A 51,296-nucleotide genomic window follows, 5' to 3' on the forward strand; every position below is an offset into this window, starting at 1 on the left:
ACCAGCGCAAGACAATATCGGGACCCCAGACAGTCAAGCCACGTGTCCTTTTGTAGATGCGTTCAATTGTTCAAGACTGTTCGTTTAGAGCAGGTTGAAGCCGCCTTGGCAACACGCGGAGCGATACTGGACGCCACTTCTCGTTCAGCTTTTCGGAACGATCTGCCTGGACATGCCGTTGGGGAGGGGAGACCCAAGCAAGACCGGAGAATGACGATGACAGAGAGTGCCATGAACCACCGCGAAAACGGCGTGCGCAAGCTGAGTGACGGCAAGGGCCGGGAGCGCGTCGATGAAACGCTCGAGGCATCCGTCGATTCCACGCGCCAGGATGCCGTGCGCGAGGCAAGCCGCCTCGGCGCCTCCGACACCTATCTGGTCGACCAGGACATGGAAGACATCGACCAGCGCCAGGGCGAAGACGGCCTGGACGGTCGCCCGTCGCCAATGGCCAATGCCGACAATCCGGAGCGCTAAGCTCGAAAGCAATCCAGGCCGCCGATGAGGCGGCCTTCATGCATGAGGGGTGGATAAGATGGATTGGCAGAACATGCTGTTCCAGGGATGGCCGGGCATTGCACGGACCCTGCTCGTCGGCACGCTCGCTTACGTCACACTTGTCCTGTTCCTGCGCATTTCGGGCAAGCGAACCCTGTCGAAGCTCAACGCCTTCGACCTCGTGGTCACCGTTGCGCTGGGCTCGACGCTTTCGGCCATCCTGCTGCAGGAATCGATCGCGCTTGCAGAAGGCGCGACAGCCCTCGGTCTTCTCATTCTGCTCCAGTATCTCGTCACCTTCGCCTCGGTGCGATCGAACAGCGTCGCCAAGCTCATTCGCTCGGAGCCGACCCTTCTCGTGCGCAGCGGCAGCTTCTGCCACGATGCCATGATGCGCCAGCGCATCGCCGAAGACGAGATCATGAGCGCCGTGCGCTCCAATGGCAGCCAGGGTCTGGATGAGGTCGAGGCCGTCGTTCTCGAAAGCGATGGCACGCTGAGCATCATCAAGGGCTAGCAACGCGAGGCTTCGGGCGCTCTGCACCGCCGGCGAAGCGGGCAAGCCTCAAACGACACTCTCGTCCGCCGACGGACCCGTCTTGCTGCGGTTCACCGACTCTTCGCCGCGCTTGCCCTGCCAGGGCCAGCGGCCGGAAATCTCCACCTCCAGCGACAGGCTGAGGAAGGTTCGGATCAGAACGATTACGCCCAGCACCAGCACCGAATTCAGGCTCGGCTCCACCGCCACGGTGTTGATGATATCGCCGGCCACCATCAGCTCGAGGCCGAGAAGGATCGCCCGGCCCATGTCGGCCCGCAGGTTGCCATAGGAGGACAAACTGCGCGGCGCCGTCAGGTAGCGCCAGCCGGCAATCGCAATCCCGATGACGATCACCGCCACACCGACGGCTTCGATCAACCGGGTGATGACATGCATGATGCTGGCAAATTCCATGGGGGCCCCTCCTTGTCTCAAAGGGGGCAACGTGTGCCGCCGCGATCGGTTGCAAGGAAGATTTCTAAGCGACGGCACCTTTCGTCCACTCGCGCGTTGAAGCTGCGAACACTCCTCTCACGAAAAATCAGGGAGACCGACATGCAGGATTTCGATCTGAGCGCCATGACCGAAGACGAACTGGATCGGCTGATCGCCGATGCGAAGCGCGAGCGCAGCACCCGCAGCGACCCGAGCGAACGGGCGGCTGACGCAGACGGCGTGCGCGGTCAGGACGTCAACGATCCGAACCACGGCGCCATCACCACGCCGGCCCCGCATCAGGTGCGCGAGCATGGGCCGGAAGGCCTCGAACCCGGCGCCCGCGTTGAAGGGAGCCGCGTGATCGATGCGGATGAGGCGGAAGAAAGCGACCGCATCGAACAGGCCGCCCGCCGCGTCGTCTGACATTCCATAAGCTTCGATGGCCGCCCCCCGGGCCATCCGCGGCCGCCATGCATCGTCCCCCGGATGCATGGCGGCCTTTTTGATGCATGATCCGCAGGGCTGGACGTCCCGCCCGGCATGCCATCGGCGAACGCGCCGCATTGCCTGTGATCGGGTCTCGCGCTAGATCGCCTGCGTGATCACCGCTCTTGCCGCCTATCTCGCCTTGTTTCTGGCTGCCTTCCTCGCCGCGACCATTGTCCCGGCGCAGTCGGAAGCCGTGCTGGTCGGCCTGATCCTGGCGGACAATCAGCCACTGCTTTTGCTGCTCCTCGTCGCCACCGCCGGCAATGTCCTGGGGTCGGTGGTCAACTGGCTGCTCGGCCGCTTCATCGAGCATTTCCGCGATCGACCCTGGTTTCCCGTCTCGCCGGAAAAGCTCTCCCGCGCCGAAGCCTGGTATCGCCGCTTCGGCGTCTGGTCGCTGCTCCTGTCCTGGGTCCCGATCATCGGCGACCCGCTGACGGTCGTCGCCGGCGTGCTGAAGACGCCCTTCCTCACCTTCCTCGCCCTGGTCACCCTGGCCAAAGCCGGCCGCTACATCGCGCTGGCGGTCGTCACGCTGGGGGTGATCGGTTGATACAATCTGCACCTGCGTGTCATGGCGAGAGAATCTGCTAAAATTCGAATGGACGTGTTGACGCGATCGTCACCCCTGCCTGCGAGACTTCCCACTGAAGACCGCTCGACCCGAGCATCTCTGACCGGTCTGGAGGAACATCATGCAGATTTCGAACCTGGCCGCGCTGGCCACGCTGACCCTTGCACTCACGGCGGCTCCCATAGCACCGCTCCCGGATGACGCAGGGTTCGGCGCGCCGGTTGCCCTCGCCAAGGATAAAGGCGGCGGGGGAGGCGGCGGAAACGGCGGTGGTAATGGAGGGGGTAACGGCGGTGGCAATGGTGGTGGCAAGGGCGGCGGCAAGGATCGCGGCTCTGAAACCCGGGAGGCCAAGGCTGCAGACCGGGGCCGGTCCAGCACCACGGGTAAGGAAAAAGGCCGTCGGGGCAATTTTCTGACCGAGACATTTGCCGTCATCACCGGCAAGGCCCAGCGGCCCGGCAAGACGCAGCTTTCGGAAAAGCGGACGATGCGCCCCGGCAAAAAGCAGCCGCTCGCTGCGCCGGTTGAGCCTGTGACGACGCTTGCATCTGTTCCAAAGGTCAAGCCGGACATCCGCCCGCTGAAAGCTGACCTGGCAGGCCTCAACTCGCTCAATCGCAACTACCACGCATATCTGAATTCGGCAGATCCGCGTATGAGCGCGATCCGGGACTATGCGGTCACCTATGCGACATACGAGCTTGCAAGCGGCATCGACACGCTGCCCACAGATGTGACCTTGGGAGATGAGGCGTTGCGGGCAGCGCTCGAGGCGGCGGCCAAGCCGGGAGCCGTTATCGACGATGATACGCTTGCCTGGGCGAAAGATGTTCTCGGCGTTGGTCCAGCCGTCGGCAAGATCGACGAAATCCGTGAGGATCTCGCCGCGGCCGAGCCGGTCGAACCGCCGCTCGATCCGATCACTGATCCCGTAACGGATACGGTCACCGATCCCGTGGTCGATCCGGGCACAGATGTAGTCGAAGAGCCGGTGCCGGTGGGCGAGCCTGTAGACGAAGCGGCTCTTCTCCCATCAGCCTCGGCGGTTACGCCGAGCGAAACGCAATAATGCGAGCCGACCTCGATTAAGGTGGAATGGCGGTCAGGCGGTGAACTTCACCCCGGCCTCCATGGCCGCCGAGATCAGGGCCTTGCGGCCATCCTCTTCCTTGGCCTTGCCTTGCGCCACGGCAGCAAGCACGAGAAGCGCCTTGTCCAGCTGCTCGCCGTCTTCCTCCGGCCAATCCTCGATCAGCGCCCAGGATGCGCCGAGCGAGCTGTCGACCACCACATCCTCCCCCTCTTCGCCGATCCCGTGCAGGATCACAGGCTTGCTCCAGGTCTTGCTCATTGTCTTGCATCCTCGTCTCGTCCCGGAAGGCACGAAAGCCCAGGGGTCACATCTGGCGGTCTCCCTAGCCGAGAATGCCGGCAACTACCACCGATTCCGGTGACCCTTCTAAAGAGACCGTTGAGCGCGCCCAAAGGCAGCAGAAAGGCCTCTCACGTCTCCACCACCTCGAGCGCCGGTCTCCCGTCGATCTCGAGCCTGACGCGCCCGCGCTCGGTGCTGACAAGGCGGATCGGCCCTGCCTTTTCCGAGAGGCGCCGGCGCAGCAGGATCAGCCGCGTTTCCAGATTGTCCTTGATGTCAGGCAGCATCAGGCTGCCCTCCCGCCGGATCTCGCGGTTCAAGAACTCCTGCTTTCCGCTCTTCAGATATTCGTCGATCAGATATTTCAGCAACCGCCCCGGCACGCCGCGGATCAGGTAGTCGTCGTCGAGGAAGAGCGAGCCGTCGCGCGGATAAAAACGCAGCCGGAAGATCCTGGCTGACATTGCGGCCGCCTGCGGTGCCGCGGCTGTGGTCGGTCGTGGCGCGGGGCGCTCCCGTTCCTGCTCGGCAAGCAGCAGGGCATGCGCAAGCTGCCCTGCGATGATCTCGAAGGCCTGTTCCTGGCCGTGGCGAAAGGCAAAGCGCGCTTCGGATTCGGCAAACAGCAGTCCGACGAGCCGTCCATGCGCCACCAGCGGCACGGCGATCTGGCTGTAGGGCATGGAAAGCGCGGGCAGGGGAATGCTGTCGGCATGCGACAGCCCTGCCATAGAGCGCACCGCCTCCGCATAGCGTCGCCCGCGGCTGAGATCCGTGATGCGCACGGTCTGCCGGGTCGCCGCGGACACGCCGATGATGCCTTCGCCGATCGGAACCTCCGCCCCGAAGCCGAAGCGGTCATAGCCATGGCTGCCGATGGTGATCATCCGCCGCGCGCTTTCGTCGGGCACCAGCACCATTGCATGTCCGACACCGAAGAGGTGAGCGAGACCGTCGAGCGTCGTGTCGAGCAGGCTTTCCGTGTCGCCCGCCTGGCTGAGCAGCCGCGAGAGCTTCGACGTCGCAGCCATGAGGTCGGGCGGATCGCTCTCAGGCGCGACCTCCAGCGGATGCGGCGCGGGCACCTCCCGGCAATCGGTCACCCGATAGATGTCGGCCGCCTTCAGCCGCATGACGCTCGCCATGCCCTGTTCGAGGATCGCAAGATGCGCCGACAGCTTGTCGAAGAGTTCGCCATCGGTCTCGGAACGGTCGAAGACGAGGTCGAGCATGTGCTGAACGCCGGTCAGCCCATTCACCACCATGACCGTGGCAAGCCCGTTCTTCGCAACATTGTGGGCCGTCTTGGAGAAGAACTGGTTGGACAGCGCCACGTGGTGATCGTCGACGTAATGCACATGGCTGAGATAGGAGACATTCGGCATGCCGTCCGCATCGGTCGTGGCGATGACGGACGGGATGACGCCTTCAAAACTGTCGCGGATGCGGCTGAGCGGGATCATGCAGGGTCTCGCGCAAGCGAAAGATCGCCGAGCCGTCGCCCGGCACCGGGCCCCGGCGTCTGGTCGAAGACGTCTGTCGGCCGGAAGGCGATGTGAAAGAGATCCCGGTCGGACAGCGTGCTGGAAAGCTGCAGCCGGGTGACGCCGAGGCTCGTCATCAGCGCGAGTTGCGCGCGCACATAATGCTGCCCCCAGGCCGTCGCGGCCTCGTCCGCCGGCCCGCATGCGGCAATGATCCCCTTGATCTGGCAGGAGCGGTAATTGTCGGCCTGGACGAAGGTGGTGGAGACGGGCCGGCCCGGTCTGGCTTCGGCCGCCGCCCGTGGCCACTGGCTCTGCGACACCAGCACATGCACGAGCCCGGTGCCGCGGTCGTGGCGTGCGCCGGATCCGCGCCCGATCATCGGGCGGTGCGTGTCGTCGCGCGTCGCCACCAGGATCATCACCTGGCCCTCGATGAACTGTGCCACCTCGGATTCAAGCACGTTTCGCCCTCCGGAAAGGCCGCAGATTATGCGCTTAGGATAGTCTTAGCAATCGCGCCTACGCCTTAGGATTGTTTTAGGAAGCCCCTTTTTTGGGACTGATCTATGCCCCTCGTCATTCTCGCCGGGCCAGGGGGCAGGCGAAAGAAACCTGAGGGAAAGACCATGACACATCAGCATCATTCCATCACAGCCGTTCCTGATCTGAACGGCCGTTACGATCTCTATGGCGCCGTCCACAAGGGGCTGCGCAAGGCGGGCTGCGACCTGCTGGTCCGGCTCGGTGCAACCGATTTCGATGACGCCGGAGAAACCGAAGAGGTGCTCGGCCTGCTGCGCACCTATCTGATGCTTGCCGCCGCCCATGTCGGCCATGAGGATGATCACATCCATTCGGCACTCGCCGCGCGCGGCGTGGCAACCGACACCGTCGATCACCAGCACGACGATCACCGGGAGGCCTTCGAAGACCTCGAGAAGCTCGCCCGCGGCGTCGAGACATCCTGGCCGATGCATCGGCGCGCCAATGGCCGCCGTCTCTATCTCGCTTTCGCGGCCTATCTCGCGGAAGACCTCGGCCACATGCATGAGGAGGAAACGGTGACGGCACCGGCCCTCTGGCGCCAGTTCACCGATGAGGAACTGCTTGCCATCGAGCTCAGGATCGTTTCGTCGCTGTCGCCGGACAAGAACATGGCCTTCATGCGCATCATGATCCCGGCCATGAACCCGCAGGAGCGCGCCGCCATGCTGGGCGCCATGCAGAAGGGCGCGCCGCCGGAAGTCTTCGATGCCGTCATCGAGTTTGCCGTCCGGCCGGCGCTCAACGCCAGGGCGTTCGGCGATCTCGCCGGCCGCCTGCAGATCGCAGCCTGAGGAGCACGACCATGCATCGCATCGCACTCGCTTTTTTTCTGCTCGCCCCGGTTCCGGTTGTTCTGGCAGCACCCGCCGACACTGCGCCGACCGGGGTTTATGTCACGGACCCTGCCCATACGAGCCTCATCTGGAAGATCAGCCATTTCGGCCTCTCCAACTACACGGCGCGCTTCACCGGGATGGAGGCGCGGCTCGACTGGAACGCCGAGAAGCCGGAAGCCTCGACAATGACGGTCAGCGTCGATCCGCTCTCGGTGAGGACTGACTTTCCCCATCCCGAGGTCGAGGATTTTGATGGCAAGATCGGCGGCAATGCCGATTTCCTCGCGGCAAAGCCGATCAGCTTCAAGACCCGCTCGATCACCATGACCGGGGAGGGGACGGCGACGGTTCTGGGTGACCTGACCTTCCGCGGCGAGACCCATCCGGCAAGCCTCGACGTGCGGTTCAATGGGGCGGTCGCCGAACACCCGATGGACAAGAAGCCGAGACTCGGCTTTTCCGCTACTGGTGTCATCCACCGCACCGATTGGGGCCTCGGCTTTGCCGTGCCCGCACTCGGCGAAGACGTCGACGTGATGATCGAGGCGGAGTTCGTGCCGGCCGAAGGCTGAGCGGAAACCCGTCCCGAATACGACCTCCGCAGGATCCGACGGTCCTGCGGAGGCCTTTATGCGCGAACAGCCATCAGGAAGAGACGGGGAAAGGCAAGCAGCCGACGCCCGTCGGCCATCGGCGGATAGGCAGCGTCGATGCGGGCAAGATAGGCGCGGCGAAACGCATCGCGCAGCCCCGGTTCGACCGCCGCCAGATAGGGGCGCAAACCCGTGCCCTCGACCCAGTCGACGATCGCCTGCGCATGCGCCATCGGATGATAATAGACCGTGTGCCAGACCTCGACTGTGCTCGAGAGGGGCTGGAGACGTTCGAGATAGGTGGCAGGGCTCGGCAGCGGCCGGCGCCGCACCCGGCCATCGGCAAACGCTTGCGCCCAGGGCCCGTCCGCCGCCGTTTCCTCCATCGCCCTGTGGTTCGGCTCCCCGAGATTGTCGGGCATCTGCACCGCGAGCACGCCGCCCGGCGCCAGTGTCTGTATCAGATCGGCGAGCACATCGAGATGGCCCGGCACCCATTGGAAGACCGCATTGGCAAAGAGCAGGTTCGCCGGCGCGTCAGGCCGCCAGGTGGAAAGATCGGCCTTGAGGAAGGATGTGAACGGCAGCCGCGCACGCGCCTTCTCCAGCATGTCATCATCGCTGTCGAGGCCGCTCACGGCGCCGAGGCCGAAGCGCTCGACGAGCAGCTCCGTCGAATTGCCCGGCCCGCAGCCGAGATCGATGACCCGTTCGGCGGTCTCAATCGGCACCCGCGCGAGCAGATCCCGAGCCGGCCGCGTCCGTTCGTCTTCAAATTTCAGGTAGTCTTGCGCATTCCAGGCCAAATCCGTCTCCTCCGGCATCGGATGCCGAGCGATGTCATCACGCCGTGCGGCCACCGTCGGCGAACGCGCGCCGCGCACGCTCGATCTCGTCCCGATGCTCTTCGGCCCAGAGCCAGACGCCACAAAAGGCCTCGCCGAGGCTCTGCCCGAGCGGGGTGAGTTCATAGTCGACACGCGGCGGGATCACCGGATGCACCGTACGCTTCACCAGCCCGTCTTCCTCCATGCGGCGAACGGTCTGGGTCAGCATCTTCTGGCTGATGCCGCCGACGGTCCGCCCAAGCTGGGTAAAGCGCAGCGTGCCATGCTCCTCCAGCGCCTCCAGGATCAGCATGGTCCACTTGTCCGCCACCTTGCCGATGATGTCGCGCACCAGCGCTTCCACCGCCGGATCGACGGGCGGATAGGCGGAACCGACCGGGTCAGGCTTGCGTTCCGCCGCGGCGATTGCCTTGCTCATCAGTCACTCTCCATTCGGTAAGTATAATTCTTTTGGGTGCCTACTTCGTTCTGGAGAGTATGGCGCCTAGTTTAGGTGGGCACAACAGCAATGAGGTTTTCCCATGCAAATGACAGGCAACACCATCCTCATCACCGGCGGCGGCTCGGGCATTGGCGCAGCGCTCGCGCATCGCTTCCATGATCTCGGCAACACCGTGATCATCGCGGGCCGTCGGCGCGAAGCCCTGGAGGAAGCGATCGGCGACCGGGCAAACATGCACGCTCTGGTGCTGGACATCGAGGATCCGGCTGCCATCAAGCGCTTCGCCGCAGACCTCGTCACCCGCTTCCCCGAAACCAATGTGCTGATCAACAATGCCGGCATCATGCGCTTCGAGGTGCTCGACAAATCCCGCGACCTCGGTGACGCGGAAGCGACGATCACCACCAACCTTCTCGGCCCGATCCGACTGACGGATGCTCTGGTCGAGCATCTCTCGGCGCGTCAGAACGCCGCCATCGTCAATGTCTCCTCGGGGCTTGCCTTCGTGCCGTTGGTGGACACACCCACCTATTCGGCCACCAAGGCCGCGATCCACAGCTATACGCAGAGCCTGCGGGCCGCGCTCGACGGCACAATCGAGGTCATTGAACTCGCACCGCCCGCCGTCCAGACCGAGCTCACCCCCGGTCAGTCCAACCGCGAAGGCTATCTGCCGCTCGATGCCTTCATCGACGAGGTCATGTCCCTTTTTGCCAAGGACCCCACGCCAGCCGAAATCCTTGTCGAGCGCGTCGGTTTCCTGCGCAAGGCAGAAGCCGAAAACCGCTTCGACCAGACCTTCGCGGCGATCAACGACTTCGCCCGCAAGGCGCGCGAAGAAAAAGCCTGAGCAGCCAGCCGGTTCGTCAAAGAGGGCCGCACCGCTGCCGGTGCGGCCTCCGCTCACGCAGACCCGACCAGTCCATCGAGTGACGCAAGCACCTTGTCCGGCGCAAACGCCGCATATTCTTCCGGCGCATTGCTGCGATTGATCCAGTGACAGGTGAAGCCGAAGGCCTTGGCGCCGGCAATGTCCCAGCGGTTGGAGGACTGGAAGGCGATATCGGGCGCGGCAAGCCGGTAGGTCGAGGTGACAAGCGCGTAGGCCGCCGGCGCCGTCTTGTAGATCTTCAGCGCATCGACAGAGAAGATGTCGTCGAGCAGATGCCCGATGCCGGCAGCCTCGACGGCCTCGTCGAGCATTCGCGGCGTGCCATTGGAGAGGATCGCGATCTTGGCGCCACTCTCGCGCAGTGCAGAAAGCACGGCCGGCACTTCGGGAAAACAATCGAGCTTTCGATAGGCATCGAGAAGGTCGCCCCGCAGCCCCTTGTGCACCCCGGGAAACCGGCCGAAACAGAAGTCCAGCGCATCCTCGGTCAGCGCCTGGAAATCGCGGTATTGCCCCATCAGGCTTGTCACCCACGTATATTCGAGCTGCTTCACCCGCCAGAGATCGGAAAAAGCCTGTGCATCCGGCCCCAGTGCTGGCGCGTGACGCCGCACAGCAGCATGCACATCGAACAGCGTGCCATAGGCGTCGAAGACATAAGCCCTGGCCTCGCTGGCGCCAGTTTCTTTGGATACGGACTCGTCTGTCATGAAAGCTCCTCCTCAAGGGAGGGTAGGGCGCAGTCACCACAGGTTCAAGCGCGGGAGTGACCGGCGTCGGCACCCCTTGGTGCGCCGATCAGCTCCGCCGCGCCGCCAGTCGGCCCCGGTCGTGCTCGACCATCGAAAAGCCGCGCTGCGTCAGCCGGAACTGCCGCTTCTGAAACTCGCCGCGCACCTCGACCAGCCCCTGTTCCTGCGCCTCGAAAAGCGTCTTCAGGCTCGTCCCCTTCGGCGGCGTCTGCCACTCCCGGCCTTCAGCCGCATGCAGCAATACCATGATCTTGATCATCGGGTCTTTCCAAGCTCTCGTCTAAGGTGCTGACCGTGCCCGCAGAAGGGTCGTCAGGATCAGGCGCTTCTATGCATGAGCTTACTTTGAAGGTCGACCGGAAATCTAAAGGCGTCATAGGGTCGCGCACACGACTCACCCACCCAGATCCTGATCGATCTCCGTTAGCGCCCGGTCGACATGCCCCTCGAAGACCAGCGTCTCCTCCTCGGTGATGATCAGGATCTCCGGCGCGCCGCGCACGCGCACATGCTGCGATTGCGCCAATCCCTCGTCCAGCCCGCGGGTCAAGAGATCCATGAAGCGCGTGCCCGGACCGGTGATCGCGATCGGCATCGTCTCTTCCGCCAGGCTCAGCATGCGCGACAATCCCTGACCGAGCGCAAGTCCCGCCTGGCGGAAGGCGTATTCGGACGCCCGGTGGCCCTGGCGGGCACGGCTTGCGATCTTCTCCATTTCGAGAAGCGGCACGAATTTCGCCGGGATCGTGTCCGGCGGCACCTCGAAGGCCATGCGCAGGATGCCGTAGAAGCCGGCGGAGGCCTCGATGCAGCCGATCGCGCCACAGCGGCAGCGCTTGCCGTCATCGGCATGCAGCATATGGCCGAAATTTGGCGCCCGGAATTCGAGGTCGCCATGCTGGTCGCGATAGGCAATCCCGAGCCCGATCGAATGGCCGAGGGACAGCGTGGCGAGCGAGATGAGCGGCGCGCCCCGGTTCTTTTCCAGCCGCAGCGCCAGCGCGTGGGTCACAAGCAGGCTCTCGTTGAAGAGGTGGACCCGGCTGCCGGAAAAATCCGCCAGCGCCGATTGGAAGTCGAGCTCCTCATAGCCGAAGACCGGCGACCAGAGCAGTCTGGCGCCGTCGCGGTCGACCAGACCCTTGCTCGAAATCGAGATCGTCGAGATGGCGGCAGCCGGCAGGCGCGAGCGCTGGATCAGCCGTTCGATGGCAGCACGGAACCCCTGCAGAAAGCGCCGCGGCGATTCCGGCCCCTGTTCGCGCGCCTCCTCGAATCGGTCGATCATCGTGCCGCGATAGTCGGCCAGGGAATACTGAACGGCATGCGAAGAGATGCGAACCGCAATTACATGCGCGGCGTCTCTTTTGCGGGCAAAGAGCGCCCGCGGACGCCCGCGCTGGCCGGCATTGGCGACTTCGCGCCGTTCGAGCAAACCATTTTTCTCGAGATGCGAGGTAATTGCCGAAACGGTCGCGGACGAGAGCCCCGTCGCTGCGGAAAGATCGGTATGCGCCAGCGGCCCCTCCCGCCGCAACGCCTTGAGCACCAGCCCGTTGTTCTGATGGCGAACGGCCTCCGTGCTCGCCCTCGGACTGGCAGTCATGATGGGTCTGTCGCCCGCTCTTGTATGGTCCACCGCATGCTCCTCCCAAAGCATTTGGTCACTGTCTTTGCAAGCCTCCTCCGGCCTGTGTTGACAGGGTGGGAATCTTCTGCCAGTTATTTTCTCGACTGTCGAGAAAAACCATTGGACGGGGGTCCATGGGGTAAGGGCAGTTTCGCAGCGGGTCGTAGGTTGGGAGGTCTTCCGACGGTCCGCTATCACCTTGGGAGGTTTAAAATGAAATCCGTTATGAAGCTGATGGCAGCCACTGCCGTCATCGTGAGCCTGCATTCTGTCGCCAACGCCGAAGGCCTGACGGTCGGCGTTTCCTGGTCGAACTTCCAGGAAGAGCGTTGGAAGACCGACGAAGCCGCGATCAAGGCAGCACTTGAAGCCGCTGGCAACAAGTACATCTCCGCCGACGCTCAGACGTCTGCCGCCAAGCAGCTGACCGACATCGAAAGCCTGATCGCACAGGGCGCCAACGCTCTGATCGTTCTGGCCCAGGATTCCGAAGCCATCGGCCCGGCCATCGAAAAGGCCACCGCTGAAGGCATCCCGGTCGTCGGCTACGACCGCCTGATCGAAAACCCGGATGCCTACTACATCACCTTCGACAACAAGGAAGTCGGCCGCATGCAGGCCCGCGAAGTGTTCAAGGTGAAGCCGGAAGGCAACTACGTCTTCATCAAGGGCGCCTCGACCGACCCGAACTCGGACTTCCTCTACTCCGGTCAGATGGAAGTGCTGAAGGAAGCCATTGACTCGGGCAAGATCAAGAACGTCGGCGAAGCCTATACCGACGGCTGGAAGCCGGAAGCTGCCCAGAAGAACATGGAGCAGTTCCTGACCGCCAACAACAACGCCGTTGACGCTGTTGTTTCGTCGAACGACGGCATGGCCGGTGGTGTTGTCGCCGCTCTCGAAGCCCAGGGTCTCGCTGGTTCCGTTCCGGTCTCCGGTCAGGACGGCGACAAGGCCGCTCTGAACCGCGTCGCACTCGGCACGCAGACCGTGTCTGTCTGGAAGGACAGCCGCGAACTTGGCAAGAAGGCCGCCGAAATCGCCAACGAACTCGCCGCTGGCAAGTCGATGGACGAGATCGAAGGCACCGTGAAGTTCTCCGGCGGCCCGAAGGGCACCGAAATGAACTCTTACTTCATCGCTCCGCTGCCGATCACCAAGGAAAACCTCAACGTCGTCATCGACGCTGGCTGGATCTCCAAGGAAGAAGCATGCCAGGGCGTTGCCGCCGGCTCGGTTGCCGCCTGCAACTGATCGCGTGACTGACCTTTAGAGCTTGAGCCGGGACGCCGCAGCCTTTTGCGCTGCGGCGTTTCGACTGATCGGGAGCATCGCGGCAGGAGCGCGGCAGTCGGCTTTAAGGGGCCAGCCTTCGCATCCTCCATAGCCGCCGAAGAACGAGAGATGCCTCGATCCGCATGGCGGGCACGATGCCCGCAAGCCGCACGCCGGATGCGTGCCCTTCGCAAGCCGACAAACGACTGGGGAGAATTATTCGTATGGCGGATCACAGCCTAGCCACACCCGCGCATGGTGCCCGGGCATCCAATGTTTCAGCGCTCAAGCGCTTCTTCCAGGCCACCGAGATCGACACGCGCCTGCTCGGCATGGTCATCGCGCTCGGCCTGATCTGGGTCGGCTTCGACATCCTGTCGAACGGCCTGTTCCTGACCTCGCGCAACCTCTGGAACCTCTCGGTTCAGGCGGCCTCCGTGTCGGTCATGGCAACCGGCATGGTCCTGGTTATCGTCACCCGCAACATCGACCTGTCGGTCGGCTCGATCCTCGGTTTCGTCGGCATGATCATGGCCGTGCTGCAGGCGCGCATCCTGCCGCCGATCATCGGCTTCGAACATCCGATGATGTGGATCATCGCGCTGTCGGCCGGCATCCTCGTCGGCACCTGCATCGGTGCGCTGCATGGCGCCATCATCGCCTTCCTCGGCGTTCCCGCCTTCATCGTCACGCTCGGCGGCCTGCTCGTCTGGCGCGGCGCGGCCTGGATGGTCACCTCGGGCGCGACCGTTGCCCCGATGGACACCACCTACCGTCTGATGGGCGGTGGCGCGGATGGTTCGATCGGCGTGACCGCCAGCTGGATCGTCGGCATCGTCGCCTGCTTGATGATCGTGCTGTCGATCCTCAACACCCGCCGCCAGCGCCGTCGCTTCGGCTTCCCGCTGCGTCCGATCTGGGCGGAGTATTTCCTCGTGGCCTCCGGCTGCGTTGCCGTGCTCAGCGCCGTCTGGGTCGCCAACAGCTATTACATGCCGGTCAACCTCGCGCGCCGCTATGCCGAAGAAAACGGCATCGCCTGGCCGGAAGGTGGCCTGCAGATCGGTCTCGGCATCGCCGTCCCGGTTCTGATCGCCATCGGCATCGCCATGGTCATGGCCTTCATCACCAACCGCACCCGCTTTGGCCGCTATGTCTTCGCGATCGGCGGCAACCCTGAAGCCGCTGAACTCGCCGGCATCAAGGTGAAGTGGGTCACCGTCAAGCTCTTCGCTCTGATGGGCGCACTCTGCGCCATCGCCGCCGCCATCTCGACCGCCCGTCTGAATGCTGCGACGAATGCCCAGGGCACGCTCGACGAGCTCTACACCATCGCCGCAGCCGTCATCGGCGGCACCTCGCTTGCCGGCGGCGTGGGCACCATCGCCGGCGCCATGCTCGGCGCCATCGTCATGCAATCACTGAATTCGGGCATGGTCCTGCTCGGTCTCGACACACCGCTCCAGAGCATCGTCATCGGTATCGTGCTCGTCGTCGCGGTCTGGCTCGACACCGTCTACCGCGCTCGTGCGAAGTAAGGGGAGTTGAACTCATGTCTGAAAATCGCACCCCCCTCGTGGAAATGCGCAACGTTTCCATCTCCTTCGGCGGTATCCACGCCGTGGACGACGCCACGATCGACCTCTTCCCGGGTGAAGTCGTGGCCCTGCTCGGCCACAACGGTGCCGGCAAGTCGACCCTGATCAAGATCCTGTCGGGCGCCTACAAGCGCGACAACGGCGACATCCTGATCAAGGGCGAATTCGCCGACATCAACAACCCGCGCGACGCCAAGAAGTATGGCATCGAGACGATCTACCAGACGCTCGCCGTCGCCGATAACGTCGATGCCGCCGCCAACCTCTATCTCGGCCGCGAGCTGCGCACCGCCTGGGGCACGCTCGACGATGTCGCGATGGAAGCCAAGGCGCGTGAAGTCATGGGGCGCCTCAACCCCAACTTCCAGCGCTTCAAGGAGCCGGTCAAGGCTCTGTCCGGTGGTCAGCGCCAGTCGGTGGCGATTGCGCGTGCAATCCTCTTCGACGCCCAGATCCTGATCATGGACGAACCGACGGCCGCCTTGGGTCCGCAGGAAACCGCTCAGGTCGGCGATCTCATCCAGCAGCTGAAGAAGGACGGCCTCGGCATCTTCCTGATCAGCCACGACATCCACGACGTCTTCGACCTCGCCGACCGCGTCTTCGTCATGAAGAACGGCCGCGTCGTGGGCCATGCCCGCACCGAGGATGTCACCAAGGACGAAGTGCTCGGCATGATCATCCTCGGCAAATGCCCCCCCGGCGCCGTTCCCGGCCCGGGTGCCATGCAGACGGCGTGAGCTGAGAGACAGTGAACTGAGACAGGCGAGGGGGCGTAAGCCCCCTCGTTTTCGTTTGGGGATTGGCATCGAGTGTTTGCTGAGGTCAAAAGCCAGGATCTTCGCGCCTTACCTAGGTCCGCCGCACTGTCGATGAGGTTTGCCAAAACTAAACTGAGATACAGCTCTCGTAGCCCAGCATCCCTGTAGGTGGGTGGCGAAACCAAAATTCTGAACTGCAAAAGTATGCACCTTTTAAGGAAAGAAAACTCAGGGTAGAAATTTAGTGGTTCGTTTACGGGCATCTCAATAATCTACCCCGCAAGCATGAAGCTTCCCCACGGCGGGGTGTCCATGTTGGACGATCACCGTTTTCGCACAGGAAGCTGTCCAATGATTTCCAGCATTAACAACATTTCTAGTAACTCGATTGCTCTTCTCTTCGGCACCACTCCCGCAAAGCCGGGTGCAGACACCAATTCGTCAGGAACCGGCACACTAGGGCAGACCACTGGCAATACGGACGACGTTTTCAAGGCCGGCAACGCCATCGGCAAAATCATCGAAATTGTGGCTGGCATGAAATCGGACGATGCCAATCGTTCCATCGGCGTTTTCACTATGGACGACGCCACGCGCGTTGACGGAGAAAATGGCGAGTATAGCCTAACGAAGACAGGCACCGGCACGGTTGTCAGCGACGAGCAAATGAGAGAATTCGCCTTAGAAATTAAACAAAAGCAGGCTGCGGGTACCGGGCCACGTGCCGAAGAAGCAAGGGCTTACCTTAAGGCAGCGGCCGAAGGCACCATTGAGGAGATAGATCTCTCGGCTCATGGGGTATCCGCAACCATGACACAGACCAATTACTATTACGCAGACGGCACCGATAAGGGTGAATCGGGTAGCACCACCGTCGAAGGATTGGACGAGTTCCTCGCTGCACATACCTATAGAGCCGAAGATGGGACGCGTCGCGATAAAGCCACTGGAAAGTATGCTGGCTTCAACGCGAACGGAACCGCTTACAGTTACATCCTATTCTAATGGCCGGTATAAGTCAGGATGCAAGGAGCCAGCTTTGTGTGGCTCCACTATGGGGTATCCTGCCGCGGCGCCACTGCGCTGCTGGGTCCGCTACCTGGACATATTCCGGGAACGCTTTACCGCCACAGGACCTTTCATCATAATCTGCTACGACGCGTTCCAACTCCGCACTTTTGCGGTTCGTCCTGATTGCAGGCCCGGGCGCCATGGAGGTGGCGTGAGCGTCACGAGCGTAAAGTTGAATTGAGACAGGCGAGGCGGCGAAAGCTCCCTCGTTTGTTTGAGGGGCGCGCAGTAGCCCGGAGGTCAGGTTACCCGTGATGCTTTTCGACGTGCTCCAGCGCCGCCGCAATATGCGAAATCGGCCGCAACAGTCGAAACGGATCGTCCTTCGACGGCAAAAAACCACGCCGCGTCCAGAACAGCCGCGCCTCCTCATCAATTGCATTGACGATCAGCGCCCGCCCACCCACAAGCGCTGCGCCCTGCACGCAGCGGGTAAGCGCATGCTTGATGAGACCTGTCCCGATCCCATGCCCGGCATAGGACTGATCGACGGCAAGCTGCCCGAGCAGCAGGCATGGCACGGGGTTGGGCGGCTGGGCGGTGCGGACGGAGCGGGGCAGGGACGCCGGTAGTACCGCCGTCGGAGAGAGGCCATAATAGCCGACGACACGTCCTGCATCATGCACCACAATGACGACGGTAAAGCCGTTCTCCTGGTTGGCCCGTGCCCGCGTCTTCAGCCAGTTGTCGAGTGCCGGCTTGCCGCAGGAAAAGCCGCTCAGGTCGTGGCCGTCATGCAGCGGCTCGGGAGCGGAAAGCGCCATGCTCAGTCCTTCGCCCGGTAACCCGCCTCCCAGGGGGCAGGGCGGCGCAGCACCTCAACCAGTTCGGGCACAACCTCCACCGGCGCCGCCATCAGCGCCATGAAATCGGCAAATCCGTCTTCTGTCATGCGGATCAGCTGTTGCTCCATGACGGCTTCTTCAGCGGCCCTAACGGCAGCATCCCGGACGAAATCGGTCCGCGACCTGCCTTTAAGAGCCGCCGCACGGTCGATCATTGCCACATCGGTCTCCGGCAAGCGCATGGATATCGGATAGTCCTTGCGATCGGGAATAGCCATTAACGTAGCTCCTAAAGTGAGATCGCTCTGAATGTAATGCAAAGTGCAATACATTGCCAGAGCTAGGCGCGCTTCCGCCGACCAGCCGTTCAGCGCCCCGCTCCATGGAACAACACCCCAAGCCCCGCGGTTGGCACCATCAGCCGGTCCGTCCGCAACGCTGCCCGGCGCCTCGATCTGATCCCGGAGCCTGCCCGATGTCCTATTCCCGTTTCGCCGCGATGATCGCCACGTCGACGGTCGTGATGTTCGCGCTGATGTATTTGAACACCTACGCCCTCGACCATGTCACCTACAGTCAGACACGCACCTGGATGGCGCTCCTGATGGGGGCCGTCATGGCGATGATCATGATGGGTTTCATGGCGTCGATGTATAAGAACCAGCGCTGGAATGCCGTGATCATCGCCGGCAGCGTCGTCGTCTTTGCCTTTTCGCTGTGGCTCGTGCGCAGCCAGGAAACAGTCGGCGACGTGAGCTACATGAAGGCGATGATCCCGCATCATTCGATAGCGATTATGACCAGCGAGCGGGCCCATATTCGCGATCCGCGCGTGCGGGAACTCGCCGACGAAATCATCGAGGCGCAGGTGCGCGAGATCGCAGAGATGAAGAGGCTGGTCGCCGAACTCGAAGCTAATCCGCCGGCGGATGATGCCCCGGATCTCGCCCCGTCGCCACAGACGACGCCGCAGCCGTGAGGAACGCGCCGGGGGGGCGATCAGACGCCCTTGATCAGCGCCCCGATCGTCCCGCCGACGAGCAGCACGATGCCGATCAGGAAGGTGAGCGCCGCCCCGGGGCCGCGGGTCTTGGCATCGGCGTAGTATTCTGCCGCATAAAGCGCCCGCGCCGCCGTCCAGCCGAGACCCAGCAGCCCGGCCAGCATGTCGGAGACGTAAAAGCCGAAGATCCAGAGCGACGGCAGGAAGAGCACCAGCTGCTCGACCGTGTTCTGCTGGACGCGAAAGATCCGCTCGAAATCCGCATTTCCGGTGGTCCTGGGTGCCTCCACCCCGAACTTGCGGCGGGCCTGACCGACTTTTAGCAGGAACCAGCAATAGGTGAGCAGGGCGGCAAAGGTGGAAAGTATGGTGAAGCGCATGATTTTTCTCGGCAACACATGTCGATCGTAACCATTGATTGGTAGGCGGCGTGTCATGATTAGGCAAGCAAGGAAGGTTACGATCACAGTGCGTTTGTGAAGAGCGCGGCGCTTGTGAGATGATACCGTTTCCGCCATCATCAAGGGCAATGCTTCGCAAGCGCAAGCTGCAGCCCGTGTGACAAGACGAAGAGACGTGATGAGTACCGATCCATTCAAGTTTGGCCGCGCCTACGACCTGCATGAGCTGGTCGCCGACGGGATCATCCATGGCATCGGTGTCGTCTTCGCGCTGGTCGGCGCCACCGCGCTGATCTTCTATGCCACCGTCTATTCCGACTATGCCAATATCGCCGCGAGCTGGATCTATGGCCTCGGGCTGATCATCGCGCTCGGCGTCTCCTTCACCTACAACATGTGGCCGCATTCGCGCGTGAAGTGGATCCTGCGCCGCTTCGATCACTCCGCGATCTTCATCCTGATCGCTTCTACCTACACGCCCTTCCTCGTGCAGGGCGCCGATCGCCCGCTGATCCTCGCACTCCTCATCGGCATCTGGATCACGGCCTTTACCGGCATCTGGCTGAAGTTCCGCTTCCCCGGCCGCTATGACCGGCTCGCCATCCTGCTCTACCTCGCCATGGGCTGGAGCGGCGCCTTCGCCATGGGGCCGCTTTCCGAAATCATCCCGGGCGTGACGCTGACCCTCATCATCGTCGGCGGCTGCATCTATTCCGCCGGCGTCGTCTTCCATGTCTGGGAACGCCTGCGCTTCCAGAATGCCATCTGGCATGCTTTCGTGGTGACGGCCGCCATCGTCCATTACTCGGCCGTCTTCACGGCGATCAGCCTCGGCTGAGGCTGCTCAGACCCCTGAAGGCACGTCATCCTCGGTCCTGTCCCGAGGATCTACCGACGCCTGCCTCACACTTGACGCCTGCGTCCTTGCCCAGCCCGTCACCACAGGTCCCAGAGCCCCCGTCACCACTCAATGTCTGACGACCGAAACCAGCGCCCCCTCAGATCCCCGTCACCTCGGCCTGCTTGGCAATCTGCTTGGCGGTCGCCGAAGCACCGATGCGAAAACCCGCGAGCGTCATGGGAAAGCTCAGCGCCAGCGAAACGCCTGCCAGCACCAGCGTCGCCGTCAGCGGCATCATGCCCATCTGGGCCGCAAGCAGCTGCAGTTCCGCGCTGGTGATGCCGTTCACCCAGACGATCGCGAGCAGGATCAGCGACCCGAGCAGCACCGCCACCACGGCAAGCAGCGCCGAAAGTTTCAGGCTCAGGCCCCAGCCGGGCCGCGCCTTCCGCCGCTGCGTCACATAGCTGCCTGCCGAGGAGCCTGCCGCCATCAGCACGGCCACATTGCCGGCAGACGACATGCTGTCGCCCCAGCCGAAGGCATCGAGCGCCAGCACCAGGAGATAGATGGCAAGCTGCGCCGCGATGAAGACGAGCGTGTAGCGAAGCAGGAGGCCGGGAAGCATGGAGGTCATGAAATCTGTTTTCCGTCTAGGGTGGTCTTGCCTTTAAGCCTTTGTTGCCCGATGTGTCGACGCGGCGAAGTAACGCCCGTCACATCACCGTCTCGCGCGGCGCATTTTCCACCGCAAATTGCAGAAGCCCCATCATGACCACGTCCCTCATCCTCCGCGACGCAACCGAAGCCGATCTGCCCGCAATCCTCGCCATCTACAATCACGCAGTGGCCGAGACGACGGCGATCTGGAACGAGACCCTGGTCGATCTCGACAATCGCAAGGCCTGGTATGATCTCCGTCAGGCGAGGGGCTTTCCCATCCTTGTCGCCGAAGTCGAGGGCCGCATCGCCGGCTACGCCTCCTATGGCGACTGGCGCCCCTTCGATGGCTTTCGCCAGTCGGTCGAGCATTCGGTCTATGTCGAGAAGGACCATTATGGCCGCGGTCTCGGTAAGGCCTTGATGTCAGCCCTGATCGAGCGGGCAAGGGCGGGCAACATCCATGTCATGGTCGCCGCCATCGAGGCCGGCAACACCGGCTCCATCGCCCTCCACAAAAGCCTCGGCTTCCGCCTCGTCGGCACCCATCATGAAGTCGGCAAGAAGTTCGGCCGCTGGCTGGACCTCACCATGATGGAGCTGAAGCTCGACTAACGGTCTCTCTCGGCAATCCATAGGGGAGGGGCCGTGTGTCAGGCCCGCTCCATGCCGCGCCAGCGCACGCCGGAGATGATGAAGCCGTCCGTCGGTCCCGTCGGCACGGTGGTCAGCGAGACCGACAGATCCTGTTCCGGCACATCGTAGTCGATGACGCCCGCCAGCAGCCGCGCCGCCTCCTTCAGGATCTCGACGGTCGCCATCTCGCCCGGACAGCGATGTCCGCGCGCGGTCGATCCTGCCCCTTGCGGAATGAAGCTGTAATCGGCCTCGTCGCGACGCACCCCGCGCCCGGGTCGGAATTCGTCCGGTGCGCGAAACGCCTCTCCGGCATGGCAGCTGCCATAAAGGTCGAGCATCAGCCACTGGCCGCGCCGAATGCGATAACCCTTCCAGTCGAAGGAGGCCCGGGCCACCGCACCGACAAAGGGAAAGAAGGGCGAAATCCGCCGCACTTCCTCGGCAAAATCCGTCAGCCGCTCGGCATCGGGTTCGGCCAGGATCTCCTTCCATTGCGGATGCCGCTCGAGCCGCAGCGCGGCAAAGACGATGTAGCGGCCGATCGCAACCAGCGGGCGGATCAGGTTGATCAACTCGACAGCCGCGACCGTCGGCGAGAGCAACTGGCCATGCACGTCGCGATAGCCCGCAAGCATGGCCATCGGTGAGCCCGGCATTGGCGTGAGCTTGCCGCGCCGGATCTCGCGGAACGCCGCGCGAAACCGCCGTTCGAGAAGCGAGCGGCGAAACAGCGTGCCGAAGGTCCGAGGCCCGACATGGCCGGCATTCTCGATCATGTCGGCAACCAGCGCGGCATCGTCTTCGAGCAGGTCAACATCCACCGGCGCCTGCGTCCAGGAAAGGGCCGTGCGGAAGAGGATGAGGTCGAGCTCCTTGCCGAGCGCCACGGCTCCCATCCGCGACCAGTCCGGCACCCGCTCCAGGAACTGCCGCCGGAAGGTCGCGACCAGGCGGTCGAGCGATCCCTTGTCCTCCATCAGGATCCGCACGAAGAGCGCCTTGCGATGGCGATGCGCCGCTCCATCCAGCTGCTGCACGCTGCCCTTGTCCTGCAAGAGCCGCAGCACGGTCTGCGGCATGGCGCCGACGCGCGTCAGTCGGGCATCGTCGTAAATCAGCCGCGCCGCGATCGGCCCGGTCATGCAGATCACGTCGCGCAGCATCAGCCGGGTGCGGAAGATCGGCGTATCGAGATCGGCAAAGCGCCGCGGCAGGAAGCCATAGCCTTCGCGCATCAGGGAAAGCGTTTCGTCGAAGGCGGGACTGCGCGGGATCTTCGGCGGCCAGATCCGGCCGCCTCCGCCGCGGTGATCGACCACGCGATCTGGCGTCCCGGTCGCCTCCAGCTGCACCGGTCTAGTGTCCTGCACGATCATCTCAAGTCTCCCCAAGCCGAGGCACCCCACGCACCTCGCTTGCGGGCGAACATCGCGGCGGGCCATTTGTTCCGCGCGTTTCTGGAAAATGGCGAAAAAAAGGCGGGAACGAAGCTCGCGGCCGCCGGTTGGCTCTCTGCCGACGCTCGGAAGTCGGCAAAGAACGAGGAAAAACAACAGGAGACACGGCCATGGGCAGCGGCACAGGCGACAGCAAACACTTCGGCAAAGGCAGCCAGGGCAAGGGCGATGGTTCAGGCGGCATGACCAACCTGCAGGAAGGCATGCTGGAGGAAAACCAGGTCCTTTCCAACCGCGACAAGGCGCAGCATCCTGAGACACGCGGTCTCGACAGCAAGAATGTCCAGACGGAGCAGTATCAGGATCACTCGGCCAATCGCCGATCGAGATAATGATCGGCCGGCCCGGGATTGCTCCCCGTTCGGTCCGGGCGGGGCATAAGGCGCAAGCGACGCGGCCCAAAGGTTTGCCCGGCATCTTTACAAACCGCTGGCCTTGAGGATTTATCCTGTTCTTTGGCAGGAGACTCCTATGACCTTCGAAACCTGGCTTGCCTTCGCCGCCGCCTCTGCGGTTCTCTTGATCATTCCCGGGCCGACCATTCTTCTGGTCGTCTCGTACGCGCTGGGGCAGGGCTGGCGCAGCGCGCTGCCCGTGGCAACCGGCGTGGCGCTTGGCGATTTCACCGCCATGACGCTCTCCATGCTCGGCGTCGGCGCGATCCTTGCCACCTCGGCCACCATTTTCACGGCGCTGAAATGGCTGGGTGCGGCCTATCTCGTCTATCTCGGCATCAAGCTCTTCCGCGCTGGCGGCACCCTTGATGTTAAGCCGCAGACGGACCGGGCAACGACCATGAAAATGGTGGGTCACGCCTGGGTCGTCACTGCCTTGAACCCGAAGAGCATCACCTTCTTCGTGGCCTTCCTGCCGCAGTTCCTCGACAAGCATGGCGACTTCTTCACCCAGATGGTGATCTTCGAGACCACCTTCCTTGTCCTCGCCTTCCTGAATGCCGCCGGCTATGCCCTGATCGCCTCCCGCGCACGAAACCTCGTCCGCAGCCCGCGCGCCATCGGCCTGTTCAACAAGACGGGCGGGACGCTGCTCATCGGGGCGGGTGTCGCAACCGCCACACTCCGTTCCGCGCCCTGATGGCGTAAAACGGGCGGGGCCTTGCCGCCCCGCCCGTCCAGTTGGAAAAGATCAGAGCAGTTTCAGAAGTGCCTTGGCGGCCTCTTCCGAAGACGCCGGGTTCTGACCTGTGACCAGTTTGCCATCGGTCACGACATGCACGCCCCAGTCGGCACCCTTCTCGTAAAGCCCGCCGCGCTCCTGCAGCATGTCCTCGACCAGGAAGGGCACGACCTTGGTCAGGCCGACGGCCTCTTCCTCGGAATTCGTGAAGCCCGTTACCTTGCGGCCCGAGACCAGCGGCTGGCCGTCCTTGCTCTTCACATGACGCAGCACGCCCGGCGCATGGCAGACCGCGCCGACCGGCCGATCCTTGGCGGCAAAGGCTTCGATCAGAGCGATGCTGTCCTTGTCTTCGGCAAGGTCCCAGAGCGGGCCATGGCCGCCAGGATAGAAGACCGCGTCGAAGTCGGAAGGATCGATCTGCGAGAGCGGCGTGGTCGAGGCGAGCAACTGCTGCGCCGTCTGATCCGCCTTGAAGCGATCCGTCGCCTCGGTCTGTGCATCCGGCTCGTCACTCTTCGGGTCGAGCGGCGGCTGGCCGCCCTTCGGCGAGGCAAGCGTGATCTCGGCGCCGGCATCCTTCAGCACGTAATAGGGCGCGGCAAACTCTTCTAGCCAGAAGCCGGTCTTCTTGCCGGTGTCGCCGAGTTTGTCATGGGAGGTGAGAACCATCAGGATTTTCATGGGTGGTTTCCTTTGTAAGGTGTTGATCGTGTTTTCATGCTGGCAGCAGGAGCCTCACCCTTCGAGGTCCGGCTGCGCCGGACACCTGAGGTGAGGGGAGATCTTGGTGTTTAGGGCGGTAGACGCCCTCCTCCTGAGGTGCCCTCGCAGTGCGAGGGCCTCGGAGGATCAGCCACGCAAATCAGTCATCCGGCCCGACGCGGATCACCCGCTTGCCGAAGGCCTCGCCGCGCAACAAGCCGATGAAGGCGCGCGGTGCCTCTTCCAGCCCGTCGATCATCTCTTCGCGGTAGGTGATCTTGCCGGCCTCGACCCAGCCGCCCATTTCCTTGGCAAAATCGGGATAGAGATGACCGAAATCGTCGAAGACGATGAAGCCGCGCACGGTGATGCGCTTCTTCAGGAACATGCCCATCAGCCAGCCCAGGCGGTCCGGGCCGTCGGGCAGGGAGGTCGCATTGTATTGCGAGATCAGTCCGCAGAGCGGAATGCGCGCGCCGGTATTCAGTTGCGGTGCCACGGCATCGAAGACCTTGCCGCCGACATTTTCGAAATAGATGTCGATGCCCTCGGGCGTTGCAGCTTTCAGCTTTTCGGCAAAGCCATCCGCCTTGTAGTCGACGCAAGCGTCGAAGCCGAGCGTATCGACCGCATGACCGCATTTCTCCGGCCCGCCGGCAATGCCGACGACCTTGAGGCCCAGGATCTTGCCGATCTGTCCGACGGTCGACCCCACAGGTCCGGTGGCACCCGCAACCACCAGCGTCTCGCCGGCCTTGGGCTTGCCGATTTCCTTCAGTCCCGACCAGGCCGTGAAGCCCGGCATGCCGGTCACGCCCAGCGCCCAGGACGGATGGCTGGGATTGGCACTCAGCGGCGTCACGCCCTTTCCGTCCGATAGCGCGTAGTCCTGCCAGCCGGTAAAGCCGACCACCCAGTCGCCTTCCTTGAAGCCCTCAAGCTTCGAGGTGACCACGCGTGATACCGTGGCACCCACCATGGTCTGGCCGATCTCGACCGGCGCCGCATAGGACGGCGCATCGCTCATCCGCCCGCGCATATAGGGATCGAGCGAGAGAAACACGGTGCGCAGCAGCATCTGCCCCTCGGCCGGCTCGGGGATGTCGACGGTCTCGAGCCTGAGCGTCTGATCGGTCGGTTCGCCCTTGGGGCGCTCGGCCAGAACGAAGCGGCGATTGCTCGTGGTCGATTGCGGCATGGAATGTCTCCTTGTCTGGCGGGCCCTGCCAATGAGGCAAGGCCCTCTGGAAAGGGCACCGCCACCCGCGGCCTTGGGAGGCAGGCACGGGTGGCGGCGTTCATGAGCCGGTCAACGGGTCTCTTCTATCGTTGTTCCATGACATTCTGTCGCGGCCATGGCAGGCCGCCCACCTCCCCTTGAGGGGGGAGGTCGCCGCAAAGCGGCGGGTGGGGGTGAAGAACGCTGGCTTTCTCCGTGTCCTTACCTCAATCGATCCGCACCCGCGCCATCTCGCCACGAATGCGGATATCCGGTTTTGCGCCCGTCGTGTTCGGAAGCGCGCTATCGACATAGGAGGCGATGGCGTCGACGCCGTAGGAAACCGGCGTCGGCACCAGGAAATGCAGCGAGGCATCGAGCATCTTGCCGGAAATGCGGATCTCCTCGGTGTTCAGCACGCGCTCGAAGGCAAGCCGTGCTCTCAGCGCTGCTCCGCTTGCAGCGACGCTCGCCGCATGGCCGGTGAAGAAGAAGTCGCCCGCGTCGCTGTCGACATCGATTGTCGCAAAATCCCCGTCGAGCCGCATGCGCGCGGCCTTCTGCCGGATCGAGATCCGGGCCTCCGGCGCAAGCCGCGCGTCGAGCGTCAGCGTGCAATCGTCCCAGTCACCCCAGCCGAAGAAGCCGCTGCGCTCGCCCATATGGACGCGAAGCGTGTCGCCATCCCGTGCCATCCGCGCCGCACCGGCGCAGTCGCCGCCGAACCAGCCCGAACGCCAGATCGCGCCCCAGCCGTGGCGGGTGCCGGAAAGAACGGCCTCCCGCGCGCCGTCGCCGCGGGTCGAGATCCTGATATCGCTGGCGGCACCGGTGACCGAAAGCTGTGTAACGCCGGCAAGATCCACCGGGCCGGAGATTGCATCGCTCGCACGGATCACCTGCATGCCGCCATCGATGACGGCGAGGCAGACGAGACCACCGAGGATAGAGAGGATGACAGTTCTTTTGCGCATCAGGGGCACTCCTGTTCTTGGCGCGCCGCTCGGCAGCGGCCGGTTTCGATGCCGTCATCTGCTGCCTCGTGAGCCTGATCCGCGACCTCGATCGCGATCCGGGTCGACCGGGATCGCGCTTTCGGTCATGGTCACCGAACACTCCGATCCGTCATCACCGAAATATCCGCATGCTTCTTGTCCCGCTCTCCTTCCTCGTCGCCCTGTTCCTCGCCGTTTTTCTCGTTCGCCTGCTCGGCGAGGGGCGGGAGACCTGGCGCCACAACGGCCTCTTCCTCGCCTTGCTGGCACTCTACGTGGTGCAGAGCCTGCTTGTCGGCCTGCGCTGGGGCTATGGCGTGATGGCGGTCCTGCCGCTGTTGCCGGTCATGGCAAGTCTCGTCCCCGCTCTGTCCTATCTCGCCTTCCGCGATCTGACGCGCGAGACACCGGGGCTTGACCTCAGCGACTGGCCCCATCTCCTGCCGACTTTGGCCACGCTGCTCCTGCTCGTGATCGGCCGGGCGCCGGTCGATCTTGTCATCATCGCCAACTTCCTGGGGTATGGCCTGGCCGTGCTCTGGCTCGCCCGCCTCGGTCCGGATGGACTGGTTGCCGCCCGCCTCGACGGTTCGCTGCGCTCCTATCGCGCTCTGCTCCTGACCGGCATCGCGCTTGTGGCATCTGCGCTCACGGATGTGGCGATCAGCCTCGACATGCTCTGGTCCGGAGGTCGCTATTCCCCGATGGTCGTCTCGGCCGCCACCACCCTCATCCTGCTCCTCCTCGGTATCGGCGCCGTGACGGCAGGTGCCGAGGAGGCGGGCGAGGGGCGCCTCGCCGATCACGAAGGATCAGCAGGAGAGAGCGACGACAGGAACCCGCGAACCACGCTGCCCACGCCGAGCCCACAAGCGGATCAACCCGCTTCCAACGAAGGCGTGGCTGCCTCCACGCCATCGGCCAAGACCGCCAGCGACGAGCACCGCCGCCTCGCTGCTGATCTCGACCGCCTGATGACGGAAAAGCGCCTCTGGGCCGACCCGGACCTCAGCCTCGCCCGGCTCGCCCGCCGCCTCGGATCTCCCGCCCGCGCCGTCTCCGAAACGGTCAACCGCGTCCATGGCATCAGTGTCTCGCACTACGTCAACAATCACCGCATCGAGGAAGCCTGCCGCCTGCTGTCCCAAACGGACATGCCGGTAACCCGCATCCTCTTCGAAGCCGGCTTCGTCACCAAGTCAAACTTCAACCGGGAATTTTTGCGCGTCACCGGCCAGAACCCCAGCGACTGGCGACGGCGAGCACTCCCACCTCCCCCTTGAGGGGGGGAGGTCGCCGCGAAGCGGCGGGTGGGGTGGATCCATGCAAGAGAGCTGAGGTTCGGTTCCCCGACGCGCATGAAGTCCCTTGCTGGCACTCAATCGCAATCGAGGATATATTGCGGCCCTAGAAAGGATATGCCGCCATGCCGCTCTACATCAAGGACCCTGAAGTCGACAGGCTCGCGACCGAGTTGATCGGGCTGACGAACACGAGCAAGGTCGATGCGGTCCGGGATGCCCTGAAGGGCGCCATCGCGAGCCACAAGGCGAAACTCCCCGTGCGCGAACGCCTCGCCAGGCCCCTCGCCATGGCCGAGGCCGCCGGCCCGTTTCACCCCGGTGATCACAGAAAAGAAACCGATGAGATGTGGGGCGAGACCGACGGATGATTTTCATCGATGCGTCCGTCGCGGTTGCGATCATCACGCGAGAAGATGACGCCGCCGATCTGATGGAGCAACTGGACTAGGCAGGCGGCCCCTTTTGCGTCTCCGGCGTCATGCGGATGGAAGCGACGCTCTCGGTCGCGCGGCGGCTGGCCGAGAGGGACAGTCCGGCAGCGCCGGACATGGTGGCAACGGCACGAAGGCTCGTCGACCAGTTCATTGTCGATTTGGATGCGGTTGAACTTCCAATCACGACTGAAGTCACCGCAAAGGCTTTGGGCGCGGCCCAGCAATATGGCAAGATCGTCAATCATCCAGCGAGACTGAACCTCGGCGATTGCTTCAGCTATGCCTGCGCCGCCATTTCCGGAGCGAAAGTCGCCTTCAAGGGCGACGATTTCGTCCACACCGATCTGGGTTGGTAAACACATCGCCCCCTTGAGGAGAGGGCTCACTTTCACCGCGAATAGGCGGTGATCACCTCAAGAAACGCATCCCCATACCGCTCCAGCTTCGACTGGCCGATGCCGGAAATGCCGAGCATCTCGTCCTCGTCCATCGGACGCTCCGTGGCGAGCGCAATCAGCGTCGTATCGGGGAAAATGACGTAGGGCGGCACGGATTGTTCGCGTGCCAGCTCCATGCGCCTCGCCCTCAATGCCTCGAACAGCTCCTGATCCGCCTGGTCGAGGCCGGCCTTGGCATTGGCGGTCCGCGACGACTGTCCGCGCGCCGCCTTGCCGGTCGTTGGCCGATCCTTGCGGAACCGCACCTCCACCTCGCGCTTGAAGACCGCGCGGGCGCTTTCCTCCAGCGTCAGCGCGCCATAGGCGGTGTGGTCGACGCGGATATAGCCGGCCGCCAGCAGCTGGCGATAGACTGACTGCCAGGTCTTGGAGGGCAGATCCTTGCCCGCGCCAAAAACCGGCATATCGCAATGGCCGAAGCGCTGCGTCTTCTCGTTTTCGTTGCCGAGGAGCACATCGATCAGATGGCCGGTGCCGAAGCGCTCACCGGTGCGATAGATGGCGGCAAGCGCCTTGATCGCCGCGTCCAGCCCGTCCCAGGTCTCGACAGGTTTCAGGCAGGTGTCGCAATTCCCGCAACCGCCGGAATGCGCTTCGCCGAAATGCTTGAGGATCGCCTGACGCCGGCAGCCCGGCGTCTCGCAGATGGCGAGAAGCGCATTGAGCTTGGCCCGCTCGACCCGCTTCACCTCGTCGGAAGCGCCACCCTCGTCGATCATCCGCCCGCGCTGGATGACATCCGCCATGCCATAGGCCATCCAGACTTCGGACGGCAGGCCGTCACGCCCCGCGCGACCCGTCTCCTGGTAATAGGCCTCGACCGAACCTGGCAGGTCGAGATGCGCGACATAGCGCACGTTGGGCTTGTCGATCCCCATCCCGAAGGCGACGGTGGCGACCAGACACAGCTCTTCCTCCTTCAGAAACGCATCCTGATTGGCATCGCGGAGCGCCCGGTCCATGCCGGCATGATAGGGCAGCGCCCTTATCCCCTGATCGTCGAGCCAGTTCGCGATCTCCTCCACCTTCGCGCGGGAGAGACAATAGACGATGCCGCTCGAGCCCTTGTGGCGCGAGAGGAAGCGCAACAGTTGTTGCCGCGGCTGGTCCCGCTCGACGATCTCGTAGGCGATGTTCGGCCGGTCGAAGGAGGTGGTGAAGACGGCTGCGTTCTGAAGCTCCAGCCGCTCGATAATGTCTTCCCGCGTATGCGGATCGGCGGTCGCCGTCAGCGCCATGCGCGGCACGCCGGGAAAGAGATCGGCGAGCTTTCCGAGTTCGCGATATTCCGGCCGGAAATCATGCCCCCATTGCGACACGCAATGGGCCTCGTCGATGGCAAAGAGCGCGATCTCCACGCCCTGCATCATCTCGAGGAAACCGGGCGTCACCGTCCGCTCCGGCGTCACATAAAGAAAGTCGAGCTCGCCGCGATCGAGCGCCCGCCGGATCTCGACATATTCCTCGCGCGACAGCGTCGAATTGAGCGCCGCGGCTCGCACACCGAGCCCTTTCAGCGCCTCCACCTGATCACGCATCAGCGCAATCAGCGGCGACACGACAACGCCAACGCCGGCCCGGCAGAGCGCGGGCACCTGGAAGCAGAGCGATTTGCCCGCACCCGTCGGAAAGAGCACCACCGCATCCCCACCCGACACGACATGGGAAACCACCTCCGCCTGCCGCCCGCGAAAGGCCGGATAGCCATAGACGCGCTTCAAGACGGAAAGCGGGCTCTCCTGGGGCTGGTCAAAGAGCGGATCGGTGAGGGAATGAGTCGGCATGGGGGATGGTGTAGCCGACGGGGGAGGGGATGGCGATAGGGGAACTTGTCCTGCCTGCTGTTTCGGTTTAATATCGGATCAATAGGTTTGATATTAAACCGTATCAAGGCTGATGAACGGACGGCGCGATCATGGCGAGACTGCAGCTTCGAAGTGCCTTACGCAACCCGCTGAACGCCATATTCGGGGTCGATGCCAATGTCGCGGTGCTGCGGGAACTGGTGCGGCATGGGGGTGCGCTGACCAGTGGTGAGATCGTGGAGCGGTCTGGCGCGTCGAAAAGCAGTGTCCGTCTCGGGCTGATCGCACTGGAAACATTCGGGCTGGTGACGTCGGAGGGAACACGCACCACGCGTCTACACCGCTTCAACCGCCAAAATTGTCTCGCTCCCGCTATAGAAACTGTGTTCCAAGCTGAGGCACAGCGTTTTTCGCTGATCATTGAGACGATCCGGGAAGCACCTGCCGAGCATGCCCCCGAAGTCTTGAGCCTCTGCCTCTACGGCAGCGCGGCAGCGGGCCGTGATCGCCTCGACAGTGACCTCGACATTCTCGTTGTTTCAAGTCGGACCGATATCGAGGGCGTTTTGCAGGCCATGCGGGAAAATCTGCGTGAACCGGCAGAGCGCCTGGGCTTCGTGCCCAATGTCGTGGGCCTCACCGGCGCTGATCTTGAAAGGCTCAAGCGGGAGCGTGATCCCTGGTGGCAGGGTCTTCAGGATACTGTCATCGTGCTCTCTGGACGGCATCCGAATGATCTGACCCGGACGAAGGCGGGATAAAGCTATGGTCAGGACAGGGCCATCGAAGAAGAAGGATGCAGCTTACGCGTCTGCACGATTGAAGATCGCCAGAGGCTTTCTGAAGGAGGCGCGCAACAGTGTGGCTTTCGCTGATCCCGGCGATTTCGATAACGCGACCATGTCGACTGTGATCAACGGTGCCATCGCCTATGCCGACGCCCTGACGGCAAAATTCAAGGGTGAAATCAATCAGGGGGACCATCAGGCCGTGGTGAAGCTCTTGCGCGCCACCTTCGGCAAGGAGCTGCCAGCACGGCAGGAGGCCAATCTGAGGACGATCCTCGAGCAGAAGGACGACGTGCAATATGGCGCACGTCTCATGCTGCGCTCGGATGCAGAGCGCTCTCTGGTGCGACTGGAAGAGTTCGCCGCTTGGGCCGAAGAGATGTTTGCCCGCTGATCGGCGTAGGCGTCATCCGCTTGCGCCGCCATTTACGCCCCCCAAACCCTGTGCACGACAAGGATCGGCCCTTGCCAGTCCCTCGGTCGACTGCTCCTGATCGGTGCTCCTCCCAATGTTCCGGATCCTCCTCCCATGCCATCCGCATCCCTCAAGCTCTATCTCGCCGGCCCCGAAGTCTTCCTGCCCGATGCCCGCGCCATCCTCGACGCCAAGGCCGATCTCACCCGCGCTTACGGTTTCGAGCCGATCTGCCCCGGCGATCTCGCCATCCCGCCGGCCCCGACCAAGCATCAGTTCGGCCTGAACATTTCGGAGATCGACGAGAGTTTCATGAACCGGGCCGATGGCATCATCGCCAACCTGACGCCCTTTCGCGGCATCGCCGCCGATCCCGGCACGGTCTTCGAACTCGGCTACATGTGCGGCGCCGGCAAGCTGGTCGCCTGCTACACCAATGTCGCCGACAGCCACTTCAAGCGCAGCGCGGATTTCTATGCCGGCGCGGTTCACCTCGCAGAAGATGGGCGCAAACGGGCGCCGGATGGCACCATGCTCGAGGATTTCGAGATGATCGAAAACCTGATGCTGCACGGCGGCGTCGAGCGCCGCGGCGGCCCGGTCTGCGTCCACGCCGCAGAGCCTGACAGGCTCTGGACCGATTTCACCGCCTTCGAGCAGTGCTTGAAGGTGCTCGCGGCGAAGGGATGATCTGACCGTTTGGCTCGGGGCTCAGAAGTCCCAGGGGTTGACGAGCTCGACCCCGCAATCGCGAAAGTCATCGATGTTGCGTGTCGCAAGGGCCCCCGCTTTGGTCCGGGCGACCGCCGCAATCATGCCATCCGGCGCGGACATCGGCTGCCCCCGACGTTTCGCCTCGGCCATGATGGTGCCATAGGTTAGGGCCGCCTCTTCGTCGAAACCGTAAATGCGGCCGACGAAGCGGCTCCTCCAGTCCTTGAGTGAGAGTTCGAGCCGTGGTGCGCGCTCCTCATCGCGTATCTTCGCAATCCCATACGCGATCTCGCCAATGACGATGCTGGAGAGTGCCAGCTCCGCATCATGGCGTATGAGCCAGGCAATCACGGCCTCGTTCGGCACCTTGCGGAAGGTTTCGGAGACGACATTGGTGTCGAGAAAAATCAAAGCTCCGGCCCCTCATGGCCCATGCTGTCGGCGCGGATGGAAGCATCCAGATCGATGTCGAGCGCCGACTGTGCGCTGATCCGGCGATAAAAGTCCGCAGCGGCTTCGCGACCCGTTTGCTGCGTCTCATAGGCTTCCAGCGCCCGTTCGACGATATCGGCGATCGAGCGGTTCTCTCGACGCGCCAGGCGATGCGCCAGATCACGGGCACGAGCGCTGCGGACGGAAAGCTGTGGTTCGGCCATGGGAAGTCTCCTTGGAGGAGAAATTTAGTATGATTATGGCGTGCCATCAAGATGGCAGCAGATGGCTAGCCATCCGATTACGCCGTGCGGGGGCGACAGAGGTTCCCCTTAAACCCAGGGCTTGCGAGCCGCCCATGCCGGTGCAAGGCTGCGGCTCCTACCGGAGAGTTCCCCCGTGAATCAGCATGTACCGCCGAAGCCGCCGCTCGGCCCCAGTTTCCATCGGCTTTTGGCCTCGAGCGGGTTGGCCAACCTCGCCGATGGCATCGGCATCGTCGCCTGGCCCTGGCTTGCCTCGCTGATCACCCGCGATCCCCTGCCGATCGCGCTGGTCGGCGTCGCGCAGAAACTGCCCTGGTTTCTCTTCGCCTTGCCGTCGGGCGTGATCACCGATCGCTTCGATCGCCGCTGGCTGGTCATCGCAATGGACGCCCTGCGCTTCCTCGTCTTGATCATGCTCTCGGCGGCCATGCTGATGCCCGGCATGCTTCCGGAGGTCCCGGTCGATGAATTTCCGGCGACGCTGCTTTACGGCCTGTTGCTGATCTCGGCACTCGTGGTCGGTTTCGCCGAAGTGCTGCGCGACAATTCCGCCGTCACGCTCCTGCCGGCAATCGTTCCCCATGCGAGGCTTGAAACGGCCAATGGCCGCATGGGCAGCGTGGAAACCGTGATGAACATGATGATCGGCCCGCCGCTTGCGGGACTGGTGATCGGCCTCGCCTTACCCTTGGCCTTCGGGCTCTACGGTCTCGCCTTTGCCTTTGCCGGCCTGCTCGTCCTGTCGATCCCCGGCAGGTTCTGCACCGAGCGGCCGGAAGCGCGCCACTGGATCTCGGAGATCCGCGAAGGCACCGCTTATCTCTTCGCCCGGCCGTTGCTGCGCGACCTTGCGATCGGCCTCGGCGGTCTCAATGCCATCGAAGTCATGCTGCTTACCGGCCAGCTGCTTTATGCACAGGAGGTCATGGGCCTCAGTTCGGCGGGCTACGGCGTGTTGCTGACGGGTCTTGCCGCGGGCGGCCTTGTCGGCGGTCTTCTCGGCGAGAGCATCATCCGCCGGTTCGGCGCGTCCGTTTGTCTGAGGGCGACCATCGTCGGCTGCCTCGTCTGGGCTCTGGTCGCCCTGATCATGCCGCGGTCGGTCCTCGTCTGGGCTGCCCTGATGCTATCCAGTCTCACCGGAATGGTGTGGAACATCATCACGGTGTCGCTGCGCCAGCGCCTCATTCCCCCGCATCTGCTCGGCCGCGTCAACAGCGTCTACCGCTTCTTCGGGCTTGGCACCATGCCGCTCGGCATGCTGATGGCGGGCGCGAGCGTCAGCCTCACCGAGGCTTTCCTCCCGCGCACCCAGGCGCTCGCCGTGCCCTTCGTGCTCGGCGCGGTACTCTCCCTCCTGCTGCTCGCCAGCATCTGGACCCGCGTTTCGCCGAAGGCACTCGCCGCATTCCAGGCGGGGTGAGCAGAGCTTTACCTCCCCCTTGAGGGGGGAGGTCGCCGCGAAGCGGCGGGTGGGGGTGATGCTTTACCGTCGGCCGTAGCCCGTCACCCCACCCCGGAGCTGCGCTCCGACCCTCCCCCTCGAGGGGAGGGTGGTAATCACTTGATCGGCTCAAACACCATCGAGTGCCCGTTGATGCAATAACGCAAACCCGTAGGCTTCGGGCCGTCGGGGAAGACGTGGCCGAGATGGCCGCCGCAATTGGCGCAGCGGATTTCGGTGCGCACCATGCCGAAGGACATGTCGCGATGCTCGGTCACGGCATCAGGCTTCACCGGCTCAAAATAGCTCGGCCAGCCGCAGCCGGCATCGAACTTCGTGTCGGAGACGAAGAGCGGCTCGTCACAGGCGGCGCAGCGATAGAGGCCCTTTTCGAAATTGTCCCAGTAGGGGCCGGTAAAGGCGCGCTCGGTGCCGTGTTCGCGCAGGATCCGATACTGCTCCGGCGTCAGCTGTTCGCGCCATTCGGCATCCGACTTGACGACCTTCGGGGCGGTGGTGGAAGCGGTCATGATCTTCTCCTTGTCGAGGCCGGGTGCACGGCAAGCATTGCCGGCCCGGCGTTGCACTATAGATAGGGTGCGCCATGTCGAGCGGCAATTGTCCCTCTCGCCTCTTTGGTCGTTGAACCCCTCTCGTCCTTTCACGCAAAGCTGAATGACTTGGCCCCGATCTCACCGAATCGTGGGTTGACGCGTCCGTGAAGGGGACGTGTTCCGTTTTTGCTTGAGACGAAGGTTGGCTTGTCCTAACACGGTCGCACCTTGTATCGACTGACACTGAAGACCCAATCCGATCCGATGCCCACGGGGAGATGGAATGCCTGAGATGACGAGCGACCTGACCTGGGTCGCCATGCTCTTGCCCTTCGCGGCAGCCGTTGTAGCGCCCTGGCTCACGGCCCGAACAGGCGCCGCCGCTGCCTGGTTTCTGGCGCTCGCACCAGCGCTTGCTTTCGCCCATTTCGCCGGCTTTCTGCCGGAGGTCGCCGCCGGCGAGCGCGTGACCGGCGGCTATGCCTGGGTGCCGAGCCTGAACCTCTCCTTCTCCTGGTTCATCGACGGCCTGTCGCTCACCTTCGCGCTGCTGATCACCGGTATTGGAGCCCTGATCGTGCTCTACGCCGGCGGCTACATGAAGGGCCATCCGCAGCAAGGGCGCTTCATCGGCTTCATCCTGCTCTTCATGGGCGCCATGCTGGGTCTGGTGGTGTCCGACAGCTTCCTGATGCTCTTCGTCTTCTGGGAGCTGACATCCATCACCTCCTTCCTGCTGATCGGCTTCGATCACAGCCGCGAGGCCTCGCGCCGCGCGGCTCTGCAGGCGCTGGTCGTGACCGGCGGCGGCGGTCTGATCCTGCTGGCCGGCATGATCTTCATCTGGAACATCACCGGCGTCAGCCAGCTCTCGCTGCTCCTGTCGACGGGGGACGCGCTGCGCGAAAGCCCCTTCTATCTCGCAGCCCTGCTTCTCGTCCTCGGCGGCGCCTTCACCAAGTCGGCCCAGTTCCCGTTCCATTTCTGGCTGCCCAATGCCATGGAAGCGCCGACGCCAGTCTCGGCCTATCTCCACTCGGCCACCATGGTGAAGGCCGGCGTCTATCTCCTGATGCGCCTCAACCCGGTCATGGGCGAAACGCCGGCCTGGGAAATCCTGCTGCCCTTCTTCGGCGGTATCACCCTTCTGGTTGGCTCGATCCTCGCCGTGCGCCAGACCGATCTGAAGCTGATGCTCGCCTATACGACGGTCGCCTCGCTCGGCCTGCTCGTCATGCTGACGGGCTTCGATACCGAACATGCGGTCGAAGCGGCGGTGCTCTATCTTGTCGCCCACTCGCTCTTCAAGGGCGCGCTCTTCATGGTCGCCGGTGCCATCGATCACGAGTCCGGCACGCGTGACATCCGCAGGCTCGGCGGCCTCGGCAAGCTGATGCCGATCACCTTTGCCGCGGCCCTTCTCGCCGGTATTTCCATGGCCGGCCTGCCGCCGCTCTTCGGCTTCCTCGCCAAGGAAGAGATCTATTACGCGCTCGCCGGCACCAGCCCGCGCGCCATCCTCTTCACAGCCGTTGCTGTCATCGGCAATGCGCTGATGTTCGTCATCGCCTTTGCCGTCGGCCTGAAACCCTTCATCGGTCCGGAAGGCGATACGCCGAAGCATGCCCATGAAGGGCCCGTTATGCTCTGGATCGGACCGCTGACGCTTTCGGTTCTGGCGCTGCTTGGCGCGCTCTTCTCCGGCATCGCCCACCGCTTTGTCACCTCGCCCATGGCAAGTGCTGTGGATGGCGAACTGCAGACCGTCACCATCGGCCTCATCCCGTCCCTGGGCGCCGCCCTTGCGCTCTCGGTCGTCACCGTCATTCTCGGCGTGATCCTCTACATGGGGCTCGAGCGCCTGCGTGCGGCTGTCGACCGCGTGGTCACCGGCCTTGGCCTGAGCCCGGACAGAGGCTTCGACCATTTCATCTCCGGTCTGGTGCGCTTCTCGACATCGGTCACCCGATACGTCCAGAACGGTCGCCTCGAGACCTATATTACCGCCTCCTTCGTCTTCGTCGCCATCGCGCTCCTCGTCACCCCCTTCGTCTATGGGGAGTTGCCGACGGTGCTCAATCTGCCAACGGAGTTCGACCTGCACGAGATGGCGATCCTGGTGATCGCGGTCATCGGCGTGATCGCGGTGCTGACGGCCAACGACCGCCTGACCGCCATTGTCTGCCTCGGTATCCAGGGCTTTGCGGTCGCCGTCATCTTCCTGCTTTACGGCGCACCGGATCTGTCCTTCACCCAGTTCATGGTCGAGACGCTGTCGGTCGTCATCCTGGCGCTGGTCATGACCCGCCTGAAGCTGTCGCCGTCCGATCACCGCCCGGCGCTCGCCCGCCTGATGGATGGAACGCTCGCCATTGCCTGCGGCCTCGGTTTCGGCCTCATGCTGGTCGCCGCCACGTCCGGCCCGTTCGATGGCTCTCTCTCGGCCTTCTTCGCCGAATATTCCAAGATCATCGCCCATGGCGCCAATGTCGTGAACGTCATCATCGTCGACTTCCGCGGCGTCGATACGCTGGGCGAAATCGGCGTCGTCATGATCACCGGCCTCTCCATCCTCGCCCTGATCCGCATCCGGGTGGGCGGTGCGCCGGCAGCGCCGGTTCTCGCCGAGCCCGTGCCCTCGGACGTCGCGCCCCATCCGGCACCGCCGAAAAAGAAGCGGGGGACGGCCAAATGAGCATGATGTCTAGAAGCCTTTCCGCAATGGAGGCCCAGCGATGAACACACTGATCTTCCGCACCTTCGCACCCTTTCTCACGGTGCTGATGCTGGTCTTCTCCATCTTCGTGCTGCTGCGCGGCCACAACGAGCCCGGCGGCGGCTTCATCGGCGGCCTGATCGGGGCTGCAGCCTTCGCCATGTATGGCATCGCCTTCGGCGTCCAGGCCGTGCGCCGCGCCATGGTCTTCCACCCGATGTCGGTCGCCGGCTGCGGCCTTCTGGTGTCGACGCTATCGGGCGTCATCTCCGCGCCGCTCGGCTATCCCTTCATGACCGGTGTCTGGGTCTATCCCAGCCTCTTCGGCGTCGAAGTGCCACTGGCAACGGTCATCTCCTTCGACATCGGCGTCTATCTCGTCGTGGTCGGCACCTTCACATCGATCGCCCTTGCGCTCGAAGAAAGGGATGACGGCTGATGGAAGTCATCTTCTCCCTCGTCGTCGGCATTTTCTTCGCCGCCGCCGTCTATCTCATGCTGTCGAAGAAGATCGTGCGCATCCTGCTGGGCATCGTCCTGCTCGGCAATGCCGTCAACATGCTGATCTTCACGGCTGGTCGCTTGACGCCGTCCATTCCGCCGATCATTCCCGGCGGCGTGGACGTGCTGCCCGCCGGAACCGCAAACCCGCTGCCGCAGGCCCTCATCCTGACGGCGATCGTTATCTCCTTTTCCTTCTTCTGCTTCCTGCTGGTGCTGACCTACCGCGCCTATCAGGACCTCGGCACCGACGACACCGATGAGATGCGCGTGGCCGAACCGAAGGACGAGCCGCTGCCGCCCACCGGCTACTGAGCAGGAGATTGAAGGACACCATGGCTGCCCCATCCACCACGCCCGTCGATTTCGCCGCCGCCTATGTCATGGAGCCGATGACGGCTGCCCACTGGCTGGCCGTCACGCCGATCGCGCTCTGCATCACCGTCGGCGCTGCGCTGATGATGATCCGCCACCGCACGCACTGGCATTCGGCCGTGGCTCTCGTCGGGCTCGGCCTGCTGGTCTTCGTCGATGTGCTTCTTCTGCTCAAGGTCATGGCAGACGGCCCGCTCACCATGATGATGGGCCGCTGGCTGCCGCCTTTCGGCATCGCGATCACCGTCGACCTCACCGGCGCGCTTCTGGCGCTCGCTGCCGCCATCGTCGCCTTTTGTGGCGCGCTCTATGCCCATGTGGAGATCGACAACAGCGGCCGCCGCTACGGTTTCTATCCGCTGCTGATGATGCTGATGGCCGGCGTCTCCGGCGCCTTTCTGACCGGCGACCTGTTCAACCTCTATGTCTGGTTCGAAGTCCTGCTGATCTCTTCCTTCGGCCTGTTGATCCTCGGTTCCGAGCGCGAGCAGATCGACGGCGCGCTGAAATATGCCGTCCTCAACCTGATGGCGACGACGCTCTTCCTGATCTCGGTCGGCTATCTCTATGCGATCTTCGGCACGCTCAACATGGCCGACATCGCGCTGAAGGTGCCTGAATATGCCGACACTGCGCCGCTGATGACGCTGTCGGCGCTCTTCATCCTTGCCTTCTCGATGAAGGCGGCAGCATTCCCGGTCAATTTCTGGCTGCCGGCCTCCTATCACACCCCGCGCGTCGTCGTGTCGGCCCTCTTCGCCGGCCTTTTGACCAAGGTCGGCGTCTACGCCCTGCTGCGCGTCACGGTCATGCTGATGCCGGTCGAGCGCGAAGCCTTGAGCCTCGTCATCGCGGTCGTCGCAGCCCTCACCATGATCTTCGGCGCGCTCGGTGCACTGGCCCAAAGCGACATCCGCCGCTTCCTCGGTTTTGTCGTCGTGGCCGGCATCGGCAACATGCTGGCGGGCGCGGCAATCGGCGGTGATCTCGCCGTCGGTGCGGCGATCTTCTATGCGCTGCATTCCATCCTGCTGATGACCGCGCTTTACCTCGTGGCCGGCGAAATCGGGCGTCTGGGCGGCAGCTTCCGTCTCGATCGCGTTGCAGGTCTCTGGACCGCAGCACCCGCCTTTGCGGCCATCTCGCTCGCCCTCTTCTTCGCCGCAAGTGGCCTGCCGCCGTTCTCGGGCTTCTGGCCCAAGGCACTTCTGGTCAAGGCCTCGATCGATATCGGCGCCTGGTGGCTCGCAGCCTCGGTCCTGGTCTCCGGTTTCCTCACCACCATCGCCTTCGGCCGCGTCTTTCTCTTCACCTTCTGGCGTCCGGTGTTTCAGCCGGCGGATGGCTCGGCTGCAGCAACGGTTCCACTGCCGTCTCCCGGCCGCTCCGCAGTCCGCTGGCGCATGGCGCCGATTGTCCTGCTCACCGCCTTCACGGTCTGGTTCGGCCTCTTCCCCGACAGCCTCATCGTGCTGACGCAGCAGGCCGCGGGAGGTCTTTCCGATCCGACAGCCTATATCCGTTCGGTCTTCCCTGAAGGAGGTGTGCGATGAGCCTTTATGCGATCAGCATCCTGATGGCGGTGATCTGGGCCACCGTTTCCGGCAGCTTCACGCTCCTCAACCTGATCTTCGGCTTCGTCCTGTCGCTGCTGACACTCTACCTCCTGCGCGAGCGTTTTGTCGGGCGTGACTATACCAGCCGCACGCGCCGCGTCCTGTCGCTTGTCATGCTCTTCCTCGTCGAGCTCGCTAAGTCCGCCTGGCGCGTGGCGACACTCGTCCTCAGCCCGAAGATGGACCTGAAGCCCGGCGTCTTCGCCTATCCGCTGACGGTGAAAAGCGACTGGGAGATCTCCTTGCTTGCAAATCTCATCACGTTGACCCCGGGCACGCTCTCGGTTGACGTATCCGAGGATCGCCAGACGCTCTACGTCCATGCGCTCGACTGCTCGGACATCGAAGCCGCTCGCCGCGATATCGCCGATGGCTTCGAAAAGAAGATCATGGAGGCCTTTGCCTGATGACCCCTGACCTCATCGTCGAATATGCCGCCATCTTTGCCATCGTGATCCTGGTGATCGCGCTGCTCTTGACCGTCTACCGCGCCGTAGTCGGCCCGACCCTGCCTGACCGCGTCATCGCGCTCGACATGCTGGTCGGCATCGTCATCGGCTTCATCGCCGTCATTGCGCTGAGGACCGGCTACACGCTCTATATCGACATCGCGATTGCGCTCGGCCTCGTCGGCTTCCTCGCGACTGTCGCCTTTGCCCGCTTCATCCTCGCCCGTGGCTGTGTCGGCGAAGGGGAGGGCGTGGAGACGGCACAGCCAGCGGCGTCGAACACGGCGAAGGCGGTGGCCGCCGGCGCCGCAAAGCCCGCGGCAGCCAGGGCCCCTAAGAAACCCAAGGCAGTCAAGCCGGCCGCACCGGTCGGCAGCAAGGAGGCCAAATGATCTCGCTTCTCGCAGCCTTGGGCGTTGCCGCCCTCATGATCGTCGGCGCACTCTTCTCGCTGATCGCCGCGATCGGCCTCAACCGCCTGCCGGACCTCTACACCCGCATGCATGCGGCCTCCAAGGCCGGCACCGTCGGCTCCGGCCTCCTGCTCTTGGCCGTAGGCCTGCACGCGGCGGATGTCGCGACCTTCGGCCGTGCGGTCGCGGGGATCGTCTTCTTCGTCCTGACGGCACCCGTTTCGGCTCATCTTCTCGCCCGCGCCGCGCACAAGGTGGGCTATCCGCTTTGGTCCAAATCGGTTCGTGACGATATGATCAGATAATCATTCTGACGTATTACTGGTTGCGCGCACGTGTTCTTTGAAATCGGAAACATGTGATACCAGTGAACAACGTGTCACATTCAGAATAGAAAAAGATTTATACCCGTCAAATCTAGTAGAAATCTGCAGTGGACATTTACGCTCGGAATGTTAATTCACGTTCGAGAGCGCTGACCTGTTGCGTTTCCGGTCTGTAAGCGAAGTTGAGTTTCAGGTGCGACTGCACCGCAAGGCCTGATCTTCGCCATAGTCGGCGTACAGAAAAACCGAACGGTTTGGGGACCGTGTCGGACGTTTGGTGATCTTTGTGGGGTTGAAAATGATCTGCCGGATTGCACTGCGTGCAGTCTGGCTGGCGTGTCGAATATTGTCTGCGAGCTTCGGCGGATGCTCGTGGGAGATGAACAGGAGAAGTGAATGAGTGAAGAACAACAGGGTCCGAACCAGCAATTGCTGGTGGAACTGACAGCCGACATCGTCTCGGCCTATGTCAGCAACCACGTGGTCCCGGTCACCGATTTGACCAATCTGATTGCCGACGTCCATCAGGCCTTGAACAACACAGCCTCGCCGACCCCGGCTCCGGCTGTCGTCGAAAAGCCGAAGCCCCCGGTTCCGATCCGCAAGTCGATCGAAGACGATTACCTGATCTGCCTCGAGGACGGTCAGAAGTTCAAGTCGCTGAAGCGGCACCTGATGACCCACTACAACATGACCCCGGAAGAGTATCGCGAGAAGTGGGGCCTGCCGGCCGACTATCCGATGGTCGCTCCCGCCTATGCAGAGGCCCGTTCGCGCCTTGCCAAGGAAATGGGTCTCGGCCAGCGCCGCAAGCGCGGCAAGTAAGATACCGCCACCATCAGGATGGCGACACGAACAGGGGCCGGTCATTCGACCGGCCTTTTTTGCGTCAGGCATGAGGAATATTTTCCGTATCCTGCAGCAGTCATGCCAGGCCGAACGCGGCACAAATGCATCTTCTACGATCTACCCCTAAAATCACGGGGTTCACAGACGTCGGATCTCTGCTAGCTTGAATAGGAAGAAAATCCTATTGCGAGACGGTCCATGGCCGATGACCCTGCACCCGTCCCACAGGCACTCCTTTCCTCTGCCCAAGGCGTCGAATGGAAGCCGACCGGCGAACCCATGGAGACAGACGAAGCCGACCAGGCGAGACCGATCACCGCGGAACGCCGGCTTCTTTGCATGATCGTGCGGCAGCTGACCGAGGAATTGCTGCGCGCCACCGGCCTTGAAAACGATAGTGACCCCGGCCGCCGCGCGACGAGCCATGTGCGGCAGGTGGCAATGTATGTCTGCCACGTCGCCTATTCCATGCCGATGGGCGAGGTGGCCCAGGCTTTCGGCCGTGACCGCTCCACCGTCGGCCACGCCTGCCGCATGGTCGAAGATCGCCGCGACGACCGCGCCTACGACACCTTCGTCGCCATTGTCGAGCGCATGGCAAGTGCCGTCCATCTTCTGGCCGGCCATCGCATCTGAAAGGGGAGGAAAGCATGACCCGGAAGAACCACCAAGCGGAGAGCGCTCGCAGGGTAGGAGGGGAGGCACCCCCTCCGGGCAGAACGGGCAGTTTCACGAAAACCCTGTCCCGGAGCGAGCGCAAGCACATCCGCCAGCTGCTGCGGCGGTCGCTCGCCGGCCCGATCAGGCTCGAAGCGGCATCCACCACGTCGAGCACCGACGCCGCAGCGGGCGAGCCATCCGCCGCTCTCGTCGCGCGTCTGGTGTCAGCAGGGCTGCTGACGCCTTCACCGGAAGGCTACCGCGCAACCCCAGAGACGGCCGCCTGGCTCCGCCGCGATCTCTGCGATCTGCCGGAGGAGGCGCATCAGAGCCAGCATCGGGTCGTCGAGGTCCAGACGCTGGCCATGCCGGAGGGCCGCCAGTCCGTCCGGCGCAATCTTCAGGAATCGCCGCTCTTTCCGCTGCTTCGCCTGAAGGAGAAGGATGGCCGTTGCTTCCTGCCGCAGGAAGCGGTGGCCGCCGGCGAGCGACTGGCCGCCGATTTCGACTTTGCCGGCCTGCAGCCCCGCATCACCGCCAGCTGGGAGCCGCGTCTTTCGAGCCGAAGCGCGGGTGCGGCTCCGCCCGCGATCGAACTCGCCGACAGCACACTGGCCGCCAGACGCCGCGTGACCCGCGCGGTCGAAGCCATGGGGCCGGAACTCGCAGGCGTGGCGCTCGATGTCTGCTGCTTCGGCAAGGGGCTGGAAACGGTGGAACGCGAACGCCAATGGCCCGCCCGCTCCGCCAAGCTGATGCTGCGCGCGGCTCTCCTCACGCTCGCCCGCCACTACACCCCGCCACCGCCCCGCCCGAAACCACGCCACTGGGGCGAGGAGGGTTTCCGGCCGGAGATCGGCTAGGGGAAGTACGCGTCGGCAACCCGCTTAAACCATCCGTCGGGCGGCCTCTTCGCGGATCCGCTGGATCATCGACCGCAAGCCGTTGGCCCGCTGGGCGGTCAGGTGTTCCAGAAGACCGAGCTGCTTGAAGAGATCGAGCGCATCGAAGGCGACCACCTCGGAGGCTCGTTTGCCCGAATAGGCTTCGAGCACGATCGCGACCAGCCCGCGCACGATGAAGGCATCGCTGTCGCCGCGAAATGTCATGACGGGATCCGCCCCGTCGCCGGATGTCACCGACAGCCAGACCTGGCTCGCGCAGCCCTGAACCTTGTTCTCCGCCGTCTTTTCCGTATGCGGCAGATCCGGCAGCGCCTTGCCGAGCTCGATGACATAACGCATCCGGTCCTCCCAGTCGTCCAGGAAGCCGAAGTCGTCGATCATCTCGTTCAAAGTTGCCATGCTGCCCACCCTGCGTTTCGTCGGACCGATATAGTTGAGACATCGCCGCTTTTGAACCGGCTGCGGCAAGGAAACCTGTCGATGGCTCAACTCACGCCAGTCGTGGGTTCAGGTGGGGTCGGATGGGCCAGGCTCATCGATCTCTGGCAGGATTATTTGCATGCGTCCATGCCGGATCGTGGCGATTTCAACGCCAGCATCTGCGACACGATAGTCGATAAGGAAGTCCCCGACGACAAGCGTCCGGAAGCCGGCGATCTGCAGGCCATGCTGGGTGTTCCCCGCATCCGGAAAATCCTGCAGCAGCTGGCGTGCCCGTTTCATGACCTGCAAGAAGCCGCGCGCGGCAGCCGGACTGTGATCCTTCAGATAGGCGCTCTCACGGCGAACAAATGCTGCAGCCTTCCGAGAGAGCCGGATCGATCTCATGCCACCTTACCGGCGATCATGCGGTCCATCTCCGCGAGAACCGCGTCAAAGTCCTCGTGCTCCCCCGCATTCAGCTCTGCTCGTCCCTCGATGGTCGCGATGATATCAGCGCCTTCGTTGAGCAGATAAGTCTTCAGCGCGCGCAGGACGATGTAACTGCGGGAGCGCTCCGTGCTTTCGGCAATTCGGTCGATGTCGGCAAGAATGTCCGACGGAATGCGCACCGTGACGGAATCGGTCTGCTTGGGCGAGGCCATGTCCTGCTCCTTCTTCCCCGTAAGACATAGTAAGACAAGTGGCCTGGTTTCTCAACGCTCGGCCGGTCCGATCGGCAGACCAGAAGAAAAAAGCCGCGCAGCTTGCGCTACGCGGCCCGGCAAATGCCGAAGTCAGTCAGGGACAGGCAGACAGGCATCCGGTCCATGGCAGGGCCGGCTGCAAGCGGGAAAGGGGCGGGCATCCGCCCCGGAATTCTTGGAAAGGATTGCGGGAGCAATCGAGGGGAGCGCTGAAAGCCTCAGGGCTTCGGCGGCTGGTAGGGTTTGGGCAGGTGCTTCGGGCGTTCCGTCGGTGTGACCGTGCCGGTGATGACCGGCGCCTCGATCTCGACATTGGCGAGCTGCGGCGTCTCCACCTCCGGCTTGACGATGTCGACCGCGCCGCGCTTCGGCAATGGGTTTTCGTCGGCCACGGCGGTTGCGCCATCCTCGGTGAACTGCTTGTCGAGCAGCTGATAGGCGACAAGCGCACCTTCGCGGGCTCGCTGTCCGAGCGCCTGGAAGGTCGCGGCACCCTTTTCGCAGACCTCCGGCTTCTCGACGCAAAGCGAGGTCACATAGTCATAGGCGCCGCTTGCGGCGGTGATGGCGGCACCCATGTCGAAGCCCGCGCCGTCCTTCTCCTCGGCGGGCGGTGCCGCCAGGAAGGACAGGGCGACGAGCGTCGCGGTGCAATAGAAAGTTCCCTTGATCAGAAACCACATGGTCTTCACCAATTCCCTGTTGCCCGGTCTTTGCCGGAACGGTCCGGGTTTCTTCCCGAACTCATGGACGCCACCCTAGGTTTGATTCGCCAAAATCGCTTTTCGAAACCCGCTCGGCTTTGAGACGAATTCGAGTAAAATTTGAACGATCGCTTGGTTCCCGGCCCCTTGTCTTGAAGTTTATCGGTCGGCGTTAAGCATAAATGTGGCAGGCGCCCGGCAATCCACCGCTTCTCGGCGCGCGCACTGACCACAAGCGTTAACGCCATTTCTAAAAACTGAATGATTTCAGCGCTTACGCTCCGTTAACCATGTTTGGGAAAGCCTCCGTCGGCTGTCCTGTTTCGGGTCAGAACGGCCGTTCCTGGCCGTTCGCAGGCCTCTGCCTTATCTATTCCTTAAGCGCGTCCGGCCTATCCTTGGGCGGTAAATCAGAGGAAGCGGTCGCGGATTTCTGGCGTGGTTGTATTGCGTAAAATGTCGGATGGACTGACGATGTCGATGGACGGGCTGCTGGCCCGGCTCCTCTCGCGTCACGCCGCCGGCCGCCCGGTCGATCGGGCAGAGATCGCAGCGCTCCGCAAGCTGACCTTTGCGCTCTCGCCCACCTTTTTTGCCGTGCCGGTCGTACTGACCTTCCTGTTCGGTGCCGCAACCGGCCTGCCGATCGGCTTTGCTCTGGCAACGGCCCTCTATCTCCTGGCCGCTGTGGCACTGGTTGCCGGCCGCCGCCTGGGCGCGGACGGCATCGAAGCCACCCCTCGTGGTGCAGAGACATCAGCCGCCGACCCTTACGAATTCTGCCCCGGCCTCTTCTTGACTCTGGACGCCTCCGGCGTGGTGCGTTCAGCCGGTGGCCGCGACCGCCAGATGTTCCTGTCCTTCCTGCGCGAGCCCCTGTCGCGGCCCTTCGTCGATCAGGTGCATGTCTCCGACCGCCTGGCTTTCGTCCAGTCGCTCGACGAGCTGCGCCTCGGCGCCGATGTCGTCGTCACCGACCTGCGCCTCGATCGCCCTGTCATCGGTCTCGACCAGGCCCAGTTCCTCAACGTCCGCCTCGACATGACCGCCGTGCGCGCCGAAGACGGGTCGCTCACCTCTGTCCGTGCCCAGATGCTCGATATCGAGGGCGAAATGCAGATGCGCGCCGCCGTCGCCCGCAAGGAAGAAGAGGCAAGTGCTGCCCACGAGATCAAGAGCCGCTTCCTGGCTGCGGTCAGCCACGAGATGCGCACGCCGCTCAACGCCATCCTCGGCTTCTCCGACATCCTGATCGGCGAATATTTCGGCAAGCTCGAAAACGACCGCCAGCGCGAATATGTGCAGCTGATCCGCCAGTCGGGCGCACATCTGCTGTCGGTCGTCAACACCATGCTCGACATGTCGAAGATCGAAGCCGGCCGCTACGAACTGCTGCTCGAGGAATTCGATCTCGCCGCGTCGCTCACCGAATGCGAGCGCATGCTCTCGCTCCAGGCCCAGACCAAGGGCGTGAAGCTGACGAGCCGCCTGCCGAGAGGCCTGGGCGAGGTCACCGCCGATGGCCGTGCCCTGCGTCAGATCGTCATCAATCTGGTCGGAAACGCCATCAAGTTCACCGACGCCGGCGGCGCGGTCATCATCGATGCCGCGCGCCACGGCAACGAGGTCGTCATCAGCGTCAGCGATACCGGCATTGGAATTCAGCCGGAAAAGATGGCCCTGATCGGTCGACCCTTCACACAAGTGCAGAACGATCTCAATCGCAACTACGAGGGTTCCGGCCTGGGGCTTTCGCTGGTAAAGGGATTGACGGCCCTCCATGGCGGCACCTTCCGGATCGAAAGCCGGCCGGGCGAGGGCACCGTGGTCATGGTCACCCTGCCGGCAGACGGCTCGGGTGCGCAGGCCGCAGGCGAAACCAATATGGTCGAGTTCCCGCCGCGTCTAGCTGAAGCGGGATCCGAGGCTAAGAAGGGTGGGAAAGCACCGGAGCATGACGAAGCGGAAGCGAAAATCGCCTGAGAAGAAGAAGGCGGGCGGAACGGCCCTTCTCCTTCTGTCCAAGGGCGCAGGCGCAGTCGTGCGTCTGGCCGGGCGACATCCGCGCGCCGTCGGCGGTGCCTTCTGTTTCACCCTCGTTTTCGGCACGATCGCCGCCAACGCCCTCTGGTACCAGCCCGGCCAGCATCCGTCGCCCTTCCTGCGCACGCGCAATGCCGAGGACTTCACCGCCCTTGCCGGCGTACCGCGCGCGCCGCTCCTGAGCGAGCAGGATCCTGAGACCGTAACCACCTTCCGCATCGAACGCGAGAAGCCCGGCGCGACCGAAGCGCCTGCGGCAGACGCGTCGACGACAACGCCCGCAGCGCCGGCGGCCGGAGGCCAGACCCTCGCCACGCTGCCGGCAAGCCTTCCGGCCAATGCCGAGGAAACGGCAAAGCTCATTCGCGAGGTCCAGGCCGAACTCCTGCGTCGCGGCCTCTATGACGGCGAAGCCGATGGTGTCATCGGTCCGCGCACAGAGACCGCGATCTCCCTCTTTCAGAAGACCGTCGGCATGGAGGCGAATGGCCTGGTGACCCCGGAGCTTCTGGCCGCCTTGACGCTCGACCGAGGCGTCACCGCCGCAGTGCCCGCCCAGCGCCCTGTCATGGATGTGAAGGCAGACGCAGAAGATCCCGTCGCCGCAGCGATCCGCAGCGCCGAAACCCAGGTCGTCACCGCGCCGCGCCGCCCGGTCGTTCCGGTCCAGGCCCTGCCACCCAAATCCGTGGAACGCAATGCGCCGCCCCCGGTCCAGCAGGCCAATTTCGACCCGGGCCTCGTCATGGAGATCCAGCGCGGCCTCAGCAACATGGCCTATCGCAACGTCACCATCGACGGCGTCGCCGGCGAAGACACCCGCGCCGCCATCCGCCGCTTCGAGCGCCACTACCAGCTGCCGGAAACAGGCGAGCCAAGTGCCGCCGTCCTGAAAAAGCTGAAGGATATCGGGGCGCTTTAATCCCTTTGTCTAGGTGAATTTTCATAGTCCCTAAAGTAATCCCTCATTAATCATACGATTGGTATTCTTCTTCGATTGGAGGAGGACAATCCATGATTGCTGCGATGAACGCGCGCTTTGAGGACGATCACCAGGCGGCGGTGCCGGAGGCCCCGCAAACTGCAGAAGTCGATGCCGCCACCCTGCGGGGCATCGTCCAGCGCCTGGCGGAAGAGGCATCCACGCTCGGGGTCGACCTGGTCGATATTGCCGGCGCAATCCAGGATGTCGCCGGCATTTCCAAGCGTCATGCCGTCACCTTCGATGGCATCACCCGGACAGCGCTGTCCATCGCCGAAACCAACCGCGAGGTGGCCGCCTCGCTGCGTGAAACGGATCAGACCGCCGGTGAAGCCCGCCGCATGCTGACGGACTCTGCAACCCGCCTGACCGGAGCGGTCGGCAAGATCGACCACATGGTCGAGACATCGGAGGAGATCGGCACCGAGATCGGCAGCTTCTCCCAGTCGCTGACGGAAGTCGACAAGGTGGCCGAAGAGATCGGTACGATCGCCCGTCAGACCAATCTGCTCGCGCTGAATGCCGCGATCGAAGCTGCGAGAGCGGGCGAGGCCGGCAAGGGCTTTGCCGTTGTCGCCGCCGAAGTCCGTGCCCTCGCGCTCCAGACCTCCCAGGCGACCGGCGCGATCCAGGAAACGCTGAACCAGATCCGCCAGAAGATCGTCCGCCTGACCGAAGCGGGCCATGGTGCGACCGCAAGCGCCCGCGACGTGCGCGAGACCTCGCAGGCCATGAACAACTCCTTCTCCGCCATGGAGCAGGTCATCACCCGTATTCTCGACGGTTCCTCCGCCATGGCCCAGACGACGGACCAGGTGGATCGTCAGTGCTCCGAATTCGTCGCGACGCTCAGCGACATGTCGGCCGAAGTCCGCCAGTCCGACCACCACCTGCAGCAGACGGCCGGTCGCGTCGACAAGGTCGTGGCGCTCTCGGAAACATTGATCCAGTTGACGGCCAGTGCCGGCATCCGCACGGCAGACAGCGACTGGATCGACACCGCCGTCGATGTCGCCGCCCGCATATCTGAGGTCTTCCAGCAGGCGGTCGATAGCGGCCGCATCCGGACAAGTGACCTCTTTGACCGCAATTACCGCCCGATCCCCGGCACCGATCCGGTGCAGATGATGACCGGCTTTACGGAATTCACCGATCAGGTCCTGCCCGCCATCATCGAGCCCGTCGCCGGCTCCTCGGAGCGCATCGGCTTCTGTGCCGCCGTGGACGAGAACGGCTACCTGCCGACCCACAACAAGAAGTTCTCCGCCCCGCAGCGCCCGGGCGACACCGTCTGGAACACCGCCAACTGCCGCAACCGCCGCATCTTCAACGACCGTGTTGGCCTGGCCGCCGGCCGTTCGACTGCACCTTTCCTCGTCCAGACCTACCGCCGCGACATGGGCGGCGGCAACTTCGTCCTGATGAAGGACATCTCCGCCCCGATTTTCGTCGCAGGGCGTCACTGGGGCGGGCTGAGGCTGGCGGTGAAGGTGTAGCTCGCTCAAGGAACCAGCCCGAGCAAATCTCTTGCCGAGGCAATGCGATTGCATTACCTTGAAGGCAGACGCACGGATCGGTTTCAAACATGGCTGCAAGACCCGATGAGATATCCAAGCTGACCGATCGGTACCAGACTACGGTGCCGAGCGGCGTACGCAAGCAGCTGCGCCTTCGTAAGGGTGACCAGATCCGCTATCGGACGGATGCCACGGGGCGGGTTTACATCGAAGCCGTGTCTGATGAGCCAGACCCGGCTTTGACAGCATTTCTGGCCCTGTTGGAACGTGACTTGGCCGCTCATCCCGAACGTCTGAAGCCCTTGGATCCGTCTGTGCTCGCCCGGGTCAACGCTCTGGTGAGCGATGTCGATGTCGATCTCGACGCTCCATTGATGCCCGATGACGAATGACGCTGGCACCCCCATCGTCGCCAATGGCTGGGCACTTTTCGCCCATCCGCTCTTCCTCGATCAGTTGAACAGCCTGATAGCCGAAGTGGAGGACCGTAGGCGGCGCGATCCTGACACTTGGCAGAAGAAAAACGTGACGAAGCGCCTTGCCGCGATAATGAAACTGGTCGCGAACGATATTCCTGCTGATCCGGCATCGCCGCAATTCCGCCAGGGAGACACGCTGGGCAGCCATCGCAAGCATTGGTTCCGCGCAAAGTTCTTCCAGCAGTATCGCCTGTTCTTTCGCTTTGACAGCAGCCGGAAGATCATTGTCTTCGTCTGGGTCAATGATGATGAGACGCTTCGGGCGTACGGCAGCCGATCCGATGCTTACGCGACGTTCAAGAGCATGTTGGAGAGCGGCCATCCGCCCGACGATTTCGATGCTATCTTGCAACAGGCGAAACGTGCCGCCGAGGCGTTCGCGAAGGCAGTCGCCCCAAGGGATGAAGCCTGACCCTCCACGCCCACCCTCGACGCCGACCCCGCAATCCCCTAAACCCATGCCCCATGCGCATCCGCTCCGACATCTTCGTCTCCGCCTTGACCCGCCGCGTCTTTTCCGATGGCGGTT

General features: G+C 63.4%; 65 protein-coding genes and 1 pseudogene (2 of these 66 only partly in view). 40 read left to right on the forward strand and 26 right to left on the reverse strand.

Annotated features, from left to right (window positions below; translation table 11 throughout):
- On the reverse strand, positions 1–37 hold the 5' portion of the coding sequence (locus M1E12_RS03525) for a sensor histidine kinase (RefSeq protein WP_479563760.1). Its footprint begins 1,508 nt before the window's first position; the window shows 37 of its 1,545 coding nt (coding positions 1–37); its start codon is at positions 35–37; its stop codon lies off the left edge, out of view.
- Between the two features lie 179 nt (positions 38–216).
- On the opposite strand from M1E12_RS03525, the gene M1E12_RS03530 reads away from it, so the two are divergent.
- Positions 217–477 (forward strand): hypothetical protein, encoded by a 261-nt coding sequence (locus tag M1E12_RS03530; RefSeq protein ID WP_479563761.1) that lies wholly within the window; start codon positions 217–219, stop codon positions 475–477.
- Between the two features lie 58 nt (positions 478–535).
- The gene (locus tag M1E12_RS03535; RefSeq protein ID WP_479563762.1) at positions 536–1,015 is read left to right on the forward strand and encodes a DUF421 domain-containing protein; all 480 of its coding nucleotides are present in this window, start codon (positions 536–538) and stop codon (positions 1,013–1,015) included.
- A 48-nt stretch (positions 1,016–1,063) separates the two neighbouring features.
- Here the strand turns inward: M1E12_RS03535 and M1E12_RS03540 are convergent, their stop codons facing one another.
- Positions 1,064–1,453 (reverse strand): DUF1622 domain-containing protein, encoded by a 390-nt coding sequence (locus M1E12_RS03540; protein ID WP_479563763.1) that lies wholly within the window; start codon positions 1,451–1,453, stop codon positions 1,064–1,066.
- Positions 1,454–1,594: 141 nt separating this feature from the next.
- On the opposite strand from M1E12_RS03540, the gene M1E12_RS03545 reads away from it, so the two are divergent.
- The 3 genes from M1E12_RS03545 to M1E12_RS03555 all read left to right on the forward strand — a co-directional run bounded on the left by M1E12_RS03545 (position 1,595) and on the right by M1E12_RS03555 (position 3,612).
- On the forward strand, positions 1,595–1,900 hold the full coding sequence (locus tag M1E12_RS03545; RefSeq protein ID WP_113461968.1) for a hypothetical protein: 306 nt from the start codon (positions 1,595–1,597) through the stop codon (positions 1,898–1,900).
- A 178-nt stretch (positions 1,901–2,078) separates the two neighbouring features.
- A complete protein-coding gene (locus M1E12_RS03550; protein ID WP_310239519.1) occupies positions 2,079–2,519 on the forward strand; it encodes a YqaA family protein in 441 nt (146 codons plus the stop codon).
- A 142-nt stretch (positions 2,520–2,661) separates the two neighbouring features.
- Positions 2,662–3,612, forward strand: a complete 951-nt coding sequence (locus tag M1E12_RS03555) for a hypothetical protein (RefSeq protein ID WP_310237081.1) — start codon at positions 2,662–2,664, stop codon at positions 3,610–3,612.
- A 33-nt stretch (positions 3,613–3,645) separates the two neighbouring features.
- Here the strand turns inward: M1E12_RS03555 and M1E12_RS03560 are convergent, their stop codons facing one another.
- The 3 genes from M1E12_RS03560 to M1E12_RS03570 form a co-directional block, all read right to left on the reverse strand.
- Positions 3,646–3,894, reverse strand: coding sequence for a DUF982 domain-containing protein (locus M1E12_RS03560; protein ID WP_113461966.1), 249 nt, complete (start codon positions 3,892–3,894; stop codon positions 3,646–3,648).
- Between the two features lie 152 nt (positions 3,895–4,046).
- On the reverse strand, positions 4,047–5,381 hold the full coding sequence (locus tag M1E12_RS03565; RefSeq protein WP_479563764.1) for a GAF domain-containing protein: 1,335 nt from the start codon (positions 5,379–5,381) through the stop codon (positions 4,047–4,049).
- The gene (locus M1E12_RS03570; protein WP_479563765.1) at positions 5,378–5,866 is read right to left on the reverse strand and encodes a hypothetical protein; all 489 of its coding nucleotides are present in this window, start codon (positions 5,864–5,866) and stop codon (positions 5,378–5,380) included. The genes M1E12_RS03565 and M1E12_RS03570 overlap by 4 nt, the downstream gene beginning before the upstream one ends.
- 165 nt (positions 5,867–6,031) lie before the next feature.
- Between M1E12_RS03570 and M1E12_RS03575 the strand changes: the two genes are divergently transcribed.
- Positions 6,032–6,742 carry a hemerythrin domain-containing protein gene (locus M1E12_RS03575; RefSeq protein WP_310237089.1) on the forward strand — a complete coding sequence of 237 codons (711 nt, stop codon included), beginning with the start codon at positions 6,032–6,034 and terminating at the stop codon, positions 6,740–6,742.
- 11 nt (positions 6,743–6,753) lie between these two features.
- Positions 6,754–7,359: a YceI family protein gene (locus M1E12_RS03580; RefSeq protein ID WP_479563766.1), complete on the forward strand. Its 606-nt coding sequence runs from the start codon at positions 6,754–6,756 to the stop codon at positions 7,357–7,359.
- 56 nt (positions 7,360–7,415) lie between these two features.
- Here the strand turns inward: M1E12_RS03580 and tam are convergent, their stop codons facing one another.
- Complete coding sequence (gene tam / locus M1E12_RS03585; protein WP_479564819.1) at positions 7,416–8,186, reverse strand: trans-aconitate 2-methyltransferase; 771 nt, start codon at positions 8,184–8,186, stop codon at positions 7,416–7,418.
- A gap of 37 nt (positions 8,187–8,223) precedes the next feature.
- Positions 8,224–8,646: a winged helix-turn-helix transcriptional regulator gene (locus tag M1E12_RS03590; protein ID WP_113461961.1), complete on the reverse strand. Its 423-nt coding sequence runs from the start codon at positions 8,644–8,646 to the stop codon at positions 8,224–8,226.
- A gap of 103 nt (positions 8,647–8,749) precedes the next feature.
- Here M1E12_RS03590 and M1E12_RS03595 point away from each other — a divergent pair, with 103 nt between their 5' ends.
- Positions 8,750–9,520, forward strand: coding sequence for an SDR family oxidoreductase (locus M1E12_RS03595; RefSeq protein ID WP_479563767.1), 771 nt, complete (start codon positions 8,750–8,752; stop codon positions 9,518–9,520).
- Between the two features lie 53 nt (positions 9,521–9,573).
- On the opposite strand, the gene M1E12_RS03600 is transcribed toward M1E12_RS03595, so the two are convergent.
- The 3 genes from M1E12_RS03600 to M1E12_RS03610 form a co-directional block, all read right to left on the reverse strand.
- On the reverse strand, positions 9,574–10,272 hold the full coding sequence (locus tag M1E12_RS03600; RefSeq protein ID WP_479563768.1) for a haloacid dehalogenase type II: 699 nt from the start codon (positions 10,270–10,272) through the stop codon (positions 9,574–9,576).
- Between the two features lie 88 nt (positions 10,273–10,360).
- Positions 10,361–10,573: a hypothetical protein gene (locus M1E12_RS03605; RefSeq protein ID WP_246034995.1), complete on the reverse strand. Its 213-nt coding sequence runs from the start codon at positions 10,571–10,573 to the stop codon at positions 10,361–10,363.
- A gap of 135 nt (positions 10,574–10,708) precedes the next feature.
- Entirely contained in the window at positions 10,709–11,920 is a 1,212-nt protein-coding gene (locus M1E12_RS03610; RefSeq protein ID WP_479563769.1) for an ROK family protein, read from the reverse strand.
- A 237-nt stretch (positions 11,921–12,157) separates the two neighbouring features.
- Here M1E12_RS03610 and xylF point away from each other — a divergent pair, with 237 nt between their 5' ends.
- From xylF to M1E12_RS03630, 4 genes are all read left to right on the forward strand, one after another.
- Positions 12,158–13,198 carry a D-xylose ABC transporter substrate-binding protein gene (gene xylF / locus M1E12_RS03615; protein ID WP_113461957.1) on the forward strand — a complete coding sequence of 347 codons (1,041 nt, stop codon included), beginning with the start codon at positions 12,158–12,160 and terminating at the stop codon, positions 13,196–13,198.
- A 245-nt stretch (positions 13,199–13,443) separates the two neighbouring features.
- The gene (locus M1E12_RS03620; protein WP_113461956.1) at positions 13,444–14,757 is read left to right on the forward strand and encodes a sugar ABC transporter permease; all 1,314 of its coding nucleotides are present in this window, start codon (positions 13,444–13,446) and stop codon (positions 14,755–14,757) included.
- 14 nt (positions 14,758–14,771) lie between these two features.
- Complete coding sequence (locus M1E12_RS03625) at positions 14,772–15,557, forward strand: sugar ABC transporter ATP-binding protein (protein WP_113461955.1); 786 nt, start codon at positions 14,772–14,774, stop codon at positions 15,555–15,557.
- Positions 15,558–15,929: 372 nt separating this feature from the next.
- Complete coding sequence (locus M1E12_RS03630) at positions 15,930–16,583, forward strand: hypothetical protein (RefSeq protein ID WP_479563770.1); 654 nt, start codon at positions 15,930–15,932, stop codon at positions 16,581–16,583.
- Positions 16,584–16,894: 311 nt separating this feature from the next.
- Here the strand turns inward: M1E12_RS03630 and M1E12_RS03635 are convergent, their stop codons facing one another.
- The gene (locus M1E12_RS03635; protein WP_479563771.1) at positions 16,895–17,413 is read right to left on the reverse strand and encodes a GNAT family N-acetyltransferase; all 519 of its coding nucleotides are present in this window, start codon (positions 17,411–17,413) and stop codon (positions 16,895–16,897) included.
- A gap of 2 nt (positions 17,414–17,415) precedes the next feature.
- Complete coding sequence (locus tag M1E12_RS03640; protein ID WP_479563772.1) at positions 17,416–17,712, reverse strand: type II toxin-antitoxin system TacA family antitoxin; 297 nt, start codon at positions 17,710–17,712, stop codon at positions 17,416–17,418.
- A gap of 197 nt (positions 17,713–17,909) precedes the next feature.
- Here M1E12_RS03640 and M1E12_RS03645 point away from each other — a divergent pair, with 197 nt between their 5' ends.
- Positions 17,910–18,413, forward strand: a complete 504-nt coding sequence (locus M1E12_RS03645) for a DUF305 domain-containing protein (protein ID WP_479563773.1) — start codon at positions 17,910–17,912, stop codon at positions 18,411–18,413.
- Between the two features lie 20 nt (positions 18,414–18,433).
- Here the strand turns inward: M1E12_RS03645 and M1E12_RS03650 are convergent, their stop codons facing one another.
- Positions 18,434–18,817, reverse strand: a complete 384-nt coding sequence (locus tag M1E12_RS03650) for an MAPEG family protein (RefSeq protein WP_479563774.1) — start codon at positions 18,815–18,817, stop codon at positions 18,434–18,436.
- Between the two features lie 199 nt (positions 18,818–19,016).
- Here M1E12_RS03650 and trhA point away from each other — a divergent pair, with 199 nt between their 5' ends.
- Entirely contained in the window at positions 19,017–19,676 is a 660-nt protein-coding gene (gene trhA / locus M1E12_RS03655) for a PAQR family membrane homeostasis protein TrhA (protein WP_113461950.1), read from the forward strand.
- 160 nt (positions 19,677–19,836) lie between these two features.
- On the opposite strand, the gene M1E12_RS03660 is transcribed toward trhA, so the two are convergent.
- Positions 19,837–20,316 carry an ABZJ_00895 family protein gene (locus M1E12_RS03660; protein WP_479563775.1) on the reverse strand — a complete coding sequence of 160 codons (480 nt, stop codon included), beginning with the start codon at positions 20,314–20,316 and terminating at the stop codon, positions 19,837–19,839.
- A 134-nt stretch (positions 20,317–20,450) separates the two neighbouring features.
- On the opposite strand from M1E12_RS03660, the gene M1E12_RS03665 reads away from it, so the two are divergent.
- Positions 20,451–20,954, forward strand: a complete 504-nt coding sequence (locus M1E12_RS03665; protein WP_479563776.1) for an N-acetyltransferase family protein — start codon at positions 20,451–20,453, stop codon at positions 20,952–20,954.
- Between the two features lie 38 nt (positions 20,955–20,992).
- On the opposite strand, the gene M1E12_RS03670 is transcribed toward M1E12_RS03665, so the two are convergent.
- Positions 20,993–22,348 carry a cytochrome P450 gene (locus tag M1E12_RS03670; RefSeq protein WP_479563777.1) on the reverse strand — a complete coding sequence of 452 codons (1,356 nt, stop codon included), beginning with the start codon at positions 22,346–22,348 and terminating at the stop codon, positions 20,993–20,995.
- Positions 22,349–22,545: 197 nt separating this feature from the next.
- On the opposite strand from M1E12_RS03670, the gene M1E12_RS03675 reads away from it, so the two are divergent.
- The gene (locus tag M1E12_RS03675; protein ID WP_113461946.1) at positions 22,546–22,767 is read left to right on the forward strand and encodes a hypothetical protein; all 222 of its coding nucleotides are present in this window, start codon (positions 22,546–22,548) and stop codon (positions 22,765–22,767) included.
- 139 nt (positions 22,768–22,906) lie between these two features.
- Complete coding sequence (locus tag M1E12_RS03680; RefSeq protein WP_113461945.1) at positions 22,907–23,530, forward strand: LysE family translocator; 624 nt, start codon at positions 22,907–22,909, stop codon at positions 23,528–23,530.
- A gap of 51 nt (positions 23,531–23,581) precedes the next feature.
- On the opposite strand, the gene M1E12_RS03685 is transcribed toward M1E12_RS03680, so the two are convergent.
- From M1E12_RS03685 to M1E12_RS03695, 3 genes are all read right to left on the reverse strand, one after another.
- Entirely contained in the window at positions 23,582–24,256 is a 675-nt protein-coding gene (locus M1E12_RS03685; protein ID WP_479563778.1) for a type 1 glutamine amidotransferase domain-containing protein, read from the reverse strand.
- Positions 24,257–24,437: 181 nt separating this feature from the next.
- On the reverse strand, positions 24,438–25,475 hold the full coding sequence (locus M1E12_RS03690) for an NADP-dependent oxidoreductase (protein ID WP_479563779.1): 1,038 nt from the start codon (positions 25,473–25,475) through the stop codon (positions 24,438–24,440).
- A 248-nt stretch (positions 25,476–25,723) separates the two neighbouring features.
- Positions 25,724–26,470: a hypothetical protein gene (locus M1E12_RS03695; protein ID WP_479563780.1), complete on the reverse strand. Its 747-nt coding sequence runs from the start codon at positions 26,468–26,470 to the stop codon at positions 25,724–25,726.
- A 170-nt stretch (positions 26,471–26,640) separates the two neighbouring features.
- Between M1E12_RS03695 and M1E12_RS03700 the strand changes: the two genes are divergently transcribed.
- The 3 genes and pseudogenes from M1E12_RS03700 to M1E12_RS03710 form a co-directional block, all read left to right on the forward strand.
- Positions 26,641–27,774, forward strand: coding sequence for a helix-turn-helix domain-containing protein (locus M1E12_RS03700; RefSeq protein WP_479563781.1), 1,134 nt, complete (start codon positions 26,641–26,643; stop codon positions 27,772–27,774).
- Between the two features lie 143 nt (positions 27,775–27,917).
- Positions 27,918–28,163 carry a type II toxin-antitoxin system VapB family antitoxin gene (locus M1E12_RS03705; protein ID WP_479563782.1) on the forward strand — a complete coding sequence of 82 codons (246 nt, stop codon included), beginning with the start codon at positions 27,918–27,920 and terminating at the stop codon, positions 28,161–28,163.
- Positions 28,164–28,267: 104 nt separating this feature from the next.
- A pseudogene (locus M1E12_RS03710) lies at positions 28,268–28,585 on the forward strand (PIN domain-containing protein); the annotation flags it as partial.
- Positions 28,586–28,617: 32 nt separating this feature from the next.
- On the opposite strand, the gene recQ reads toward M1E12_RS03710, so the two are convergent.
- Positions 28,618–30,471: a DNA helicase RecQ gene (gene recQ / locus M1E12_RS03715; protein WP_479563783.1), complete on the reverse strand. Its 1,854-nt coding sequence runs from the start codon at positions 30,469–30,471 to the stop codon at positions 28,618–28,620.
- A gap of 131 nt (positions 30,472–30,602) precedes the next feature.
- Here recQ and M1E12_RS03720 point away from each other — a divergent pair, with 131 nt between their 5' ends.
- The 3 genes from M1E12_RS03720 to M1E12_RS03730 all read left to right on the forward strand — a co-directional run bounded on the left by M1E12_RS03720 (position 30,603) and on the right by M1E12_RS03730 (position 32,385).
- Positions 30,603–31,253: a nucleotidyltransferase domain-containing protein gene (locus tag M1E12_RS03720; protein ID WP_479563784.1), complete on the forward strand. Its 651-nt coding sequence runs from the start codon at positions 30,603–30,605 to the stop codon at positions 31,251–31,253.
- Positions 31,254–31,257: 4 nt separating this feature from the next.
- Positions 31,258–31,674, forward strand: coding sequence for a hypothetical protein (locus tag M1E12_RS03725; RefSeq protein WP_479563785.1), 417 nt, complete (start codon positions 31,258–31,260; stop codon positions 31,672–31,674).
- Positions 31,675–31,809: 135 nt separating this feature from the next.
- Positions 31,810–32,385, forward strand: coding sequence for a nucleoside 2-deoxyribosyltransferase (locus M1E12_RS03730; protein ID WP_479563786.1), 576 nt, complete (start codon positions 31,810–31,812; stop codon positions 32,383–32,385).
- A gap of 21 nt (positions 32,386–32,406) precedes the next feature.
- Here M1E12_RS03730 and M1E12_RS03735 read toward each other — a convergent pair whose 3' ends face one another.
- Together M1E12_RS03735 and M1E12_RS03740 are read right to left on the reverse strand one after the other, a co-directional pair.
- A complete protein-coding gene (locus M1E12_RS03735; RefSeq protein WP_136538541.1) occupies positions 32,407–32,820 on the reverse strand; it encodes a type II toxin-antitoxin system VapC family toxin in 414 nt (137 codons plus the stop codon).
- Positions 32,817–33,065 (reverse strand): plasmid stabilization protein, encoded by a 249-nt coding sequence (locus tag M1E12_RS03740; protein ID WP_136538542.1) that lies wholly within the window; start codon positions 33,063–33,065, stop codon positions 32,817–32,819. The genes M1E12_RS03735 and M1E12_RS03740 overlap by 4 nt, the downstream gene beginning before the upstream one ends.
- 175 nt (positions 33,066–33,240) lie before the next feature.
- Here M1E12_RS03740 and M1E12_RS03745 point away from each other — a divergent pair, with 175 nt between their 5' ends.
- Positions 33,241–34,530 (forward strand): MFS transporter, encoded by a 1,290-nt coding sequence (locus M1E12_RS03745; protein ID WP_479563787.1) that lies wholly within the window; start codon positions 33,241–33,243, stop codon positions 34,528–34,530.
- Positions 34,531–34,667: 137 nt separating this feature from the next.
- Here M1E12_RS03745 and msrB read toward each other — a convergent pair whose 3' ends face one another.
- Positions 34,668–35,081 (reverse strand): peptide-methionine (R)-S-oxide reductase MsrB, encoded by a 414-nt coding sequence (msrB, locus tag M1E12_RS03750; RefSeq protein ID WP_113461995.1) that lies wholly within the window; start codon positions 35,079–35,081, stop codon positions 34,668–34,670.
- A 316-nt stretch (positions 35,082–35,397) separates the two neighbouring features.
- Here msrB and M1E12_RS03755 point away from each other — a divergent pair, with 316 nt between their 5' ends.
- The 10 genes from M1E12_RS03755 to M1E12_RS03800 all read left to right on the forward strand — a co-directional run bounded on the left by M1E12_RS03755 (position 35,398) and on the right by M1E12_RS03800 (position 43,873).
- Positions 35,398–37,800 carry a putative monovalent cation/H+ antiporter subunit A gene (locus M1E12_RS03755; RefSeq protein WP_479564820.1) on the forward strand — a complete coding sequence of 801 codons (2,403 nt, stop codon included), beginning with the start codon at positions 35,398–35,400 and terminating at the stop codon, positions 37,798–37,800.
- Positions 37,801–37,840: 40 nt separating this feature from the next.
- Positions 37,841–38,260, forward strand: a complete 420-nt coding sequence (locus tag M1E12_RS03760) for a Na+/H+ antiporter subunit B (protein WP_136538546.1) — start codon at positions 37,841–37,843, stop codon at positions 38,258–38,260.
- On the forward strand, positions 38,260–38,637 hold the full coding sequence (locus M1E12_RS03765; RefSeq protein WP_136538547.1) for a Na+/H+ antiporter subunit C: 378 nt from the start codon (positions 38,260–38,262) through the stop codon (positions 38,635–38,637). The genes M1E12_RS03760 and M1E12_RS03765 overlap by 1 nt, the downstream gene beginning before the upstream one ends.
- 20 nt (positions 38,638–38,657) lie before the next feature.
- The gene (locus M1E12_RS03770; protein ID WP_479563788.1) at positions 38,658–40,250 is read left to right on the forward strand and encodes a Na+/H+ antiporter subunit D; all 1,593 of its coding nucleotides are present in this window, start codon (positions 38,658–38,660) and stop codon (positions 40,248–40,250) included.
- A complete protein-coding gene (locus tag M1E12_RS03775; RefSeq protein ID WP_479563789.1) occupies positions 40,247–40,720 on the forward strand; it encodes a Na+/H+ antiporter subunit E in 474 nt (157 codons plus the stop codon). The genes M1E12_RS03770 and M1E12_RS03775 overlap by 4 nt, the downstream gene beginning before the upstream one ends.
- Positions 40,720–41,154 (forward strand): cation:proton antiporter, encoded by a 435-nt coding sequence (locus M1E12_RS03780; protein ID WP_479563790.1) that lies wholly within the window; start codon positions 40,720–40,722, stop codon positions 41,152–41,154. Before M1E12_RS03775 ends, M1E12_RS03780 begins: the two co-directional genes overlap by 1 nt.
- The gene (gene mnhG, locus M1E12_RS03785; RefSeq protein WP_136538550.1) at positions 41,151–41,480 is read left to right on the forward strand and encodes a monovalent cation/H(+) antiporter subunit G; all 330 of its coding nucleotides are present in this window, start codon (positions 41,151–41,153) and stop codon (positions 41,478–41,480) included. The genes M1E12_RS03780 and mnhG overlap by 4 nt, the downstream gene beginning before the upstream one ends.
- 417 nt (positions 41,481–41,897) lie before the next feature.
- Positions 41,898–42,326 (forward strand): Ros/MucR family transcriptional regulator, encoded by a 429-nt coding sequence (locus M1E12_RS03790; protein ID WP_113461927.1) that lies wholly within the window; start codon positions 41,898–41,900, stop codon positions 42,324–42,326.
- Positions 42,327–42,548: 222 nt separating this feature from the next.
- Entirely contained in the window at positions 42,549–42,986 is a 438-nt protein-coding gene (locus M1E12_RS03795; protein WP_479563791.1) for a helix-turn-helix domain-containing protein, read from the forward strand.
- A gap of 14 nt (positions 42,987–43,000) precedes the next feature.
- Complete coding sequence (locus M1E12_RS03800) at positions 43,001–43,873, forward strand: DUF6456 domain-containing protein (RefSeq protein WP_479563792.1); 873 nt, start codon at positions 43,001–43,003, stop codon at positions 43,871–43,873.
- A 24-nt stretch (positions 43,874–43,897) separates the two neighbouring features.
- Here M1E12_RS03800 and M1E12_RS03805 read toward each other — a convergent pair whose 3' ends face one another.
- The 4 genes from M1E12_RS03805 to M1E12_RS03820 all read right to left on the reverse strand — a co-directional run bounded on the left by M1E12_RS03805 (position 43,898) and on the right by M1E12_RS03820 (position 45,725).
- Positions 43,898–44,314: a SufE family protein gene (locus M1E12_RS03805; RefSeq protein ID WP_479563793.1), complete on the reverse strand. Its 417-nt coding sequence runs from the start codon at positions 44,312–44,314 to the stop codon at positions 43,898–43,900.
- A gap of 108 nt (positions 44,315–44,422) precedes the next feature.
- Positions 44,423–44,743, reverse strand: a complete 321-nt coding sequence (locus M1E12_RS03810; protein WP_479563794.1) for a type II toxin-antitoxin system RelE/ParE family toxin — start codon at positions 44,741–44,743, stop codon at positions 44,423–44,425.
- Complete coding sequence (locus tag M1E12_RS03815) at positions 44,740–45,000, reverse strand: CopG family ribbon-helix-helix protein (protein ID WP_479563795.1); 261 nt, start codon at positions 44,998–45,000, stop codon at positions 44,740–44,742. The genes M1E12_RS03810 and M1E12_RS03815 overlap by 4 nt, the downstream gene beginning before the upstream one ends.
- A 260-nt stretch (positions 45,001–45,260) precedes the next feature.
- Entirely contained in the window at positions 45,261–45,725 is a 465-nt protein-coding gene (locus tag M1E12_RS03820) for a DUF5330 domain-containing protein (protein ID WP_479563796.1), read from the reverse strand.
- A 501-nt stretch (positions 45,726–46,226) separates the two neighbouring features.
- Here M1E12_RS03820 and M1E12_RS03825 point away from each other — a divergent pair.
- The 6 genes from M1E12_RS03825 to M1E12_RS03850 form a co-directional block, all read left to right on the forward strand.
- Positions 46,227–47,729: a sensor histidine kinase gene (locus tag M1E12_RS03825; RefSeq protein ID WP_479564821.1), complete on the forward strand. Its 1,503-nt coding sequence runs from the start codon at positions 46,227–46,229 to the stop codon at positions 47,727–47,729.
- Positions 47,701–48,711, forward strand: coding sequence for a peptidoglycan-binding domain-containing protein (locus M1E12_RS03830; protein WP_479563797.1), 1,011 nt, complete (start codon positions 47,701–47,703; stop codon positions 48,709–48,711). The genes M1E12_RS03825 and M1E12_RS03830 overlap by 29 nt, the downstream gene beginning before the upstream one ends.
- 104 nt (positions 48,712–48,815) lie before the next feature.
- Positions 48,816–50,267, forward strand: coding sequence for a methyl-accepting chemotaxis protein (locus tag M1E12_RS03835; protein ID WP_479564822.1), 1,452 nt, complete (start codon positions 48,816–48,818; stop codon positions 50,265–50,267).
- A gap of 89 nt (positions 50,268–50,356) precedes the next feature.
- Positions 50,357–50,680 (forward strand): type II toxin-antitoxin system PrlF family antitoxin, encoded by a 324-nt coding sequence (locus M1E12_RS03840; protein ID WP_479563798.1) that lies wholly within the window; start codon positions 50,357–50,359, stop codon positions 50,678–50,680.
- The gene (locus tag M1E12_RS03845; protein ID WP_479563799.1) at positions 50,670–51,179 is read left to right on the forward strand and encodes a type II toxin-antitoxin system YhaV family toxin; all 510 of its coding nucleotides are present in this window, start codon (positions 50,670–50,672) and stop codon (positions 51,177–51,179) included. Before M1E12_RS03840 ends, M1E12_RS03845 begins: the two co-directional genes overlap by 11 nt.
- 53 nt (positions 51,180–51,232) lie before the next feature.
- Positions 51,233–51,296, forward strand: the 5' end (the start) of a protein-coding gene (locus tag M1E12_RS03850; RefSeq protein WP_479563800.1) for a DUF1491 family protein. It continues 284 nt past the right edge of the window; the window shows 64 of its 348 coding nt (coding positions 1–64); the start codon lies at positions 51,233–51,235; the stop codon falls past the right edge of the window.

The organism is Rhizobium sp. K33, from assembly GCF_056501445.1.

Bases quoted from the DNA above. Each gene is read 5' to 3' on its own strand.
- M1E12_RS03685 (WP_479563778.1), bottom strand. From the start codon at position 24,256: ATGAAAATCCTGATGGTTCTCACCTCCCATGACAAACTCGGCGACACC.
- mnhG (WP_136538550.1), top strand. From the start codon at position 41,151: ATGATCTCGCTTCTCGCAGCCTTGGGCGTTGCCGCCCTCATGATCGTC.
- M1E12_RS03580 (WP_479563766.1), top strand. From the start codon at position 6,754: ATGCATCGCATCGCACTCGCTTTTTTTCTGCTCGCCCCGGTTCCGGTT.
- M1E12_RS03645 (WP_479563773.1), top strand. From the start codon at position 17,910: ATGTCCTATTCCCGTTTCGCCGCGATGATCGCCACGTCGACGGTCGTG.
- M1E12_RS03530 (WP_479563761.1), top strand. From the start codon at position 217: ATGACAGAGAGTGCCATGAACCACCGCGAAAACGGCGTGCGCAAGCTG.
- M1E12_RS03840 (WP_479563798.1), top strand. From the start codon at position 50,357: ATGGCTGCAAGACCCGATGAGATATCCAAGCTGACCGATCGGTACCAG.
- M1E12_RS03845 (WP_479563799.1), top strand. From the start codon at position 50,670: ATGACGAATGACGCTGGCACCCCCATCGTCGCCAATGGCTGGGCACTT.
- M1E12_RS03665 (WP_479563776.1), top strand. From the start codon at position 20,451: ATGACCACGTCCCTCATCCTCCGCGACGCAACCGAAGCCGATCTGCCC.
- M1E12_RS03545 (WP_113461968.1), top strand. From the start codon at position 1,595: ATGCAGGATTTCGATCTGAGCGCCATGACCGAAGACGAACTGGATCGG.
- M1E12_RS03755 (WP_479564820.1), top strand. From the start codon at position 35,398: ATGACGAGCGACCTGACCTGGGTCGCCATGCTCTTGCCCTTCGCGGCA.
- M1E12_RS03690 (WP_479563779.1), bottom strand. From the start codon at position 25,475: ATGCCGCAATCGACCACGAGCAATCGCCGCTTCGTTCTGGCCGAGCGC.
- M1E12_RS03705 (WP_479563782.1), top strand. From the start codon at position 27,918: ATGCCGCTCTACATCAAGGACCCTGAAGTCGACAGGCTCGCGACCGAG.
- M1E12_RS03720 (WP_479563784.1), top strand. From the start codon at position 30,603: ATGGCGAGACTGCAGCTTCGAAGTGCCTTACGCAACCCGCTGAACGCC.
- M1E12_RS03675 (WP_113461946.1), top strand. From the start codon at position 22,546: ATGGGCAGCGGCACAGGCGACAGCAAACACTTCGGCAAAGGCAGCCAG.
- M1E12_RS03775 (WP_479563789.1), top strand. From the start codon at position 40,247: ATGAGCCTTTATGCGATCAGCATCCTGATGGCGGTGATCTGGGCCACC.
- M1E12_RS03770 (WP_479563788.1), top strand. From the start codon at position 38,658: ATGGCTGCCCCATCCACCACGCCCGTCGATTTCGCCGCCGCCTATGTC.
- M1E12_RS03620 (WP_113461956.1), top strand. From the start codon at position 13,444: ATGGCGGATCACAGCCTAGCCACACCCGCGCATGGTGCCCGGGCATCC.
- M1E12_RS03600 (WP_479563768.1), bottom strand. From the start codon at position 10,272: ATGACAGACGAGTCCGTATCCAAAGAAACTGGCGCCAGCGAGGCCAGG.
- M1E12_RS03560 (WP_113461966.1), bottom strand. From the start codon at position 3,894: ATGAGCAAGACCTGGAGCAAGCCTGTGATCCTGCACGGGATCGGCGAA.
- M1E12_RS03635 (WP_479563771.1), bottom strand. From the start codon at position 17,413: ATGGCGCTTTCCGCTCCCGAGCCGCTGCATGACGGCCACGACCTGAGC.
- recQ (WP_479563783.1), bottom strand. From the start codon at position 30,471: ATGCCGACTCATTCCCTCACCGATCCGCTCTTTGACCAGCCCCAGGAG.
- M1E12_RS03795 (WP_479563791.1), top strand. From the start codon at position 42,549: ATGGCCGATGACCCTGCACCCGTCCCACAGGCACTCCTTTCCTCTGCC.
- M1E12_RS03725 (WP_479563785.1), top strand. From the start codon at position 31,258: ATGGTCAGGACAGGGCCATCGAAGAAGAAGGATGCAGCTTACGCGTCT.
- M1E12_RS03800 (WP_479563792.1), top strand. From the start codon at position 43,001: ATGACCCGGAAGAACCACCAAGCGGAGAGCGCTCGCAGGGTAGGAGGG.
- M1E12_RS03540 (WP_479563763.1), bottom strand. From the start codon at position 1,453: ATGGAATTTGCCAGCATCATGCATGTCATCACCCGGTTGATCGAAGCC.
- M1E12_RS03695 (WP_479563780.1), bottom strand. From the start codon at position 26,470: ATGCGCAAAAGAACTGTCATCCTCTCTATCCTCGGTGGTCTCGTCTGC.
- M1E12_RS03730 (WP_479563786.1), top strand. From the start codon at position 31,810: ATGCCATCCGCATCCCTCAAGCTCTATCTCGCCGGCCCCGAAGTCTTC.
- xylF (WP_113461957.1), top strand. From the start codon at position 12,158: ATGAAATCCGTTATGAAGCTGATGGCAGCCACTGCCGTCATCGTGAGC.
- M1E12_RS03760 (WP_136538546.1), top strand. From the start codon at position 37,841: ATGAACACACTGATCTTCCGCACCTTCGCACCCTTTCTCACGGTGCTG.
- trhA (WP_113461950.1), top strand. From the start codon at position 19,017: ATGAGTACCGATCCATTCAAGTTTGGCCGCGCCTACGACCTGCATGAG.
- M1E12_RS03835 (WP_479564822.1), top strand. From the start codon at position 48,816: ATGAACGCGCGCTTTGAGGACGATCACCAGGCGGCGGTGCCGGAGGCC.
- M1E12_RS03535 (WP_479563762.1), top strand. From the start codon at position 536: ATGGATTGGCAGAACATGCTGTTCCAGGGATGGCCGGGCATTGCACGG.
- M1E12_RS03565 (WP_479563764.1), bottom strand. From the start codon at position 5,381: ATGATCCCGCTCAGCCGCATCCGCGACAGTTTTGAAGGCGTCATCCCG.
- M1E12_RS03625 (WP_113461955.1), top strand. From the start codon at position 14,772: ATGTCTGAAAATCGCACCCCCCTCGTGGAAATGCGCAACGTTTCCATC.
- M1E12_RS03780 (WP_479563790.1), top strand. From the start codon at position 40,720: ATGACCCCTGACCTCATCGTCGAATATGCCGCCATCTTTGCCATCGTG.
- M1E12_RS03805 (WP_479563793.1), bottom strand. From the start codon at position 44,314: ATGGCAACTTTGAACGAGATGATCGACGACTTCGGCTTCCTGGACGAC.
- M1E12_RS03610 (WP_479563769.1), bottom strand. From the start codon at position 11,920: ATGACTGCCAGTCCGAGGGCGAGCACGGAGGCCGTTCGCCATCAGAAC.
- M1E12_RS03700 (WP_479563781.1), top strand. From the start codon at position 26,641: ATGCTTCTTGTCCCGCTCTCCTTCCTCGTCGCCCTGTTCCTCGCCGTT.
- M1E12_RS03650 (WP_479563774.1), bottom strand. From the start codon at position 18,817: ATGCGCTTCACCATACTTTCCACCTTTGCCGCCCTGCTCACCTATTGC.
- M1E12_RS03590 (WP_113461961.1), bottom strand. From the start codon at position 8,646: ATGAGCAAGGCAATCGCCGCGGCGGAACGCAAGCCTGACCCGGTCGGT.
- M1E12_RS03660 (WP_479563775.1), bottom strand. From the start codon at position 20,316: ATGACCTCCATGCTTCCCGGCCTCCTGCTTCGCTACACGCTCGTCTTC.
- M1E12_RS03825 (WP_479564821.1), top strand. From the start codon at position 46,227: ATGGACGGGCTGCTGGCCCGGCTCCTCTCGCGTCACGCCGCCGGCCGC.
- M1E12_RS03575 (WP_310237089.1), top strand. From the start codon at position 6,032: ATGACACATCAGCATCATTCCATCACAGCCGTTCCTGATCTGAACGGC.
- M1E12_RS03830 (WP_479563797.1), top strand. From the start codon at position 47,701: ATGACGAAGCGGAAGCGAAAATCGCCTGAGAAGAAGAAGGCGGGCGGA.
- M1E12_RS03740 (WP_136538542.1), bottom strand. From the start codon at position 33,065: ATGGCCGAACCACAGCTTTCCGTCCGCAGCGCTCGTGCCCGTGATCTG.
- M1E12_RS03680 (WP_113461945.1), top strand. From the start codon at position 22,907: ATGACCTTCGAAACCTGGCTTGCCTTCGCCGCCGCCTCTGCGGTTCTC.
- M1E12_RS03765 (WP_136538547.1), top strand. From the start codon at position 38,260: ATGGAAGTCATCTTCTCCCTCGTCGTCGGCATTTTCTTCGCCGCCGCC.
- M1E12_RS03815 (WP_479563795.1), bottom strand. From the start codon at position 45,000: ATGGCCTCGCCCAAGCAGACCGATTCCGTCACGGTGCGCATTCCGTCG.
- M1E12_RS03640 (WP_479563772.1), bottom strand. From the start codon at position 17,712: ATGGCTATTCCCGATCGCAAGGACTATCCGATATCCATGCGCTTGCCG.
- M1E12_RS03595 (WP_479563767.1), top strand. From the start codon at position 8,750: ATGCAAATGACAGGCAACACCATCCTCATCACCGGCGGCGGCTCGGGC.
- msrB (WP_113461995.1), bottom strand. From the start codon at position 35,081: ATGACCGCTTCCACCACCGCCCCGAAGGTCGTCAAGTCGGATGCCGAA.
- M1E12_RS03605 (WP_246034995.1), bottom strand. From the start codon at position 10,573: ATGATCAAGATCATGGTATTGCTGCATGCGGCTGAAGGCCGGGAGTGG.
- M1E12_RS03790 (WP_113461927.1), top strand. From the start codon at position 41,898: ATGAGTGAAGAACAACAGGGTCCGAACCAGCAATTGCTGGTGGAACTG.
- M1E12_RS03820 (WP_479563796.1), bottom strand. From the start codon at position 45,725: ATGTGGTTTCTGATCAAGGGAACTTTCTATTGCACCGCGACGCTCGTC.
- M1E12_RS03810 (WP_479563794.1), bottom strand. From the start codon at position 44,743: ATGAGATCGATCCGGCTCTCTCGGAAGGCTGCAGCATTTGTTCGCCGT.
- M1E12_RS03555 (WP_310237081.1), top strand. From the start codon at position 2,662: ATGCAGATTTCGAACCTGGCCGCGCTGGCCACGCTGACCCTTGCACTC.
- M1E12_RS03630 (WP_479563770.1), top strand. From the start codon at position 15,930: ATGATTTCCAGCATTAACAACATTTCTAGTAACTCGATTGCTCTTCTC.